The sequence below is a fragment of the Gordonia namibiensis NBRC 108229 genome, from assembly GCF_000298235.1.
GTDB lineage: Bacteria > Actinomycetota > Actinomycetes > Mycobacteriales > Mycobacteriaceae > Gordonia > Gordonia namibiensis.
The window spans coordinates 1-57,269 of the sequence record NZ_BAHE01000024.1 but is presented as its reverse complement, the minus strand read 5'-3'; the positions used below and the strand labels follow the sequence as shown (position 1 = coordinate 57,269).

The window sequence follows — 57,269 nt, the reverse complement described above, 5'->3', positions numbered from 1 at the left end:
ATCGGGAAGACACGGCAGGTGCGCACCGAACAGCGCTTGATCACGCAGCGCCCACGAGGTGTAACCCGGGAACGACGCCGGGGTGTCTACCTCCGACGAGACGTGCGTCCGGGTGTCGTGCCCTTCGCGGAGCACCGCGGTCACGGCGTCGACGGAGGCGTGACCACCGCCGAGCGCACCCCACAGCTCACCCGCGGCGTCGTTGTCGGAGAAGGTGATCGCCTTGCTCTCCATCACCGCGACGGCCGGCCCCCGCTTGCGTTGGGCCGCCAGCGAGACCGGCACCTTCATCGTCGACCACGCCCGCCCCGCCTTGAGCGATCCCAGCGAGATGACCTGGTCGCCGCCGATCGGCGCGATCGCGACGCCGAGCTGTCCGGGCAGCGACTTCTTCATCGACTTCTGGAGTGCGGCGTAGCTCTTGGCCAGCTTCTTCTCGACGGGCTCCGGCGGGGTGAACCAGGATGCAAACGGTTCGGGCAGCGGCGGGAGCGCTGGGAGCGGCACCGCGTTCGCGCTCCCGGTTCCGACGACGACGGACATCATCAAAGCTCCGATGACCAACGCGCACCGAGTCACAACTTTCACAATATTCTCCTGAGTCACTTTAGAAACAGAAGACTACTGCGACCGTTGGACGGGTGACCAGCTCGTATACCCAATCGGGACCTTGTCGCGACCGGGAACCGTCGTCAGGCGGCGCAGCGGCCGCGCGGCAGCCGGGTCATGTTGGCGTCGAGCCAGCCGGCCACCGCATTCAGTGCCGCGATCCCCGCGGTCATCGATCCGCCGACCGCGCTCATCGCCACCGCGGTCCGCTGACCGTCGCGGTAGGTGAACAGACCGATCTGTCGCACGAGGTAACCCTCCGACATCCCCGGGCCCCAGCCGCCCTTCACGGCGGTGGCCCGAGGCGCCTGCATGACCTCGACACCCCATTGCTGGTTTCCGGCAACCTCCCCCATGAGGGCGACCACCGACCGCGCACCGTCGAGGCATGGGAGGTGTGCGGTGAAGGTCGCGGCGTCGGGCAGTGCCCAGACCGTCTGCCCGAAGATCGTGTATCCCGGCCGGCGTGGCGTCGCGGGGACGACCGTGGTGGTGTCACCAGCGTCCCGCAGAACAGCGGTGACCGCGTCGGCTGCCGCCTGGCCGCCGCCCAGCGAGGACCACAGCGCCTCGGCGGAGCCGTTGTCGGAGTTGATGATCGCTGCAGAGGCGGCGGGGATCGGCCCGTTCTGACGTTCGGCGGCGACCGCGAGCGGCACCTTGATGGTCGACCACGCAACCCGAGGGGTGATGTCCCCCAGGGTCAGCGCGGGGACCGCATCGCCACCTACCGGCGCGACCGCAATGCCGACGGTCAGCCCGGTCGACGACGCGACCTTCCGGAAGCTCGCGGCGAGCGCGCCGTACGACGCAGAACCCGACGGCGCCCCGGGAGCCCCGACGGAGGTCGACGGTGTCTGCGGCACCGACGGTGTGGAGGTCACGGTCACGGTGACAGGGCTGATCGGAGCCGGATCGGCGGGGGTCGTGCACCCGGCGGCGACGGCCACGACACAACCGAGGGCCATCGCCACGGACTTCATCCGCTGTGGAGTCGTCATCAGTAGATGTGCACCACCGCGTCGTTCCCGCCGCGGCACGTGACGATCGCACCCTCGGGGACGCAGCTCATCGCATACGACTGACCGGTGACCGGACTCGCCGCGGTCACCACCCGCGGGGACCGGTCCTGTCCCGCGCGGAAGTATGCGTCGCGGACCGCGAAGGCGAACGGGCAGCTGGTCACCGACGTCCCCACTCCGACCGTCCCGTCGCATGGCGCGGATCCCGGCGGCGGCGCCGCCGGAGCGCGGGGCCCCTGGGGTGCGTTCTCGACGGTCGGCGGGGCGACCGTCTCGGTGACGGTCGGGGTGGTCGGCTCGGCGGCCTGCTCCGAACTGCCGCCACCCGAGTCGGCGAGCAGGATGCCGACGACGACAGCGATGCCCACCAGGACGATCGCGATCAGCCCGAGGAGGATCGGTATGGCGGCCGAACGCCGGCGCCCCGGTTGCGGATAAGGCGGATAACCGGGCGGTGGCCCGTAGGCGGACGGATACTGCTGGGGTCCCGAATACTGCTGGGGCCCTGAATAATACGGCGGAGCCGCGATCTGCTGCGACTCGCCGAAGGTCTGCGGACCGGACATCTGCCGGGTTCCGGGGGCGTTCTCGGGACCGGTCGTCTGGCGCACCTGGGTCGGTTCGTGGGCCGAGTCGGCGGGAGCGATGACGGTGTGGGGCGCCTTGATGATGCTGGTCGCCGGGTCAGCGGGCGCCTTCTCGAGCGAGACACCGGTCAGTGCTGCACGGGCGGCCGCGGCCAGTTCCCGCGCCGACCGGTAGCGCTCGGACGGGTCGGCGGCGAGGCCCTTGCGGATGACCGCGTCCATCGCCGGAGGGACTTCGGCGTTGACCGAACTGGGCGCGGGCGGAGGCGACAGCACCGCCGCCTTGATCGCGGCACTCACGGTCTTCGCCGGATGGGGCACCTGGCCGGTGAGGCATTCGAACAGCACACAGGTGAGCCCGTAGATGTCGGTCCCGGGTCCCGGTGATGCCGCGTCGAACAACTCGGGCGCCATGTACGCGATCGAGCCGACAGCGGTACCGGTCTGGGTGAGATGGGTGTCGTCGGCGCCATAGGCGATTCCGAAGTCGACGAGATAGGCGAAGTCGTTGGCGTCGACGAGGATGTTCTCCGGCTTGATGTCCCGGTGTGTCAGTCCGTCGGCGTGCGCGGCGTCGAGCGCAGCCGCCACCTGCTCGACGACCGAGACCGCACGCGCCGGTTCCAGTCTCGTCTCGCGGGCGAGCAATGCCCGGAGGTCTTCGCCGTTGACCAGGCGCATGTCGATGAAGAGCACGCCGTCGATCTCGCCCCAGTCATGAATGGGGATGACGTGCGGTTCGCCGAGACGCGCGGCGGCATGCGACTCCCGGCGGAACCGCTCCTGGTACATGGCGTCGTCGGCGAGACCCGGGTTGAGCAGTTTCACCGCGACGGTGCGTTCCTTGGTGGTGTCGTAGGCGCGATAGACCTCACCCATGCCGCCCCGGCCGAGCAACGCGTCGAGACGATATGGCCCGAACTGCGTGCCGACCCGGCTTCCTGTCATGACGAGCAGCATAAGCTGCCCGACTGACACTTCTCTGTCGCCTGGTCGACCGCATCTGTCGCCCGGATGATCACGTTCGGAGGCCGTCTGAGCCGGTGACTACCCTGAGCACCATGCCCTCGCTGACCAAAGGCCAGAACGGCCCGCTGTCGACCTCCCAGATCGTCGTCACCGTCGACCTCTCGACCGCCGCGGACGTGTCGGCTCTGCTGGTGACCGACCGCGGCGTCGTCCGCAGTGACAACGACTTCGTGTTCTACAACCAGCCCACCGGCCCCGGTGTCTCGCTGCAGCAGTCACCCAACGGCCCTGCGCGCTTGCACATCTCAACCAACCAGATCCCGGCGGACATCGACTCCGTCCGGGCCGTCATCACACTCGACGACCCGAGCTCGACCTTCGGCCGGTTCGCGCCGCCGGTCGCGCGCGTCACCGATGCCGGGGGCCGCGAACTCTACGACTACACCGTCACCGGCCTCACCTCCGAGTCGGTCGTCATCGCCCTCGAGATCTACCGCCGCAATCTGGACTGGAAGGTGCGCGCCGTCGGGCAGGGTTATGCCGGCGGCTTCGCCGACCTCGTCCGCGATCACGGTGTCAGCGTCGACGACGAGCCCACTCCCGCGCCTGTCCAGGCCGCGCCGACATACGCACCGCCGGTCACTCCCCCGCCGGCCCCGCCCGCTCCGACTCCCCCGCCGGCACCCACACCGCCGCCGGCTCCGCCCCGGGCACCGGAGATCAGCCTGAGCAAGGACCGCCCGGTCAGTCTGACCAAGGGTCAGAAGGTCACGCTCCGCAAGGAGGGCGGGGTCCGCCTCACCAACATCCGGATGGGCCTCGGCTGGGACCCGGTGACCCGCCGGTTCGGACGGTCGAGCGCCATCGACCTCGACGCGTCGGTGCTGATGTTCTCCGGGGGCCGGTGCGTCGAGACGGTCTACTACGGCCACCTCACGAGCGACGACCGGTCGATCATGCACTCCGGCGACAACCTCACCGGCGAGGGTGAAGGCGACGACGAGGTCATCAACGTTGCGCTGCAATCGGTTCCGGCGCACATCGACGCCCTGATGTTCATCGTGACGTCGTATCGCGGGCAAACCTTCGAAGAGATCGACAACGCCTTCTGCCGGCTCGTCGACAACACGACCTCGGCCGAGCTGGCGCGCTACACCCTCAAGGGCGGCATGCCGTTCACTGCGGTCGCGATGGCCGTCATCAGCCGCGAGGGCGGCGAGTGGAAGCTGCGCGCGATCGGCGACGGCTTCAACGCCAAGACCCCGAAGAAGGCACTGCCCCACGTGGGCAGGTACCTGTAGGACGCACATCGCGTTGCGTTCGGCCCCGGGAGCCGGGATCGAACGCAACGCGATTGGCATACAAGAGGATTCAGATCACGCCGTGCAGCGGCGGGTCCTCTCCGCGGAGAAGCCAGCGACCGATGTGCTGGTACTTCCATCGAACCGGATCGTGCAGTGTGTGGGTCCGCGCATCGCGCCAATAGCGGTCGAGCCTGGTTCCGGCTGCGGCGCTGCGGGTTCCGCTCACCTCGAACAGTGCCGACGCCACCGGCGTCGCGACCCGGTCGGCCACGGCCTTGGCACGCGCCACCGCGATCGACGCCTCGGCGACGAGCTCCCGAGGCGAACCGGCGGAACCGGCCACGGCCTCGTCGACCCTGCGACCGGCCGCGGCGAGCATCGCCTCGGCGGTCGCGACGTCGACCTCGAGTTCGCCGAAGCGCTGGACCACCAGCGGATCGTCGACGGCACGGTCGACGCCCGCCTCGAACCACGGACGGGCCTTGGTGCGCACGAACTCGACTGCCTCGGTCAGCGCGCCGCGGGCGATGCCGACGTCGATCGCAACGTGCAGCAACTGTGCGTAAGCACCGTAGGCGGTGGGTGCCGACGTCGCCGATGCCCGGGCCACGAGGTCGTTTGCGGTCACCTCGACACCGGAGAACCGGACGGTTCCCGAGCCGGTCGTCCGCTGCCCCACGGCATCCCAGTCGTCGACGATCTCGACGCCCGCCGAGTCCGCCGGGATGAACGCCACGTACTCGCCGGGTGCGAGGTCGCCGGCAGGCGCTTCGAGCTTCGCCAGGACGGCAAGAGTGTGCGCGAACAGCGAACCCGTGCAGTAGAACTTCTCACCGTCCAGGACGAACCGGCCGGCGTCGCCGTCGACCGGGGTCAACCGGGTCGAGATGTCGGCGATGGTCTTGCCGCCGCGCTCCGACTGGGCGTTGGCCACCCGGCCGCCGGCCAAGACGTCGGTGAAGATGCGTTCGGCCAACGCTTCTCCCGCGGAGAGCCGTACCAGGTTGAGGTAGACGAAGTGGCTGTGCGGGATCTGCGCGATGCTCGGGTCGGCGGCGGCGAGGATCGAGACGACCTCGGCGAGCACGCTCGGCGCGACGTCGAGTCCACCGAACCGTGCGGGCACGGTCAGAGCGAGAAGTCCCGACTCCGAGAGGCGGTCGATCTCCGCGTGCGGCAACCGCCGATCGCGGTCGCGCTCGGCGGCACCGGTCGCGAACGCCGCGGCCAGCTCCCGTGCCACGGACAGGGCTTCGGCGGTCGACCCGATCCGGCTCGCCGAATCGGGTCGGACCTGACTGACAGCGGTCACAGCACTGCTGCGGGTGTCTGCGATGCCTCGAGTTCGCGCACGAGCGGGAGCACCTTCTCGCCGAAGTACTCGATCTCCTCCTGGAAGTGCAGGAAGCCACCGAGGATGAGGTCGACGCCGAGGCGCTTGTAGGCCACGATGCGCTCGGCGATCTGCTCCGGCGTGCCGATCAGCTGCGTCTTGAAGCCGTCGTTGTACTGGACGAGATCCTCGAACTTCGAGTCCGCCCACATGCCCTTCTTGTCACCGGTCGAATTGCCGGCCTGCTGCACGGCATCTCGGAATCCTTCCACCGCAGGACGATTCGCCTTCTCGACGATCTCGCGCAGGGTGTCGCGGGCTTCCTTCTCGGTGTCACGGGCGATGATGAAGCCGTTCAGGCCGAACTTCACCGAACGGTTGTGCGCCTGGGCGACAGCACGCAGATCGTCGATCTGCTCGGTCACGCCGTCGAAGTCCTTGCCGTTGGAGAAGTACCAGTCGGCGAAGCGGCCGCCGTTGTTGCGCGCCGCGGTCGAGTTGCCGCCCTGGAAGAGCTCCGGGTTCGGACGCTCGGGGGTGTTGAGCGGCTTCGGCTTCAGGGTGAAGTCGTGGATGCGGTAGAAGTCGCCACGGTAGTCGACGTTGTCCTCGGTCCAGATCTTGCGAATGACCTCGAGGAACTCGCCGCTGCGGCGGTAGCGCTCGTCGTGCTCGAGCCAGGGCTCACCGAGGTGGGTGAACTCGTCCTTGAACCAGCCGCTGACCACGTTGATGGCGAAACGACCCTTGGACAGGTGGTCGGCGGTGGCGCCGAGCTTGGCGAGGACCGCCGGGTGCCACAGGCCGGGGTGCACCGCGGCGATGACCTTCAGCCGCTGCGTCGCGAGGAGCAGTGCCAGGCTGAAACTCGTCGACTCGTGCTGGTATTCGGCGCCGTAGCTGGCTTCGTAACGGACCTGCGAGAGCGCGTACTCGAAGCCGTTGTTCTCGGCGGTCTGGGCGAGCTTGATGTTGTAGTCGTAGCCCCAGTCGGTGCGCTGCTCGATGGTGCTGGTGACCAGGCCGCCGCTGACGTTGGGCACCCAGTAGGCGAACTTGATCTCGTCCGCGATGGAGTCGGTGGACATGGTGTTACCTCCGGAGGTGGGTTCTCAGGTGGAGATTGGATCGGTCAGGACGGTGCGATCACGACGAGGCGGCCTGGAGCCGGGGCAGGAACGCGGTGCGAACCTCTTCGCTCGGACGCGCATCGGCCGCGTCGAGCAGGCCGCGGCGGGCGAGAGCCGGTCGGACACCCTCACCGAAGTGGTAGGCCTCCTCGAGGTGCGGGTAACCGGACAGGATGAAGTGGTCGAGACCGAGGGCTGCGTACTCACCGATGAGCTCCGCGACCTCGTCGTAGGAGCCGACGAGTGCGGTGCCGGCACCGCCGCGCACCAGACCGACGCCGGACCAGACGCCCGGGTGGATCTCCAGCGAGCGCGGGTCGGGCGAAACCTCGAATGCGGCTCCGCGGCCGTGCAATTCGGACATGCGGCGCTGGCCCTCGGACTCCGACTGGGCGAGGTTCCGCTGCGCGGCGGCGACCTGTTCGGGATCGAGGTTGTTGAGGAGACGTTCGGCCTCGGCCCAGGCCTGCTCAGAGGTTTCGCGGGCGATCACGTGGAACCGGATGCCGTGGTCGAGGGTCCGGCCCTGGGCTGCGGCGAGTCCGTTGATCCAGGCGATCTTCTGGGCGACGGCCTCGGGACGCTCCCCCCAGGTGAGGTAGGTGTCGGCGTACTTGGCGGCCACGTCACCCGCGGCAGGCGACGACCCACCGAAGAAGACCGGCGGGGTCGGGGTGGGGCGGCGGCCGAGGAGGGCGTTCTCCACGCGCAGGTGCTTGCCGACGAAGTCGACGGGCTCGTCCTGGGTCCACAGGCGGCGGATGATCTCCAGGTATTCGCCGCAGCGCTCGTAGCGGGCGTTCTTGGCCAGGAAGTCGCCGAAGGCACGCTGTTCGCTCGACTCGCCGCCGGTGACGACGTTGATCAGCAGGCGGCCCTCGGAATGCCACTGGAAGGTCGCCGACATCTGCGCTGCGAGCAGCGGCGAGATGAGGCCGGGACGGAAGGCGATCAGGAACTTGAGGCTCTCGGTCGAGTCGATGAGTGCCGCGGTGGTCAGCCACGCGTCCTCACACCAGAGTCCGGCCGGGGTCAGGACGGCTTCGAAGCCGTTGACCTCGGCTGCGCCCGCGAGCTGCTTGAGGTAACGAAGGTCGGCCGGCCGGTCCCCGTTCATCTGGCTGCCGTGCCCGCCCGCGATCAGATTGCGGGAGTCACCGTAGGTGGGCAGGAACCAGTGGAAATGCAGAGACACCGCGAGGGCACCTTTCGTCGTAGAGCGTCGGGGGTGGAGCGGCAGGCGTGACCGGCAGCTGGGACCGAAGACCCGCGCTGCGACACACATGTCGAGTCCAAGTGTCGGACACCGGTTGGACGCGAGGCCACAATTGAAATCTGCGTGACGCCAAGTGGACAACGGTCCGCCCGGTTCTGTAGAGGCAGCGTCTTCGCAGGTCAGAGGCGCGTTCGGGGACGGGAGCCCGTCGACTGACCACACCCGCCACCGACGAAGTCCGCCAGCAGGTCCCGAATACCGAAACAGCGCCCCACTCTTCGGAGGGGTCCGGTCAGGTCATGCCCACCGGCGGTGGGCTTCACTCCGACGGTCGCCACTGCCCCATTCCGAGGAACACCATCACCAATTGGCGTTCGGTGCGCTCGACGATCTGCTTCTCGGCGCCGCGTCCGCGGTACTCGCCGTCGAGCAGATCGGCCACGGCGGTCAGCATGATCGTGACGATGAGTTCGGCGGCGATCTCGAGGTCTTCCGGCTGCCACGGGGCGAGGTCGGGGATCCGGGCGAGGTCGATCGTCAGTTCCTTGGCGAAGAGCCGGAGTTCGGTGTCGATGGCGCGGCGGATCTCCGCGATACCGCCGTGCTGCTCGCGGATCAGGAAGCGGAACTGCGATTCGTTCTCGCGAACGTGACGCAAGAGGATGTCGAGTGAGTTCTTCGCGGTCGGCATCGCCTGACGTGCGGCGAGATCACGCCGCCCTTCACGCAGAGCTCGACGCAGGACCCGCATCGAGTCCTCGACGACGGTGACCCCGAGATCCTCCATCGAGGCGAAGTGCCGGTAGAAGGCCGTGGGCACGATGCCCGCACCGCGGGCCACCTCGCGCAGGCTGATGCTGCCGAAGCTGCGGTCGCCGACGAGGGACCTCGTGGCGTCGAGGAGCGCCTGGCGCGTCTGGTTCTTCTTGTCCGCACGCGTCTGCGCATCGCGCTGGTCCGAACTCCGCGTGCGTGTCACACAGCCGAGTGTATTCGCCGCGACCTCCTACCCCGGCCTCGACCTCCCGACGATCGTGACGGCCATCACAGGAATCTCCGCTTGACGGGTACAGGCGTCAACATGTCACACTCGTTTGTGTACACCTGTACACCGAAATCATGTGAACGGAGCCCATCCATGAGCATCCGCACCTCCCAGAACCCGACCCCGGGCACCGCAGCCGGCAGCCCCGGCCGCTGGAACCGCCTGGTCGGCTCGATCGTCGAGGCGGCACTGTCCCCGCATCCGGTCGACCGTTATCTCGAACTGCTCGATCCGATGCTCACCTGGCGCGACCTGCGCGGCGAGATCGTCCGGGTCGAGCATCCGACACCCCGCACAGTGCGTCTCACCATCCGTCCGACACGTCAGTGGCGCGGCCATCAGGCTGGACAGTTCGTGCAGCTCAGCGTCGTGATCGACGGCGTCCGGCACACCCGGTGCTTCTCGCCGGCCAATGCCGCCGCCGGCCCGGACGGCGACATCGAACTCACCATCACCGCCAACGACGACGGCCTCGTCTCCAAGCACCTGGCCGCCGAGGCCCGGACCGGCGATGTGGTCGGACTGTCCCAGGCCGACGGCGAGTTCGCGCTGCCGGAGACCGACCCGACCTCGGCCGTCTTCATCAGCGGCGGCAGCGGCGTTACACCTGTGCTCTCAATGTTGAGGACACTCGTGGCCCGAGACTACGCCGGACCGATCACCTTCGTGCACTACGCGCGCACGGCGTCGGAGGTCGCGTACCGCACCGAGCTCGCCGCCCTGGCGGTCGAGCATCCCAACCTCGATCTCCGGATGCACCACACCCGCGAGGAAGACAACGGCCACTTCACCGCCGCGCACCTCGACGACATCCCCGGCCTGGCCGACGCCGATGTGTTCGTCTGCGGACCCCGGGCCCTGATGAATGCCGTCGCCGAGGCGCATGCCGAACTCGGCATCTCGCAGCCGTTGCACAGCGAGGCGTTCACCCTGGCCGCACCGACGGTCGTCGACCCCGATTCGGTCGAGGGCGAACTGACGTTCTCACGGTCGGGTGCAACGGCGACCAACGACGGTCGTCCGATCCTCGACCAGGCCGAAGCCGCCGGGCTCACCCCGGAATCCGGTTGCCGCATGGGGATCTGCTTCTCCTGCACCGCCGTGAAGAAGTCGGGCTGCACCCGAAACGTGCTCACCGGCGAGACCGACACCGAGTCCGACACCCAGATCCAGCTGTGCATCAACGCCCCGGTCGGTTCCGTCGACATCGAGATCTGACGGTCGGCCACCTCGCCGACCTCCACCCATTCCACTCCTACCCAGCAGGAGGCACACCATGACCATCGACATCGCACAGGACACCCGTCCCGCACCCACCGAGAACCTGCCGGCCGTCGTCGAGGCCGAGAACATCACCGCCGAGAACTCCGACCCCAACACCGTCGTCCTGTCCTATGAACAGGTCGAGGCGCTGGGACGCGACCTGGACGAGCTTCGCTCGCGGATCGTCGCCGACCTCGGTCAGAAGGACCGCGACTACCTGTACTCGGTCATCCGCGCCCAGCGCGGGTTCGAGATCGGCGGCCGCGCACTCATGTACCTCGGGTTCTTCCCGCCGGCCTGGATCGCCGCCGTCGGCGCTCTCTCCGTGTCGAAGATCCTCGACAACATGGAGATCGGCCACAACGTGATGCACGGCCAGTACGACTGGATGCGCGAGGACACCTACAACTCCCGCGAATTCGAGTGGGACACCGTGTGTCCGGCCGACCAGTGGAAGCACAGCCACAACTACCTGCACCACACGTTCACCAACATCCTCGGCGAGGACCGCGACATCGGTTACGGCATCCTGCGGATGGCGCGCGACCAGAAGTGGAATCCCTACTACCTGGGCAACCTCGGCTACGCGACCGCCCTCATGCTCCTCTTCGAGTGGGGCGTCATGCTCCACGACCTGGAGGCGGAGAACGTGATCCAGGGCAAGCGCAAGTGGAGCGACATCAAGGGCCTGGTGAAGGGCATGTGGCGCAAGGCAGGTCGACAGGTCCTCAAGGACTACGTCGTCTTCCCGGCGCTGACCGGCCCGCTGTTCGTCCCGACCCTCATCGGCAACGCCACCGCCAACCTGGTGCGCAACGTGTGGACCTACTCGATCATCTTCTGCGGCCACTTCCCCACCGGTGCACAGACTTTCACCCCGGAGGAGTGCCAGAACGAGACCCGCGGCCAGTGGTACCTGCGCCAGATGCTCGGCTCGGCCAACATCACCGGCAGCCCGCTGTTCCACATCATGAGCGGCAACCTGTCGCACCAGATCGAACACCACCTGTTCCCGGACATCCCGGCAAGCCGCTACCCGACGATGTCCGGCGAGGTGCAGGAGATCTGCGAGCGCTACGGCCTGCCGTACAACACCGGCTCGCTCAGCCACCAGCTGGCGTCGACCTGGAAGAAGATCGCGAAGTTGTCGCTGCCGAACTGGATGACCCGCGACGATGACGACCTCACCGTCATCGTCGAACGCGAGAAGCCTGCGTCGGCCGCCTGACCTGCGCATTTGAGAACCGTTTGACCGACTGGTCCCGGGGGTAACCTCGGGACCAGTCGCGTTTCACAGGCGCGCACGGACAGGCACACGCCGGGGGCAAAACCCTTAAGAACCCAGGGGGTCACAGATGGTCGACAGCATCGAACGGAACAAGGACCTGATGCAGGAGCTGATCGAGTCCACGGCAACCCACGTGGGTCGCATCGCCACCATCATCACCGGCGCCGTCGCCGGGGTGACCCGCGAGATCGGCGAGATCGTCACCGACGGGTTCGAGATGCGGGAGGCCGCACGCAAGGCCAAGGCCGACCTCGCCCAGGACCGTGAGTGGGGGATCATCGACGCCGAGTTCGCCTACGCAGAGACGATCAACGACGCCGACCTGTCCGAACCGTTTTCCGAGTCCGAGCAGGCACGAAGAGTCACAGGAGTGGACATGGACGAGATCCCCGATCGCATCGACGTCGGTGAGCAGGCCGGCATCGACCAGGAGGGAGAGGTCTCCCGGGAGGCCGAACTCCCCAACGACGGCGGCGTGACCGACCAGGACGAGCCCGACGTCGACGACCCGCGGGAGATCGCCGCGGAGGAGCCCCGGATCGCACCTGACACCGATCACTTGTGAGACGACGCTCACCCTCTTGAGATCTGGGTGGATAGAACCTTTGCCAAACGACCGACGCACCCGTAGCTTGGTCCTGGTTTTCCTAGTTCATGGAGGTTCTGTCGATGTCGGTGCGTGAGGTTCTCACCTTTCCCAACCCCGTGAACGACTACGCGGCCCGCACGACCGCCGGCCTGGTCGTCGTGCTGGCCGTCATCGCGGTCGCGGTCGACAACCCGATCCTCTACGGCATCCTCGCTCTCGGCTTCGCGCTGCGCGTGGCGTCTGGCCCGACGCTCTCCCCCTTCGGACAGCTCTCGGTGAAGTTCATCGTCCCTAAGGTCGTCCGCAAGGAGAAGCTGGTCCCCGGACCTCCGAAGCGCTTCGCCCAGACCATCGGCCTGGTGGTCAGCGGTACGGCGTTCGTGCTGAGCCTCTTCGGTTTCGGCTTGGCCGCGCAGATCACCACCGGCGTCCTGATCCTCGCCGCGACGCTCGAGTCGGTCTTCGGATTCTGCCTGGGCTGCACCATCTTCGGCTTCCTGCAGCGCGCGGGCATCATCCCCGAGTCGGTGTGCGAGGCCTGCAACAACATCTCGCTGCGCAACCCCGCAGCCGCGGCCTAGCCGCAAACCCACCTTTTATCGCCAGATCCACCACCCGCTCGGGTGGTGGATCTGGCGAAAAGTGGTGGGTTTCCGCTGCTCCCTGAGGAGCCCGGAGCGTGCGGAGGGCGTCTCGAAGGGTCAGTCGGATTTCACCGCGCGATCGGGCACGGTCATCGCCATCATCATGATCTCGGTCTCGCTGTAGTCCCGGCCGGGATGTTCGGCCGCGAGGTGGGCCTGGACCTTGGGGACGAAGTCGTCTTCGAGGGCGGTGATGGACTCGCCACAGGGGCAACGCAGGTTGTATGCCATGCGTCACATCCTATCGGGACCGGTCCTTCAGTCCAGGATGCCGAGTGCGATCCCGTCGAGGATGTCGTGCTCGCTGACGACGAGTTCGGTGATGCCCGCCCGTTCGGCCAGCACCTTCGCCAGTTCGAGCGTGACTAGCGATCCCCCGCCGATGACATCGACGCGACCGGGGTGCATCGGCCCCAGCGCAGCACGGTCGGCGCGGGTCATGTGTACGAGATCCCAGCACACGCGGTCGAGGTCGGCCAGCGAGATGCGGGAGAGGTGGATCTTCTCCGAGTCGTACTCGGTCAATCCGGCGCCGAGTGCGGCGAGCGTCGTCATCGTCCCGGCGACGCCGACCCACGTCCGTGCGGGCTCGACGGGCACCCGCGCGAAGGCCTCGGCGAGTCGCTCGGCGGCGAACACCTGGGCGGCGGCGATCTCCTCGGTTGTCGGCGGATCGGATGGCAGGGTGCGTTCGGTCAGACGCACGCACCCGATGTCCGCCGAGTACGCGGCGTGGACGCCATCGGTGTCGCCGAGCACCACCTCGGTCGAGCCTCCCCCGAGGTCGGTGACCACGAAAGGCCCACTGGCGGGGTCCAATTCGCCGACGGCTCCGCGGAAGGACAGCCGCGCTTCCTCATCGCCCGAGATGACCTCAGCGATGGCGCCGTCGGAGACGCAGCTCAGCAGGTCGGCGGTCATCGCGAAGAATTCGTCGCGATTCGACGCATCGCGTGTCGCCGACGTCGCCACCATCCTGACCTTCTCGACGCCGAGCGATTCCATCGTGGTGACGTAGTCGGCGAGCGCGACCCGGGTGCGTTCGATCGATTCCGGGGCGAACTGTCCGGTCGCGTCGACGCCGTAACCCAGTCGTACGACGCGCATCTCGCGATGCAGGTCGACGAGGCGGCCGTCGTCACCGGCCCGGGCCACGAGGAGACGGATCGAGTTGGTTCCGCAGTCGACGGCGCCGACGATCGTCACGCGTCGTCTCCGGCGGTCTGCGTCGGCGGGAGTGTGTCGGGCCAGTCGGCCGGGATCGCGGTGCCCCGCAAGCCATTTGCGGCAGCAAGTGCCACCGCCTCGTCGCCGAACGGGTTGAGACCCGGCCCCTTGGCGAGCGAGTGCGCGATGAGCACGTGCAGGCACTTCACCCGGTCGGGCATGCCGCCGCCGGTGAAGTCGGTGCCCAACGACTCGATGGCGTCGCGCTCGGCGAGGTAGTCCTCGTGGGCACGACGATAGGCGGCCGCGAGCTCCGGATCGGACGACAACCGCGCGGTCATCCCCCGCATGACGCCCGCCGATTCCTGACGGCTGGCCTCGGCGGTGAGCCGCGGATCGGTCAGGTAGTACAGCGTCGGGAACGGCGTGCCGTCGGGCAGCCGCGGCGCGGTCTTGACGACGGCCGGCTGGCCGTCCGGTGTGCGATAGCTGATCTCGATGACGCCCCGCGGCTCGCGTCCCAGCTGCGCTGCGACGGTGGCGAGGTCTTCTTCTGACACGCTCACGGTCACTGACCTCACTGCGCGGCGGGCGGAGTCGACAGGGTGTCCCAGAGGTTGCCGTACCAGGGTGCGCGGGCGCGCTCCTCGGCACGTTCAGCGGCCTCACGGCGGGCCTGGTCGGCGGGGAACAACATCACGAGCGGGATCTCTCCTGGCTTGACGAACTGCAGACGCGTCCGCGCCTGAGCCTCGATGTAGGCGGGGTCGTTCTGCTCGTTGACCTTCTGCTGGTAGTCGGCGACCTCGCGCCGCAGCTGTTCGTTCGACGCGGTCAGCTGCCGGAACTCCGACCGCTGACTGAAGTACGTCCGCAGCGGCATCGCCAGCGTCAGGGCGACGACGCAGACCACGACGACCGTGATGACGAGTGTCGCCACGGTGCCCGGGGTCATCTCGAAGCGTCGCAGACGAGCACTCAGTCCGGACCGCATCCCGTTCCGGGACGCGTTCGCCCGGGAGCGACGCACCCGCTCGGCCGACGGTGCGGCGGTGTCGGCCGCGGACGCCTGGGCTTCGGCTGCGGTGTCCGCAGCGGCGTCGCCGATCAGCTCCTGTTCACCGGTCTCGACGACCGAGACCGGCGCGACAGGCCGAGCCGGACGTCCGGACCGATCGTGCCGTCGCGTGCGACGGGCGTCGCGTGCGCGCGGATCGGCCTTCCGATCACGCGCACGCTGACGCCCGTCACCGCGGTGACGTCGCTCCGAACCCATGAAGACAGCTAATCACGAACCAAACGAGAAACGCGGGAAGGCGAGGTCCCCCGCGTAGCGTGCCGCATCGCCGAGACCCTCTTCGATGCGCAGCAGCTGGTTGTACTTGGCGACACGCTCGGAACGTGCGGGCGCACCGGTCTTGATCTGGCCGCAGCTGCAGGCGACGGCGAGGTCGGCGATGGTGGTGTCCTCGGTCTCACCGGACCGGTGGCTCATCATCGACTTGTAGCCGTTGTTGTGCGCGAGGGCGACGGCGTCGAGGGTCTCGGTCAGCGTGCCGATCTGGTTCACCTTGACCAGCAGTGCGTTGGCGATGCCCTTCGAGATGCCCTCTTCGAGACGCTCGGGGTTGGTGACGAACAGGTCGTCGCCGACGAGCTGCACCTTGTCGCCGATCGACTCGGTCAGCTTGGCCCAACCGGTCCAGTCGTCCTCGGACAGGCCGTCCTCGATCGACACGATCGGGTAGTCGCTGATGAGCTTCTCGTAGAACGACACCATGGCGTCGGCGTCGAACTCCTTGCCCTCGAGCTTGTAGACGCCGTTGGAGTAGAACTCGGTCGACGCGGCGTCGAGCGCGATGACGACGTCACGGCCGAAGTTGTAGCCGGCCTTGCCGACGGCCTCGCCGATCACGGCGATGGCGGCCTCGGTGTTCGGCAGGTCGGGGGCGAAGCCGCCCTCATCGCCGAGCGCGGTGTTCAGGCCCTGCTTGTGCAGCACCGACTTCAGCGCGTGGTAGACCTCGGCACCGCAGCGGAGGGCTTCCTTGAAGGTGGGAGCACCGACCGGAGCGATCATGAACTCCTGGAAGTCGATGCCGTTGTCCGCGTGCTCACCGCCGTTGATGATGTTCATCATCGGGACCGGCAGGATGTGGGCGTTGGGGCCGCCGATGTAGCGGAACAGGGGCAGACCGGCCGACTCGGCCGCGCCCTTGGCCACCGCGAGCGACACACCGAGCAGTGCGTTGGCGCCGATGCGGCTCTTGTCGGGGGTGCCGTCGCAGTCCAGCAGTGCCTGGTCGACGAGACGCTGTTCCTCGGCCTCGATGCCGATCACCGCGGGTGCCAGCTCGCCGAGGACGCCCTCGACGGCCTTGGTGACGCCCTTGCCCAGGTACCGCTCGCCGCCGTCACGGAGCTCGACGGCCTCGTGTTCGCCGGTGGAAGCGCCCGACGGAACGGCGGCGCGGGTGAAGGTGCCGTCGTCCAGGACGACCTCGACCTCGACCGTCGGGTTTCCCCGCGAATCGAGAATCTCGCGCGCACCTACCTGCTCGATGATTGCCACGGCTGAACCCCAATCTCGGTGGACGTGCCGGCTGTGATGCCGGTCGGTAGGTCAAAGAGTAGTGGCTGCATCCACGGTCCACGAGACAAGGTCTCGTGGTACGGCTGCAGCCGCCCGGCCCCGGGCTCAGAAACGGACGTTGATCGAGTAGGCGTTGGCGTGATCGCGCACGTCGAGGACATAGGCCATCGAGTTGTTGTACGTGCGGACCGCCTTCTCCCAGCCCTCGGCGACGGTCATGTCGTTGCCCGACGAGACGCACAGGTAGCGGGCGGCGGACAGCGCCGCGTCGTCGATGTTGTCCGGGTCGGGGACGCCGTCGCCGTTGGCGTCCACGCCGTAGCGCTTCCACGTCTCCGGGATGAACTGGAAGGGGCCCATCGCGCGATCGTGGGTGGGGTCACCGTCGAGGCTGCCCCCGTCGGTGTCGCGGATCTCCATGTTGCCCTTGGTGCCGTCGAGCTGCGCGCCGCGGATCGGCGGGCTCACGTCGCCGTTCTCGGCCACGCTCGAGCCCCGGTAGCGCCCGTGCTTGCTCTCGACGCCCGCGATGCCGGCCAGTGTCGTCCACGCGATGCCGCATTCGGGGTGCTGCTGCCGCTGGATCTCCGCGGCGTTGCCGTAGGCCTGCAGGGACACGATGGGGATGCCGGTCGACTCCGAGATGGGTTCGGCCCACGCGTGCATCTTGTCGGCGGTGCGGCCGGGCGCGTTGATGTCGATGTAGGGCTGCGGCACACCCGCGCCGGGCGGGATGCCCTCGGGGATGTCGGGCCTGTTCAGCGACGGGAGATCGATGCACGCGGAGAGCAACACCGATGAGGCGATCGCCACCCCGCCCGCGACCAGCCCGTTCCTCCACGAGCGACGGTTCCGCCCCCGGCCCAACACACGCATTCCCCGTTCCACTCCTGTCTCGGATCTCCCGGCGAGCCGACGCCCGTCCGAGCGACCACGATCGCACATGTCGCCGCATGCTCTCCTCCGCAACACACAGCGACCCGGTCACAGGGGACAACTGTCGGCGGCCGGCTTCGGTTCCCGACGCCCCGTCAGCCCTCCGACGCGGCGTCGCCCACCGTGCGGAATCCGATATTGCTCGTCGTCGAGTTCGGGGTGTTCGACGATCTCGCCGCGACGCGGTAGCGGTTGCAGTACGAGTCGTGACAGAGATGGCTGCCACCGCGGAGGACGCGCAGGGTGCCCCGGGTCGGTCCGGTGGGGTCGACGGTGGCGGAGGTCCGGTAGTACCGCGCGCTGAACCGGTCGGCGCACCACTCCCACACGTTGCCCACGCACTGGTAGAGGCCGTATCCGTTGGGTTCGAAGGTGCGCACGTCGACGGTGCCGACGTGTCCGGTCGGACGGTCGGGGAACTCGCCGCGAAAGATGTTGCAGCGCGGATCCTCCGGACTCGGGCGCGTGTCGCCCCAGGGATACCGCGCACCGTCGCGGCCACCGCGTGCGGCGTACTCCCACTGCGCCTCGGTGGGCAGCCGCCGGCCGGCCCAGGAGCAGTACGCGAGCGCGTCGTCGTGGCTGACATGCACAACGGGATGAGTGTCCTTGCCGGTCAGGTCGCTGCCCGGTCCCCCGGGATGCCGCCACGATGCACCGGGTGTCGCGAGCCACCACGGGGTCTCGGGAACGGGCTCGCCGGGCGCGGTGGCATAGCTGTGGAAGACCGCCGAAATACCGGCCCGTTCGGCGTCGGTGACGTACCCGGTCGCCTCGACGAAGGCGGTGAAGGCGGCATTCGTCACCGACGTGACGTCCACCGAAAACGCCCTGAGTTCGACGCCGTGCACCGGGACCTCCCCGTCGGTGCGATAGCCCTCGTCGTGCGCATCGCCCATCCGGAAACGCCCTGCGGGCACGTCGACTGTCGCCACACGGTGCTGTCCGCGCTCCCCCACCGACGGCCGGCTCCCCCCGTCAGCGTGGGATCCCGCGTGTCCGGGCGGGTGACAGCAACTCACCCGTCCATGATGCCGCGATCCATCAGGGCACCGAGGATCAGCGAGGCGAGCCGGTCGATGTCGGCACCGGTGGTGTCGAACCGCAGATCCGGCTGCTCCGGGCTCTCGTAGGGAGCGTCGATGCCGGTCAGGCCGCGCAGTTCGCCGCGACGCGCCCGTTCGTACAACCCCTTGGGGTCGCGGCGTTCGCATTCGCTGACCGGGGTCGAGATGTGCACCTCGATGAACTCCAGGTCCGCCGCGCGGTGGAGTTCCCGTGCGATCTCCCGATCCGACCGCAGCGGCGACACCATCGACGCGATCGAGATGACCCCGGCATCGGCGAAGAGTCGCGCGACATGGCCGACACGGCGGATGTTCTCCGCGCGGTCGCCGGCCGAGAACCCGAGGTCGTCGGAGATGCCGTGCCGGATGTTGTCGCCGTCGAGGAGGTAGGCCACACGGCCGCGGCTGACGATGGCGCGTTCGAGTGCCACCGCGACGGTCGACTTGCCCGATGCCGGTAAGCCGGTGAGCCACACCGTCGCCCCGCGCTGACCGGTGTGCGCCCAGCGTTCGGCGCGCGCGAGCGAACTCGGATGCCACTTGATGTCGTTGCGGGTCGCCTTGCCGGGCACGACCTCTCGCGGCTCCAGGATCGTGCCCGCGCCGACGGTGTCGTTGGACGCCTCGTCGATGAGGATGAAGGCGCCGGTGTCGCGGTTCTGGTCGTATGGATCGGCCGGCACCACCGACGACGTCCGCAGCGTGATCGTCCCGATGTCGTTGAGCACCAACTCACTCGGGCCCACGTGTTCGATCAGGGTGTCGGGGTCGAGGCGACGTTCGAGCGACTGGACGGTGGCACGCACCGTCGAGGGCCCGTGTTTGAGCGCGACGCGATCGCCGGCGCGCAACGGCGACGTCGACAGCCAGCACACGTGGGCGTCGATCTCACGGGCGAGTACCGGAACGTGCGCGCCCTCGGCTCCGCTGACGACGATGTCTCCGCGACCGATGTCGATGTCGTCGGCGATCTGGATGGCGACCGAGAGTGGCGCTACTGCAACCTTTCTCGTCTCGTCGAGGGTGTCGAGGGCGGTGACCGAGGACCTGCTGCCCGACGGCAGCACCACGATCTCGTCACCCACCTGCAGGGTGCCCGACGCGAGTCGTCCGGTGTAGGTACGCCGGTGGGATTCACTCGGCCGCGACACCCACTGGATCGGCAGGCGTAATTCCTCGGTAACCGGTGCGGGCGCATGCAGTTCGACGGTCTCGAGGTAGTCGAGGAGCGTCGGGCCGTCGTACCACGGGGTGTTCGTCGAGCGGTGCACCACGTTGTCGCCGTGCTTGGCGGCCACCGGCACGGCGACGATCTCGTCGATGCCGAGTTGCACCGCGAGTTCGGCGAGGTCGGCGCGGATCTCGTCGAACCGGTGCTGCGAGAAGTCGACGAGGTCGATCTTGTTGATCGCCGCGACCACGTGGGGAACACCGACGAGGGTCGCGATGCGCGCATGGCGTCGGGTCTGCCGGAGCAAGCCGTGGCGGGCGTCGACCAGCAGCACCGCCACGTGGGCGTTCGAGGCCCCGGTGAACATGTTGCGGGTGTAGCGCTCGTGTCCGGGGGTGTCGGCCAGGACGTAACTGCGTGTGGGCGTGGAGAAGAAGCGGTACGCGACGTCGATGGTGATGCCCTGTTCACGCTCGGCGCGCAGGCCGTCGGAGAGCGCCGCGAGGTCGACGTCGCCGTCCCCGTCGGTGACCGCTTCGAGGTGGTCGGTGGGCAGGCTGCCGGTGTCGTGCAGGATGCGACCGATCAGCGTGGACTTGCCGTCGTCGACGCTGCCCGCGGTCGCGATGCGGAGGAATTGCCTTGTCGCGCCGACGGTCGGATCGCTGGGGTCGACCGTCTGCGGAGAGGTGGTGGTCATCAGAAATACCCTTCGCGCTTGCGGTCTTCCATGGCAGCGCTCGACGTGCGGTCGTCGGCGCGGGTCTCACCGCGCTCGGAGACCGTCGCCTCGCTGATCTCGGCGATGATCTCGGGGATCGTGGTTGCCCTCGAGCGGACCGCACCGGTGATCGTCAGGTCCCCGACCGTGCGATAGCGCACCCACTCGGTGGTCACCTCTTCCCCGTCCCGGGGCTGCGAGAACTCCGAGACCGACAACAGGATGCCGTCCCGTTCGAAGACCTCACGCTCGCCGGCGAAGTAGATCGACGGCAGTTCGAGGTTCTCGAGTTCGATGTAGCGCCAGATGTCGGTCTCGGTCCAGTTCGACAACGGGAACACGCGGACGGACTCTCCGCGGCGGATGCGCCCGTTGTACAGCGACCACGGTTCGGGACGCTGCGCACGCGGGTCCCACTGCCCGAACTCGTCACGGAAGCTGAAGATCCGTTCTTTGGCCCGGGCGCGTTCCTCGTCGCGGCGGGCACCGCCGAAAGCCGCGTCGAAACCACCCTTTTCGAGTGCGTCGAGCAGCGTGCGGGTCTGCAGCCGGTTGCGCGACCCCGAGGGATCGGTGGACTCCGCGACGCGCCCGGAGTCGATGGACTCCTGGACCGAGGCGACGATCAGTTCGATGCCGTCGGGGTTGTCGGCGGTGGGCGCGACGCGTCGATCACGGAACTCGATGACCTCGCCGAAATTGTGCCCGGTGTCGACGTGCATGATTGGGAAGGGCAAGGGTGCCGGACGGAAAGCCTTCTCCGCCAGGCGGAGCAGCACGATCGAGTCCTTGCCGCCGGAGAACAGGAGCACCGGGCGTTCGAGTTCGGCCACCACCTCGCGGATGATGTGCACCGATTCAGCCTCCAGGACCCTGATCGCGGTGACGTGATCGATGTCGTCGGTCGTCTGGGGGGCTGCAGCCTGCGGGGCTGCGGTCTGTGGAGCTGTGGTCACAGCGGGTATCCGTTCCGTTCGGCGTCTTCTCGGTAACGCTGAGCCCATTCCTTGGACCGCGAGTTCGACTGTGGTTTGAGCGGTGGCGGCGGCGCCAGCGCCGGATCCTGGCCGATCTTCTCGAGCACCCGCGCAGCCGCCTTGGTGGGATCGTTCACCAGATCGCGGAACTCGATGTCGAGCGGCTCGATCCCCTCGGCGGCGAACCAGTTGCGCCACTGCCGTTCCTGTTCGATCAGGATGCCGGCGAGATGCGCGATGCCCTCGGCGTGATACACCGCCGCGTCCTCGTCCTCGCCGTCGGAACCGTCGTTGCGCCACACCCGGGTCTGCACCGCGCGCCACATCGAAACCGCCTGCGGCACCACGTCATCGCGATACACGTGCACGTATACCGGGTCGGCGCCGTCGAAGATCCACCGGATCGCGGTCCGCAACGATCCCGAACCCACACGACCGCGGGCGATGAGCAGCGGTGTCTGATTCCACATGAGCTTGCCGCCCCACACCCCGTTGGCGCTGCGACCGGCCGCCAAGATGTCGGCACGCCAGGTCTCGGCGTCGCGGGTGTCGACGGTGCCGGGATCGATCGGATCCAGGAGTTCCAGGATCGTCGGGTCGGTGACGCCGGCGAACCACTCACGCGGCTGAGGCGATTGCGACGAGGAGGCGAAGTACTGGAAGAACTCCTCCGGCGTGCCTGCGACGCCGGTCGCCGACAGGGACTCGACGAGCAGTGTGCTGCCGCTGCGCTGGCTCGCGCAGACGAGGTAGTTCGACGGCCCCGCAGCGGGCGTTGCTGACATGCAGCAGAGTCTATAGATCCGAAAACCCCTCGCAACCTGGGTTTTTAGGCGCAGCGAGGCGAAAACTCTTGACACCGGACACCGGTCGTGAGTGTCCCCGGCCGGCGCCGGTTTCGGTTCAGCGGCCCCCGGAGGTGATCTCCCCGGCCAACTCGCGTTTGGACCCCTGCGGACGACGGGACGGCAGCGCCTCCTCCTGGGGTTCGACCTGCGCCGCCTTGGCGTGGAAGGCCTCCATGAAGCGTTCCGCGATGGCCGTGCCGGTGGCCTCGTCGGGTAGCTCGTCACCGGTCTCGCTGCGCCATGCAGACAGCGTCGCGGCGAGCGTCGCGCGGACCTCTGCATACGACGGGTCGTCGGCGACATTGTTGCGCTCATACGGATCGGAACTCAGGTCGTAGAGCTCGATCCGCGGCCGGTCCTGTTGGATCGCTTCGGAATCCAGCGATCGCGCGGACAGGCTGTCGGCTATGTCGAGTGGCAGCAGGAGCGCCGGCCGGGCCGCGAAGTTCTCGATGTAGCTGTACTCCTTGGTGCGCACGGCACGGATCGGATCGAAGGCGTCGTGGTAGGTCTTCTCGGTGAAGACCTCGGTGCGTACCGCCGGCTCGCCGAGCGATTCGACGAGCGCCGACGCGTGGGAGTCGCCGTCCACGTCGTCGGGGATGTCGACGCCCAGCAGGTCCAGCAGCGTCGGGGTCAGGTCGACCCCGGAGAACAGATCGTCGTAGACCTGCGACTCGATGTGCCGCTGCGTCGGCGGTCGCATGATGAGCGCGACGCCGGTGCCCTCCGCGTACAGGGTCGACTTCGCCCGCGGGAACGCCAGCCCGTGGTCGGTGATGAACACGATCCACGTCGAGGAGTCCAGTCCCAGTTCGGCGACGGTGTCGAGCAGACGACCGACCGCGGCGTCGGCCTTGGTGATCGAACCGTGCAGACCCGCGAGGTCGTCGCGGACGTCGTCGGTGTCGGGCAGGAACCCCGGGACGGCGATGCCGGTGGTGTCGGACGGCTTGTACTCGTCGGCCGGATACGGCCGATGGGTCTCGAAGAAGCCCGCGGTCAGGAAGAAGGGCCGATCCTCGTCGGCGTGGCGCCGGAGCCAGTCCTGGGACTGCTCGACGACGTAGTCGCATCGCGAGTCGGAGACGTCGACCGAGTCGAAGCCGAGGCGTTGCGGGTCCGCGCTCTCGTGTTGCATCCCGAACAGCGCCGACCGGTACCCGGCGTCGGCCAGCAGCGACGGCAGCGTCCGCACGTCGGCGTGGTACTCGAAGCCGTGGTGCGCGAGACCGACGAGCCCGTTGGAATGGGGGTAGCGCCCGGTGAACAACGAACCGCGGGCCGGCGAGCACAGCGGCGCGGTGGCATGGGCGTCGTCGAAGCGGATGCCGTCCGCGGCGAGCTGATCGAGGGTCGGCGACTCGACACCGTCGGCGCCGTAACACGTCAGGTGACGTCCCAGGTCGTGCCAGTGGATCAGGATGACGTTCTCGCGTGGCATGCCCCCATGATGACGCAGGTCGCCGCCCGCGCCGTCGTCACAACTGCCCGCGATCCCGACATACCGCGCACGGCAGTGACCTAGGAGTTGAAATCACCGTGCGCCGAATCCGGGGTCGGGTTCGGCGCAGGCCCCCGCTAGGGCGATGTGCCCTACGCAGCCTCCCGCCCGAGGTCTAGTCTCTGTATGGCTAGCCTTACAGAACCATCGGCGCCGGCCGCGCCGAGAGACGGACGAACTGAATGGATCACCTCACGGCACTCGCCTCGAGTGGCGTACACGTGCTGGCCGCCGCCGACGGACCGTCGGTCTGGACGCAGATGTTCGGTAGCGCGCTCATCGGACTCCGCGAAGGACTCGAAACCGGGATCGTCGTCATGGTCCTCGTCGCCTTCGTCGTCAAGACCGACCGCCGGGACGCCCTGAAGTGGATCTGGGCGGGCGTGGCCGCGGCAGTGGCGATGACGCTCGTGGTGTTCCTCGTGATCCACTTCGGCACCTCGACGATGACGCCGCTCGCGGCCGAGACGATCGCCGGCGTCGCGTCGCTGGTGGCCGTCGCGATCGTGACGTTCATGGTGCTGTGGATGAGCGAGGCCTCCTCCCACATCTCCGCAGACCTCAAGAGCGGGATGTCGAAGGCGCTCCTCGCCGGTGGTGCGTCGGTGCTGGGTCTGTCGTTCCTGGCCGTCGGCCGTGAGGGTTTCGAGACCGCCCTGCTGATGGTCGGGTATGCCGAGAGCGTCTCCGGTGGATTGTGGCCGCTGCTCGGCCTCGTCGTCGGAATCGTTGCCGCGATCGTGTTGACCGTGCTGATCTACCGCGGCGCCATCCGCCTGAACCTCTCGGTGTTCTTCACTTACACAGGCCTGTTCCTGATCATCGTCGCCGCCGGAATCCTCACCTACGGCGTCCGCGCGCTGCAGACGGTGGGCTGGCTGCCCGGCCACGACAACATCGCCTTCGACGTCTCCGGATCCTACGACGCCTCGTCCTGGTACGGAACCGTCCTCGGCGGCATCTTCAACGTGCGACCCGATCCGACTGTCCTTCAGGTGATCGCCTGGATCGTCTACGTCGTCGTCGTGACCACGATCTTCTTCCGACGCCAACGCGCGAGCCATCGGGCCGTCGCGCAGAAGACCACAACCCCCGACGAGAGCACCGCACCCGCGGAGCCCACCCCCGAAAGGAATGCTCAGTGACTCGTAGACCCGTGGTGGCCGCAGCTGCGGCCGCGGTGGTGATCGCCCCCGTGCTCCTCGCCGGCTGTACCGAGAAGAGCAACTCCGAGGGCGCGATCGCCGTGACCTCGACCGCCGACGCCTGTGATCTCGCGACCACCGACGCGACGACCGGCAACGTGGACTTCACGGTCACCAACTCCGGCGACAAGGTCACCGAGTTCTACGTCTACGGGAACAACAACCGCGTCCTCGGCGAGGTCGAGAACATCGGGCCCGGACTCTCCGGCAATCTGACCGTCGAGATCGTCGAACCCGGCACCTACACGGTGGCCTGCAAACCCGGCATGGTCGGCACCGGCATCCGGACCGAGCTCAACGTCGGCGGCGAGCGCAAGGAGAAGGCCGACGTCCCCGCCGACGTGACGGCCGCCAAGGCGCAATACCTCGAGTACGTCCGCAACCAGCTGAACACCCTGCACGCCCAAACGACATCGTTCGTCGACAGCGTCAAGAAGGGCGATCTCGACGCGGCGCGTGCGCAATTCGGTCTCGCGCGTACCCCTTACGAACGGATCGAACCGGTCGCCGAGTCCTTCCCCGATCTCGACCCCGCCATCGACATGCGGTGGGACGACACCGAGGACGGCACCCAGCCGTTCACCGGATTCCACCGCATCGAGCGGTTCCTGTGGCCGCCGCAGGCCGACGAAATCGGCGACGCACCGGGCCAGATCACGCCGTCGGATGCCGCGAACGCCAAGGAGACCGACAATCCGCAGGCCATCGCCGAGATCGCCGACGGCCTGCTCGCCAACGTCACGAAGCTGCGCGACGAGGTCAACTCCCCCGACTTCGACTTCGAGACACTGTCGTTCGTGAAGGGCCCGCAGGCGCTGATCGACGAGGTCGCCGCCACCAAGGTCGACGGTGAGGAAGACCGCTACTCGCACACCGACCTCTGGGATTTCGCCGGCAACCTCGACGGCTCGGAGACCGCGATCGCGACGATGCAGCCGATCATCGCCGCCAAGAACCCGGCGCTGATGGACAAGATCACCGCCCAGTTCGCGACGGTGCGCGACTCGGTGAACTCCTACCGCGACGGTGACGGCTACGTGTCGTACACCGAGGTCACCCCCGAGCAGCGCAAGGAACTGTCGAATCAGATCGATGCGCTCTCGGCCACCCTGTCCCAGGTCCCGGGAATCGTGCTGCAGCAATGAGTGATCCGGCCCCCCGCCCCGACGACGCGCAGCCCACCGAACCCGTAGGCCACACGAAGAAGCGACGTGGTCTGTCGCGTCGTGCGATCCTCGGCGGAACCGGCGCCGGTCTGCTCGTCGCCGCGGGCGGGGTGGCCGTCGGCCGTGCCACCACGCCGGCGCCGGCGGCCGACCACGTCGTCGAGTTCCGAGGCCCACGACAGGCCGGAATCATCACCGCCGCACAGGATCGACTCCATTTCGCGAGCTTCGACGTCGTCACCGACAACCGCGACGAACTCATCGCCGTGCTGCAGCGTTGGACCGACGCGGCCGAACGCATGACCCGCGGTGAGGAGACCGTCCCCGACGGCGCCACCGGCCTCGGTGAGTACACCCCGCCCGGCGACACCGGAGAAGCGTTGGGGCTGAGTGCCGCCCACCTCACGCTGACGATCGGCTTCGGTCCGGGGTTGTTCGGCCCCAGCGCGTCTGCCCCTGACCGGCCCGACCGTTTCGGTCTCGCCGACCGTCGCCCACCAGCCCTCGTCGATCTGCCGATGTTCGCGGCGGAGAAGATCGATCCTTCGAAATCGTACGGGGACATCTGCGTGCAGGCCTGCGCCGACGACCCACAGGTCGCCGTCCACGCCATCCGCAACCTCGCGCGGATGGCGGTGGGCGTCATGGCCATCCGCTGGTCGCAACTCGGGTTCGGCCGCACGTCGTCGACGACACAGTCCCAGGACACCCCTCGAAACCTGTTCGGTTTCAAGGACGGCACCGCGAACCTGCGCGCCGAGGACACCGACCTCCTCGATCGCTGGGTCTGGGTTGCCCCGGAGGACAATCCCCTGGGGGCGCAGTGGATGACCGGCGGCACCTACCTCGTCGCCCGGCGGATCCGGATGGACATCGAACCGTGGGACCGCGCCAACCTCTTCGAGCAGGAACAGATCGTCGGACGCACCAAGAGATCCGGCGCCCCACTGGGCAAGTCCGGCGAGTTCGACGACCCCGACTTCGCGATCACCTCCGGTGGCACCCCGATCATCGCGCGCAACGCCCATGTCCGGCTGGCACATCCGGACAACCTCGGCGGGGTGCGAATCCTCCGCCGCGGCTACAACTTCACCGACGGCACCGACGGTTTCGGCCACCTCGACGCCGGCCTGTTCTTCATCGCCTTCAACCGCGACACCGGCAAACAGTTCGTGCCCATGCAGCAGGTCCTGTCCCGCCAGGACGCCATGACCGAGTACCTGATCCCCAACGGCTCGGCGAACTTCGCGATCCCGCCCGGCCTCCAGCCCGGCGAGTGGTGGGGGCAGCGGCTCTTCGAGTGAGTTCCCGCGTGCGGGTTTCCTTCCCGCCCGCACAACTCCTTCCCGCTGGCCAGACCTGACACGCTGGAAGGAAACCGGCCCGCGGGAAGAAAATCGGCAAGCGGGAAGTCGGGTCCGCCCTCAGGCCCCACCCCGTCGGCGGCTTTTGGTGAGGTGCACCGACGAGTTCGACCCTCGGCCTCGTCGGGGCGGGCACCCTCGCCGTCGAGCACACCCGTGAGATCGACGGGCCCGGCATGGGCACGGGCCGACTCGTCGTCGACGGTCGCGCCACCGCGCTGGCCAAGTCGGGAGACGTCCTGCTCGCGGTCTCCGAAGGACACCTGGCCGAGGACGCCGTCACCGTCGAGTTGGGGGACGTGATCGTCGATCCCCGACTCGGCCGACGCAGCGACGACGACATCACCCTGTTCAACTCCGTGGGCATCGGCCTGCAGGATCTCGTGACCGCCCGCCTCCTCGTCGACGCCGCCCTCGCGTCCGACATCGGAACCAGAGTAGAGATGAGCGCATGAGCGAGAACGCATCACAGCAAGGGTTCCTGACGCGAGCCATCGGAGGCGTCGAGGAGGCCGAGGCCCTGCGGGTCATGCGCACCGCAGTGACGTCCCGGTAGTACGCCACGCGCGGCGCTCACGAAATCCGTTCGCGCTCACCCAATTTACGTGAGCGGGAACGGATTCGGTGAGCGAAAACCATCAGTCCGCGAGCACACTCTCCCAGGCCTCGCGCGAATTCAGTTCGATGCCACGCTCTTTCGCGCGACCCTCGGCCTCGCGGACCGACGCCATGAGGGCAAGGGCCTTGTCCCGGGCCTGCGCCTCGATGCTGTCGTCGCCGGCCGTGACGGTGACGGTCCACGTCTCGGCCGGGATGGTGTCCACCGGATACGACGCGGCGGTGAGTCGTTCGAGGATCTTCTGCAGCAGGGCCAGCGACGGCTGCGTCGTCGCGACGCCGTCGAGGACGGAGCCGCGCTTCTTCTCCGCGGCCTTGCGTTCCTCCCACTCGCGGATCTGGGTCTCGAGGTCGGCGTGGGCACCGGACAGCACGCCGGGGGTACGGCCCATCACCTTGGAGTTGAAGCTGCGGGCGACGTCGTCGATGTCGAACGGCGCCTCGGGATCGTCGGCGGCGATGCGCGCGTGGAAGAGCACCTGCAGCAACAGGTCGCCGAGCTCTTCCTTCAGCTCGATCTGGTCGCCGGCCTCGATGGCGTCGAGCAGCTCGTAGACCTCCTCGAGGAGGTAGCGACGCAGCGAGTGATGGGTCTGGGTGCTCTCCCACGGGCCGTTGCGGCGCAAGGTGTCCATGAGGGCGACGGAGTCGAGCAGGGCCATCCCCGAGACCTTCGCCGCGGTGATGACCTGCTCACCGCGCGCGAGGCGGGCGCGGACGAGTGGGTGATCGGCGTCGGTGCTCACCAGTACGGAGTCGACGGGCGTCTCAGCGAGCACCTCGTCGAACACCGCGTCGACATGGTCGAACTCCCACAGGAGACTGGCGGGCACGTCCTCGGTGACCTTCACCGGTCCCGTGAGCCACGCGCGGGCCCGGATGGGGATCAGGTCGGGCCGTGCCGGGTCCAGCAGCACCACCGTCATGCGTCGTACGCCCTTTCTCGACCCCCCTGTTGTCCATCAACCTAACCCCCGAACCCGTCGACGCCCGCCCGCATCGCCGACAACCGGTTCAGCCGTTCGGCTCCGGCTTCAGCTGCGTCAAGAACGTCGTGAGGTACTCGATGAGCTCGTCGTCGCGTAGACGGGCCGATCCCACTCCCCCGGTCCGCGGGATCGGGAGCGTGACCAGCGACGTCGTCGCGCGGTAGGTCGCCGAGGAGTAGAGCCTGCGGAGACGCACCTGCTCGCTGTCGAGGAGCGGCAGCGGCGAGATCTTGACTCCCTGCCCGGCGAGTCCGATCTCGGTGATGCCGCGTTCGCGGCACCGCAGACGCAGACGGGCGATCGACGCCAGACGCGTCGTCTCGACCGGCGGCGGACCATAGCGGTCGTTGAGCTCGACGAGCACGGCGTCGACCGCGGCGTCGTCGGTGGCCGACGCCAGCTTGCGGTACGCCTCCAGACGGAGACGGTCGGAGTCGACGTACTCGACCGGGATGTGCGCGTCCACCGGAAGGTCGATCCGCACTTCCCCGGTCTCCTGGGTCTCAACGGGTTTGCCGTCGGCGGCAGCGCGATACGCCTCGACGGCCTCGCCGACGAGCCGCACGTAGAGGTCGAAACCGACGCCCGCGACGTGGCCGGACTGTTCGGCACCGAGAACGTTTCCGGCGCCGCGCAATTCGAGATCCTTGAGTGCCACGGCCATACCGGCGCCGAGCTCGTTGTTCTGGGCGATCGTCGCAAGCCGGTCGTAGGCGGTCTCGGTCAGCGGCCGGTCCGGACTGTAGAGCAGGTAGGCGTAACCGCGTTCGCGACTACGGCCGACGCGTCCGCGCAGCTGATGGAGCTGTGAGAGACCGAGGTTCTCGGCGCGGTCGACGATGAGGGTGTTGGCGTTGGAGATGTCGAGACCGGTCTCGATGATGGTCGTACAGACGAGCACGTCGTATTCGCGGTTCCAGAATCCCGAGACCGTGCGCTCCAGCTGATCCTCACCCATCTGGCCATGGGCGACAACGACTCTCGCCTCGGGGACCATCGCGGCGATGTCCTTGGCCGTCTTGTCGATGGTCGAGACCCGGTTGTGCACGTAGAACACCTGGCCGTCGCGGAGCAACTCACGGCGGATCGCGGCGGCGACCTGTTTCGGCGCGTAGGCGCCGACGTAGGTGAGCACCGGGTGGCGCTCCTCCGGCGGGGTGAGGATCGTCGACATCTCGCGGATGCCGGCCATCGACATCTCCAGGGTGCGCGGGATCGGCGTCGCCGACATCGTCAGCACGTCGACGTGCGTACGCAGCGACTTGATGTGCTCTTTGTGTTCGACGCCGAAACGCTGTTCCTCGTCGACGATCACGAGACCGAGGTCTTTCCAGGTGACACCGGTCTGCAGAAGGCGGTGGGTGCCGATGACGATGTCGACCTCACCCTTGGCCATGGCCTCGGTGATCTCGCGGGATTCCTTGGGGTCGGTGAAGCGCGACAGCCCGCGCACCCGCACCGGGAAACCACTCATCCGCTCGGTGAACGTCTGCAGATGCTGTTGCGCGAGAATGGTCGTCGGCACGAGGACGGCGACCTGCTTGCCGTCCTGCACGGCCTTGAACGCGGCGCGCACGGCGATCTCGGTCTTGCCGTAGCCGACATCGCCGACGATGACGCGGTCCATCGGGACCGGACGTTCCATATCGGCCTTGACCTCGGCGATGACGGTCAGCTGATCGATCGTCTCGGTGAAGTCGAAGGCGTCTTCCATCTCCTGCTGCCACGGGGTGTCCGGCCCGAAGGCGTGTCCCGGGGCGGCGTGGCGCGCGGCGTAGAGCTGCACGAGCTCACCGGCGATCTCGCGAACGGCCTTGCGCGCCTTGCGCTTGGTGTTCTGCCAGTCCGACCCGCCGAGCTTGGACAACGACGGTTGTTCGCCGCCGACGTACCGGGACAGCTGGTCGAGTGCGTCCATCGGCACGTACAACCGGTCGGCCGGCTGACCGCGTTTGCTCGACGCATATTCGAGGACCAGGTACTCGCGCCGTGCACCCGAGACGGTGCGTTCGATCATCTCGACGAACTTGCCGATGCCGTGCTGGTCGTGCACGACGAGGTCGCCGGCGGTCAGGGCCAGCGGGTCGACCTGGTTGCGGCGCTTGGCCGGGAGTTTGCGACCGTCTCGGACGTTCGCGACGCGGGTACCGGTGAGATCTGCCTCGGTGACCACCACGAGTCCGGCATCGGCACAGACGATTCCGTTACGCAGCGTGGCACCGAAGACCGCGACCTCGCCCGGCTCGGGACGATGCCCCGGCTCGGCGATGACATACGGGACCTCGGCCTCGGACAGTCGTTCGCCGACGCGCTGGGCGGTGCCCTTGCCGGTGACGACGATGGCGGCGGTCTTGCCGTCGGACACGTGGGCCCGCAGCTGGGCGAAGGTGGCCGCGATCTCGCGCTCGTCGCCGCGCGGCGCGGGTCCGGGGGCGAGGTCGAGTTCGAGTTCGTTCCCGCTGCCGGTGGACAGCGGTGACAGCGTCCACCAGGGTCGCTTGGCCTGAAGCGTCGCCTCGCGCACGTCGCCGAGCGAGCGGTAGGCGCTGGCCTGCAGGTCGATGCCGGTCCCCGATCGCGGGTCGATCGGTGCGTTCGCACCCATCGCCGCGGCCGACCAGGACGCCTCGAGGAACTCCGCACCGGTCTTGGACAGGTCCGCGGCCCGGGTCCGGACCTTCTCGGGGTCGAGGATGAGCACCCGCGTCCCGTCGGGGACGACTTCGGTGAGGAGTTGCATCTCGCCGTCCACGAGCGCCGGGATGAGTGCTTCCATCCCCTCCACGGGAATGCCCTCGGCCAGTTTGCCGAGCATCTCGTTGAGGGCGGTGTCGTCAGGGTTCTCCGCCGCGAGATCGCTTGCGCGCGTACGTACCTTCTCTGTCAGCAGCAGTTCGCGACCCGGGTGGATGCGAACCTCGGAGGCGTCGACCTCGGGCTGGCTGCGCTGATCGGCGACCGAGAACGCCCGGATCTCGGTGATCTCGTCGCCCCAGAACTCGACGCGGACCGGATGGTCGGCGGTCGTCGGGAAGACGTCGAGGATGCCGCCGCGGACCGCGAACTCGCCACGACGTCCGACCATGTCCACGCGTTCGTACGCCATCTCGACGAGCTGGGCGAGCAGACCGTCGAAGTCGACCTCGATGCCCTCGCGCAGGGTGACGGTGGCGACCTCGCCGAGGCCCGGGGCCATCGGCTGTACGAGCGAGCGGACCGTGGTGACCACGACTCGCAGCGGGTTGTCACCGGGATTGGCGAGACGGTGCAGAACCGCGAGGCGCTGGCCGACGGTGTCCGCGCTCGGCGACAGCCGCTCGTGCGGAAGGGTCTCCCACGAGGGGAACTGCGCCACCGCATCGGGATCGTCGAGAAGTTCGGCCAGCTCGGCCGTCAGGTCGTCGGCCTCACGACCGTTGGCCGAGACGACCAGCAGCGGGGCGTCGGAGCCGGCGGCCAGACAGGAGACGAGGAACGGCCGGGCCGCGTCGGGCGCGGTGATGTCGAGGCGACGTTCGGCACGGCGTTCGTGCACCTCGCGGAAGGATTTGTCCGCACACGCGAGCGCGGCCAGACCGGACAGGGCACGGGGCGTCGACACTCGCTCGATTGTATTGGGCCCCGATGACAGCAGTGGAGTCGGGCGACCACGCTCGCCTAATCTCATCCGCATGACCGAGCCCGAATCCGTGGTCGACGCCGCCGGGGTCCAGGTGTCCGACGCCACCATCGACGATCTCGAGGCGGTCGCCGAGATCTATGCGCACTACGTGCAGAACACCGTCGCGACCTTCGACTACGTCGCGCCCACGCTCGACCAGTGGCACGCCAAGTACGCGGCGATCACCGGCGCCGGGCGGCCGTTCGTGGTGGCACGAACACTCGACGAGACGAGCACCGAACGGATCGTCGGTTACGCCTACCTCGGCACGTTCCGCGGGATGCCGGCGTACGACCGGTCCACCGAGGACTCGATCTACGTCCGTCCGGGCTACGGCGGTCGCGGTGTCGGGTCGGCACTGATGGCCGGGATGCTCGACCGCGCGAACCGCGACAACGTGCGTCAGATCGTCGCGGTCATCGCGGCCACCGGTGGGGCGGGATCCATCGCCCTGCACTCGCGGTTCGGGTTCACCGAGGTCGGGCGCCTGCGGTCGATCGGCCTCAAGGCCGACCAGTGGATCGACTGCGTGTACATGCAGAAAGACCTCTGGGAACACTCCTCGTAGTCAGGTCTCAGCGGTCGAGTCCCGCGGCCTCGGCGGCGGCGTCGGCCAGACCGACGCCGGTGCCCTCGTAGATGTGGAAGGCGACGTCGGCGCCGCGGCCGAGCAGTTCGTCGCGTTCGTCGTCGTACTGGGCGACGACGGCGATGGTGCCGTCGAAGTCCCGTTCCTCCACCCGGTCGAGGGCCACCAGATTGGACCCGTGGAACGGCATGGCCATCACGAGGATGTCGAGGTCGGAGACTCCTTCGCACCGTTCCCAGAAGCCCGTCTCGGTCGCGTCCGCCTCGATCACGCGAAATCCTCGCCCGCGCAGGTTCGCCACCTTGAGCGGGTCGTTCTCGACGCCGACGACGTCCAGCCCGTACTCGTCGACCAGACGGTTGTAGACCGAACTGCCGACCCGGCCGAGACCGAAGACGACCGCACGGGCGGGCGACAGGTCGATCGCCGCGTCATCGGGATGGGCGCTCGCGGCCGCCGTTCTCGGGACGTATGCCGAGAGCCGGGCCACCAGGTTGGAGCCGCGACGGTTGACGAGGGTCGAGAACACGAAGCTCGCGGCGACCGCGACGGAGGTGACCACCAGCCAGTCGTCGTCGACCAGGTCGTTGCTCACCCCGTTGGAGATGACGATGAGCCCGAACTCGGAGAAGTTCGCCAGCGCGAGACCGGCCAGGATCGAGGTGCGCCGGCGCAGGCCGAACATGGCCAGCACGAAGGTGAACAGCGCCGCCTCGAGCGGCAGGAGGACCACGAGGACCAGGCCGAGGATCACCGTGTCGAGGGTCGGCGTGACGTGGAGACCGATCGAGACGAAGAAGCCCACCAGAAGCAGTTCACGGAGTCCGAACAGGGTGCGGGACAACTCGCCGGCACGCGGATGCGAGGCCAGCAGCACGCCGATCACCATCGCGCCGAAGTCGCCTTTGATGCCGACGGATTCGAACAGCCAGTACCCCGGCACGAGCGCCATGGTGACGCCGAAGAGAGTCTGGAGTTCGCCGTGCCCGAGGCGGTTCCAGAGTCGACGGACGATGTACGCGCCGGGGACGAGGAGTAGCAGTGCGAATGCCCACGGACTGGGCGGTTCCCCACTCATCGCGGTGAGGTAGACGACCGCGACGACGTCCTGGAGAACCAGGATGCCGATGGCGATTCGGCCGTAGAGGGAGTGGGACTCCGAGCGCTCGTCGAGGACCTGGACCACGAAGACGGTGCTCGAGAACGACAGTGCGAAACCGAGAAGGGCGAGCGTCTTCCAACTCTCACCCATCAGCATCTGCACGCCGAGCGTCGACAGCAGTCCGAGAAAGCCGGTGGTGAGGCCGAGGAGCACCGCGAGATTGAGTCCGGTGGTGAGGAAGACCTCGCGCCGGTAGAGCATCCGCAGGTCGAGTTTGAGACCGATGGTGAACAGCAGGATCGTCACGCCCAGATCCGCGAGGGTGTCGATGATCGGCAGGTCGTCGATGCCCGGCGCGTGCAGGATGAAGCCTGCCGCCAGATATCCGACCAGCGTCGGCAGCCGGACCAGTCGCGCCAGGAAGCCGCATCCGAAGATGACGACGAGATAGATGCCGACTGTCTCCACGTGCCGGGAGTCCCTTCCGCTCTGGGCCGCGAGCCGCCGCCGGGGATGTCTGGAACGTTATCGCCGCACGCTGGACGACGTGGGCGGCCACGCCGATCACGTCCCCTTCGCGGCCCTCGGAAACAAAACGGACCACAGTCCGGTTATGATTGGGCGTGCTCAGCTCGAACTCCCCCGCCCGGCCGCCCGCGCTCTTCCTGTCCCACGGCGCACCGCCGCTCGTCGACAGTCCCACCTGGGTGCACCAGCTGGAGAACCTCGCCGGCGAGCTCGCCCGTCCGACGGCGATCCTCATCGTGTCCGCACACTGGGAGGCGGCGCCCCTGACCATCGGCTCCACCGACCCCCGGACCCCGCTGACCTACGACTTCGGCGGCTTTCCGGAGAAGTACTACCGCGTCCAGTACCGGTCGCCGGGCGCCCCGGACCTGGCCCGACGCGTCGCCGCGATGATGCCCGACGGCGAGCCGATCGCCCATGACCCCGACCGTCGCCTCGACCACGGCGCCTACGTGCCGATGACCGTCATGTATCCCGAGGCGGACATCCCGGTCCTGCAGATCTCCCTGCCGACCCTCGACCCCGAGCGGTTGCTCGAACTGGGTCGACGCCTCAAGCCGTTGCGTGACGAGGGCGTGCTGATCATCGGATCCGGCTTCACCACCCACGGCCTGCCGTTCCTGCGCGACTGGCGGCCCGAGGCGGCTCCGCCGAGCTGGTCGGCCGAATTCGACGCCTGGGCCGCCGAACGATTCGCCGCCGGAGATGTGGAGTCGCTCATCCGCTTTCGGCAGACCGCACCCGGCATGCCGTACGCACATCCGACGATCGAACACTTCGCGCCGCTGTTCGTCGCGCTCGGCGCGAGCGACGACGCCGAACAGCGCCCGGATCAGGTCATCGACGGGTTCTGGATGGGACTCTCCAAGCGAAGCCTGGTGCTCGCCTAACCGTCCTCGGCCGTCGTCCGCTCGAGGGGTTCGACGTAGTCGGGGCCGACGAGATCCGGTGACGGGTCGAGGCGGGTCAGCCCGTTCCAGCAGAGGTTCACCAGGTGGGCGGCGACGACCTCCTTCGACGGTTCACGGACGTCGAGCCACCACTGGGCAGTCGACGACACCATGCCCACGAGGGCCTGCGCGTACAGCGGGGCGAGGGCCGGGTCGAAGCCGCGGCGTTCGAAGTCGCCGGCCAGGATGTGTTCGACCTGGCTCACGGCATCGTTGAGAAGGCTTGAGTAGGTGGCCGTTTCACCGGTCGACGCGGTGCTGTCGCCGCGGACGAGGATGCGGAACCCGTCCGTGCGCTCCTCCATGTAGGTGAGCAACGCGAGCGCGACCTGTTGAATGCGGTACAGCGACCGGTTCTTCGACAGCGACGCGGTCACCATCTCGAGCAGCGTCTCCATCTCACGATCGACGACGACCGCGTAGAGACCTTCCTTGCCACCGAAGTGTTCGTACACGATCGGCTTGGAAACACCTGCGCGCTGCGCGATCTCCTCGATGGAGGTCCCCTCGTAACCGCGTTCGGCGAACAGTCCGCGCGCCACCTCGATCAGCTGTAACCGACGCTGCGCACCGGTCATCCGCGCCCGGGGTGCGCGCTGCACCTCGGCCGCACCCTCCGCCGGACGTCCGATCGCCATGCGCCAAGCCTAGGACGAGACGCCGCGGAATCACGAATGTTGCGCCATTCTCGCTCCTGAGGTGCGAGCGTCTCTGCTCCGTGATCCGAAAGAGCGTGACGCACCCAGGTCCGATGCCTGAGGTGCGAGGAGCGCAAGCCGCCGGGCTGAGAAGCGACGAAGGAGCGTATCGAAGTCGACGAGCCACGAAGGCCTGGTGAGACACCGTCGCTCACCTGACTACCGGTCGACGTCAACCCGACCGGCAGACTTCGATCGAAGTCTGCCGGTCGAGTTGAGGTTCGACAGTCGGGATCCGGGCGCTTCCTCAGTACAGACTCGACCAGTACGACCAGAAGCGCACCGCGATGAGCACGATCACGACCGCCACGAAGAGCACCAGGATCAGGGCGTGACTGCGGGCGACCGCGAGTGCCACCCCGGATCGCGAGGTCAGGCCGCTCGCGTGGAGGTTGCGCACGCTGACGAACACGAAGATCGGCAGGGTCACCGCCCACACGACCATGCAGTACGGGCACAGCGCGCCGATCGAGTAGAGGCTCGAATAGATCAGCCAACAGATGAAGGTCATCGCCGCGGTCACGCCGACCTGCAGTCCCGCCCAGTACCAGCCCGCGAGACGTGCACCCGCGAGGATCGCCACCCCGGTGGTGACCACCACCGCGAAACCGGCGATGCCCAGCAACGGGTTCGGGAACCCGAACAGGGCGGCCTGTGGTTTGCCCATCACCGACCCGCAGCTCAGGACCGGGTTGAAGTTGCATGACGGCACATAATCGGGGTTTTTGAAGAGCTCGATGCGTTCGACGGTCAGCACGAAGGACGCCACGAACCCGATCGCGCCGCCGACGGCCAGGACCCAGGCGACGATCCGCGTCCAGGAACGGACGGCTTCGGCGAGAAGGGCCCGGTCGTCGTCCGGATCGAGCTCTGTCGTGGTCGGTGTCGCTTCGGCGGGGGCGCTCTCACTCACCCATCCAGGATGACACCGTCCGACGTGGTCACCGACCTTCGGCGTGCACGGAATCGTGCCGATTGTGACCGCCCGCAACCAGTGGAGGGTTATCCGCTCACGGTGAGGGTAAAGGCACGCGTGATCCGACAAATGTCGGCACCGGCCCACGCAGATGCGTAATGTCGCATTCACCAAAAGGGGATGGGAACACAACCGTGCAATTGTGGGATTACATCGGCGACAACGCTCGCTCCCTCACGTTCTTGACGTATCAACATGCGTCGCTGTCCTTCCAGACCGTGCTGGTCGGCACCCTCGTCGCCATCGCGGTCGCCGCGCTGGTCTATCGGCTTCCACTGGCATCGGCACTCACCTTGACGTCCAGTCGTGTGGCGCTGACGATTCCGTCGCTCGCCCTGCTCGCGCTGCTGATCGTCCCGTTCGGGCTCGGCGTGACACCGTCGTTCCTGATGCTCGCGTTCTTCGCGATGCTCCCGGTGATCGGCAACGCGGTGGTCGGCTTGCGTTCGGTGCCGCCCTCGGTCGTCGAATCCGCCCGCGGCATCGGGCTTTCGCGCTGGCGCATCCTGCTGACGGTCGAACTACCGATCGCATGGCCGGTGATCTTGACCGGAATCCGGGTGTCCACGCAGATGATCGTCGGCGTCGCGGCGATCGTCGCCTACGTCCTCGGCCCCGGCCTGGGATCATTGATCTTCAACGGCCTCGCACGACTCGGCGGCGCGAACGCCCTCGAATCAGCGCTCGCCGGAACACTTCTCATCGTCATCATCGCGCTCGTCTTCGACGCTCTTCTGGTTCTGCTCGGCCGACTCACCATCTCCAAGGGACTCTCATGACCGACTCCACCACCGCCCCGTCGTCGAAATCATCGACCGGCCAACCGACCTCCGGCGCCAACGGTCGCGTCGTCACCGGCGAATCGATCCGGCTCGAAGGCGTCGTCAAGCGCTACCGGGGCCAGTCCAAGCCCGCGGTCGCACAACTCGACCTCGAGATCGACGCCGGCGACATCGTCGCCTTCGTCGGCCCGTCGGGTTGCGGCAAGACCACGACCCTCAAGATGATCAACCGGCTCATCGAGCCCACCGAGGGTCGCATCTACATCGGTGGACGCGATGTGACCGAGGAGAATCCGGACAAGCTCCGCCAGTCCATCGGTTACGTCATCCAGTCCGGCGGACTCTTCCCCCACTGGTCGGTCAGCAAGAACATCGGCACCATCCCGCGAATTCTCAAGTGGGACAAGAAACGCATCGCCGAACGCACCGAATACCTGATGGACCTGGTCGGACTCGACGCCGCGACCTTCGCCGACCGCCTGCCCAAGGACATGTCCGGCGGCCAGCAGCAGCGCGTCGGCGTGGCCCGTGCCCTGGCTGCCGATCCGCCCGTCCTGCTGATGGACGAACCGTTCGGTGCCGTCGATCCCATCACACGAGCCCGCCTGCAGGACAAGCTCATCGCCATCCAACACGAGCTGGGAAAGACGATCGTCATCGTCACCCACGATTTCGAAGAGGCCACCAAACTCGGCGACAAGGTCCTGATCCTCTCCGAGGGCGGACACATCGAACAGTTCGCCCCGCCGGAGGAGATCCTCGCCAACCCCGCCAGCCCGTTCGTCGAGGAGTTCGTCGGTTCCGGCGCAACACTGGCCCATCTGACCCTCACCCGCGTGCGCGACGTCGACATCAAGCAGGTGGTCACCGCCCGTGTCGGGGAATCGTCCGGCGGCGTCGTCGCCCGCGCCCGGGCCGCCGGCGAGGACTGGTTGGTCGTCGTCGACGATCACGGCCGGCCTCGGGCCTGGCCCAGCGTCGCCGAGGTCGCGGCGAAACCCGAGGTGTCGGACTACCTCGACCCGCGGCTGCCCGTCGTCGCACAGTCGTCGACGCTCAACGACGCGCTCGACTCGATGCTCGCGACCAGCCAGGGCGGCGTCCTCGTCACCGACGGACGCGGCGCGGCCATCGGCGCGCTGAACATCGCGTCGGTGATGGAGGCGATCCGTGGCCAGCTCGCGGACGTCCGCGACGACGACCACGTCGGCTACCTCGATCACACCGAGGGAACCGCGCCTGCCGAGACCCCGGTCGTCGCGGCCGACGACGAGTCCTCCCCCGCCGAACCGAGCGCCGAGCGATGACCGCCGTCGCCGACGAGTCCGCGCGGGTCACCGCGGCATCAGAGGCCCCGGTCCAACCACCTCGGAACGGTTTCCGACGCCGGTTCGCGAAGGTGCCCATCGACGTCTGGTTCGAGCCGCTGGTGATCATCGTGATCGGCGTCGGGTTCCTGATCTGGTACCAGCGCACCACGTTCACCGAGACCGAGTCCGCCTCGATGTCGTGGCCGGCCCTACGATCGACGATCCTCGACCACATCCAGCTCACTCTCACCGCGACCGTGATCGTGGTGTGCATCGCGATCCCGCTCGGAATCGCCTTGACCCGGCCATCCCTGAAGTGGCTCAACCCGATTGCGGTCAACATCGCCAACATCGGGCAGGCGGCCCCCGCCATCGGTCTGCTGGTGTTGTTCACGTTCTGGCTCGGCACCGGTTTCAACACCGCGGTCGTCGGTCTCGTCGTCTACGCCGTGCTGCCGATCCTGCAGAACACGATCGTCGGCCTGCGCCAGGTCGACCAGCGGACGGTCGAGGCCTCCCGCGGCATCGGATTGTCCGCGGTGCGAACGCTTTTCCAGGTCGAGCTGCCGCTCGCCGTTCCGGTGATCCTGAACGGTGTGCGCACGGCGCTGGTCATCCTGGTCGGTACCGCGACCCTGAGCACGTTCATCGGTGCGACGAGCCTCGGCACGCTCATCACCACCGGCATCACCCTGTTCTTGCCGAAACTGCTCGTCGCCGGCGCGATCCTGGTCGCGCTCCTGGCGATGACGATCGACTGGCTCGGACGGCTCGTCGAACTGGCCGCGACACCGCGAGGGATCTCATGAGAAAGTCCGTCCTGGCCGTCGTCACGGCGATGCTCATGGTGGTGGTCGCCGGCTGCGGGCTGGTGAGCTCATCGGGCACCTTTCGTGAGGCCTTCCTGACCGACGGGTCGACGCCCCTGGAGGGCACCAAGATCCGGGTGACGTCGAAGAACTTCACCGAGTCCGTCCTGTTGGGCAAGATCACCGCGACCTATTTGGGTGCGGCGGGTGCGGCGGTCGAGGACCTCACCAACGCACCGGGTTCCATGTCCTCACGGCAGGCGCTGCTCAACGGTGACGCCGACATCCTCTGGGAGTACACCGGCACCGCCTGGCAGACCTATCTGGGCGAGACGGAGACCATCTCCGACCCGAACGAGTTGTGGCAGCGGGTCCGCGACGCCGACCGCGCCAACGGCGCCGAGTGGTTGCCGCCGGCGTCGTTCAACAACACCTACGCGTTCGCGGCGTCGGCGCCCACGGCGAAGCGCCTCAACGTCAAGACCATGACGGACATCACGAAGCTCCCTGTGGCCGAGCGGACGTTCTGCATCAACGACGAGTTCCTGAGCCGCGCCGACGGGATGATCCCGATGCTCGAGGCCTACGACATGCCGCTCGGCACGCCCGACGGTGTGCCGAAGAACAACGTGACCACCATGGACTCCGGCGTCGTGTACACCTCGACGGCGAAGAGCGAGCCCTGCAACTTCGGCATGGTGTACTCCACCGACGGCCGGATCAAGAACCTCGATCTCACCGTCCTCGAGGACGACCGGAAGTTCTTCCTGCCGTACAGCGGATGCGTGGTCGTCAGCACCAAGCTCAACGAGGAGGCGCCGGAGATCGCCGAACTGATGGCGCCGGTGTCGGCCAAGCTGACCGACGCGGTGATGCAGGAACTCAACGGCCGCATCGACATCGACGGTGAGGACCCCGCCGACGTCGCCTACGACTGGCTGAAGGCCGAGGGGTTCATCGCCTAACCCTTTCGCTCCCTGAGGAGCGAAGAGCGCATGCGACGAGCCCCCTTTCGCTCCCTGATCCGAAAGAACGCGACGCACCGAGCTCTGCTGCCTGATCCGAAAGAACGCGACGCACCCAGCTCTGCTGCCTGAGGTGTGAGGAGCGCAAGCGACGAGCCTCGAAGGCCTGGTGAGACACCGTCGCCACCTAACTACCGGTCGACGTCAACCCGACAGGCAGACTTCGATCGACGTCTGCCGGTCGAGTTGAGGTTCGGCAGTCGGGAGCCGGGCGCCTCCTCAGGGAGCGGACCCTTTCGACCCTCACGACGGCCGGCTCACCGGCCGCGGGTACTGAGGTGCGAGCAGCGCAACGCCGAGCCCCCTTCGCTCCCTGAGGTGCGAGGACCGCAAGCGACGAGCCTCGAAGGGCCGGTGGCCCGAACTACGCAACCGCCGACGACAAGCGGCCCCGGTTCACTATCGCCTAGGTTGGTTGTCGCTCAGCGGCATCGGCGTCCGCGGCGCTTCAGGATGTAGCGCGGCTGCCGCGGCGAGGGTGTCGGCGTCGAGCCGGCTCCAGAGGTTCCCGAACACCTCGGCGAGCGAGTACCGGAGTCTGCCCCGGGAGGCACCGGCATACCAGGCGGCGTGATCAGTCATGCGATGCACCTTCCAGATCCCATGCGCGGGCGAGTAGTTCGTGCGATTGCAGGCGATGGTCGAAGTCGTGGGTGACGCTGGTGACGAGGAGTTCGTCGGCCTCGGTGACCCGGGCCAACGTGCGCAGCCCGTCGACGACGGTGTCGGGCGACCCGACGAACTGGGTGCGTATCCGGTCGTCGACGATCGCGCGCTGTTCGTCGTCGAGCGGGGGCGCGGTGTCGGGGTCGAGATACGGGGCGGCACCCGCACCGCTGCGGATGCTGTGGACCCAGTGCCCGTACGTCGACGCGCGGTGTCGTGCGGTCGCATCGTCCTCGGCGACAACCACATCCGCGGACACGACCACGTAGGGTTCGGCGAGTGCGGCCGACGGACGGAAGGCGCTGCGGTAGGCCTCGACCGCCTCGAGGACGGTGCTGGGGCTGACGTGATAGTTGGCGACGAACGGCAGTCCGCGTGCGCCGGCGGTCTGTGCGCTCTGGCCCTTGCTGCTGCCGAAGATCCAGACCTGCACATCCGCGCCACGTCCCGGGACCGCTGTCAGGGCGACGTCACCGAGGCGGAACTGTCCGTCGAGCAACGAGATCACGTCGCCGACGGCGTCGTCGAAGTCCGGTGGCTGCGCGCCCTCGAACTGGGAGGCCTCGTACGCGGCGACGACCCGCGGCGATCCGAGGAGCTTCTCCACCGGGAACGGCGACGGGATCAGCAGGCCGTCGACGACCTGGTCGGGCTGCGGTGTGGTGACCGGGCGGCTCCCAGACGTGACCTCGGCGCGGCGCTGTGCCGATCGTCCGAGCCCGAGATCGAGGCGACCCGGGTACAACGCGTCGATGGTGCCGAAGGCCTCGACGATCGAGACCGGCGTGTGCAGTCCGCTCTGCACCGCCGCCGACCCGACCCGGATCGTGTCCGTGGCCGCCGCGACCAAGCCGATGAGCGTCGTCGTCGACGAACTCGCGACCTCGACGAAATGGTGTTCGGCCAGCCAGAACCGCCGGTAGGCGAGCTGTTCGGCGTGCCGAGCGAGTTCCACCGCGCGTCGAACGGCGGTGGGTGCGTCCGAACCGTCGACCACGGGCGCGAGATCCAGCACCGACAGTGGGATCGCCGCGGCTGATGACATGACGCTCCTCCGGTGGCGTGACGCTGACCCCACCAGGAAGCCTGCTCATCGCCGTCTGCGGAAGGGTTTGGCCCAACCCGATCGGATGGGCATCGCATCGGAATCCTCGTCGTCGACCGGGGCGTTCGTGGCGAGGACGGGTTGTATCGCGCCCGAGCACACCGACGAGACGGAGGACCGATGAGCGACCCCCTGCACGTGGCAGTCGCCCTGGACCAGACCGGGTCCCATCCCGGTTCGTGGCGGGCACCCGGCGCACGGCCGGGCGAACTGACGACAGCGGCCTATTGGCAGTCACTGATCGCCGTCGCCGAGACCGGGCTCCTCGATCTGGTCACGTTCACCGACGCGTTCGAACTGCATCCGGGGCCGCCGCGGACCGACCGGGCCGCCGGCCGGCTGGATTCGCTGCTGCTGGCCTCCCGGCTCGCACCGACGACCGGGCGCATCGGTCTCCTCCCCACCGCCACGGCGACGCACACCGAGCCGTTCCACGTGTCGAAAGCGGTCGCCACCCTCGACTTCGTCAGCGGAGGCCGCGCCGGTGTCGTACTGCGCACGACGCCCGATCCCGACGAAGCCGCGCTGTTCGGCCGGCGCCGGTTCCCCGACGACCCGGCCGTGCTCGCCGAACTGGCCGATGAGGCGTCCGACTTCGCGACGGTTCTCCGCCTGCTGTGGGATTCGTGGGAGGACGACGCCGAGATCCGTGACGTCACCACCGGACGGTTCGTCGACCGGGACAAGCTGTACTACATCGACTTCCGCGGCACGCAGTTCTCCGTCCGTGGCCCGTCGATCACGCCGCGCCCGCCCCAGGGGCAGCCGATCATCGCCACGACCGCCGCACATGCCGCCGATCTACCGGTCATCGGTCGCGTCGCGGACCTCGGGTTCATCGCCCCTCGTGACGTCGACGACGCCGCGCGCGCCGTCACCGCAATCACCGAGGCGCACCGCGCCGCCGGACGCAGGAACGACGATCCCGCCATCGCGCTGGTGGATCTGTTCGTCGTCCTCGGCGACTCTCGTCGCGAAGCGTGTGAACGACTCGCACAGCTCGACGAGTGGGCCGGTTCGCCGTTCACACCCGACATCGTCCCCGTCGTCGGAACCCCGACGGACCTGGCCGACGAGATCGAACAGTGGTTGTCGGTCGACGGCATCGGCGGGGTCCGGCTGCATCCGGCGGTCCTGCCCGACGACCTGCACGCGATCGCCCGGGATGTGGTGCCGGAACTGCAGCGTCGCAACCTGTTCCGAGAGGCCTACGACGGTCGCAGCCTCCGCGGCCGCTTCGGCCTGCCCCGCCCGATCAACCGTTTCACCACCGGAAAGGCCGGAGTCGCATGAGCAAGCAGGTTCACCTCGCCGTCCACTTCCCCGGCGTCAACAACACCACGGTCTGGAGCGATCCCGCGTCCGGCAGTCAGATCGAGTTCGACTCCTTCGTCCGTCTCGCACAGACCGCCGAGCGCGGGAGGTTCGACTTCTTCTTCCTCGCCGAGGGACTCCGGTTGCGGGAGCAGAACGGGTTGATCTACGACCTGGACGTCGTCGGCCGCCCCGACACGTTCAGCGTGCTCTCAGCGCTCGCCGCGGTCACCGAACACCTCGGCCTCACCGGTACCATCAACTCCACCTTCAACGAACCCGTCGACGTCGCACGGCAATTCGCGACTCTCGACCACCTGTCCGGAGGTCGTGCCGCCTGGAACGTGGTGACCTCGTGGGACGAGTTCACCGGCGAGAACTTCCGCCGCGGCGGCTACCTGCCGGAAGACCAGCGCTACGCCCGCGCCAAGGAATTTCTCGACGCCGCTGCGGTGCTGTGGGATTCGTGGCGCGACGACGACATCGTCGCCGACAAAGAGTCCGGCCGGTTCCTTGCGCGTGATGATGCCGGTGAATTCGAGTTCCGGAGTCCGCAATTCGACATCCGCGGGCACTTCGCCGCACCGCGACCGCCACAGGGCCGACCGGTCATCTTCCAGGCCGGCGACTCCGACGAGGGTCGCGAGTTCGCGGCTGCCACTGCCGACGCGATCTTCTCGCGCCATGCCACCTACGACGCCGGCCGCTCGTTCTATAACGACGTCAAGCGTCGGCTGTCAGCCTATGGGCGTGAACCGGAGGAGTTGCTCGTGCTGCCCGCCGCGACCTTCGTCGTCGGCGACACCGACTCGCAGGCAGCCGAACTCGCCCACGAGGTCCGGCTACAACAGGTGAGCGGGCAGACGGCGATCAAGTTCCTCGAGCAGCTGTGGAATCGCGACCTCTCCGATCACGACCCCGACGGTCCACTGCCACAGGTGGATCCGGTCCCCGGTGAGAACACCGTCGCCAAGGGCCGGGCGAGCGTCCGCATGCATCGCGACCCCGTCGCCACCGCCCGCGAATGGCGCGACCTCGCCGAGGCCAAGAACCTCACCACCCGCGAACTCATCATCGAGGTCACCGGACGTCAGTCCTTCGTCGGAGCACCGGACACCATCGCGCACACCATCAACGACTTCGTCCAGAACGACGTCGCCGACGGATTCATCCTGGTCCCGCACATCGTTCCCGGCGGACTCGACCGCTTCGTCGACGAGGTGGTGCCGGTGCTGCAGGAGCTGGGCGTGCATCGCACGGAGTACGAAGGGACGACGCTTCGGGACAACCTGGGATTGGCGCGGCCGGCCTGAGCGCTGAAGAGCTCCCCCACTGGCACATGTGGTGGCTCCCCCCTGGGACATATGGTGGCTCCCCCACCAGGACTCGAACCTGGAATGCCTGAACCAAAATCAGAAGTGTTGCCGATTACACCATGGGGGAATACTGCGCTGACGATTGTGCCACAGGCCAGCGGCGCGGCGACCCGGGCACTCTCGTCAGCAAGACCTCGTCTCGACGCCGCGACTTCGATCGAGGTCGCGACGTCGAGACGACGTCTGGAGATCAGTCCTTCGGACCGCCGGCGACGTAGACGACCTGACCGGAGACGAAGCCCGCACCCTCGCTGATGAAGAACGACGCCGTGTGGGCGATGTCCTCGGGGACGCCGACGCGGTTCACCGGGATCTGAGCGGCGGCGGCCTTCTTGAAGTCCTCGAAGGGCACGCCGACGCGCTCGGCGGTGGCGGCGGTCATCTCGGTCTCGATGAAACCGGGGGCGATGGCGTTGGCGGTGACGCCGAACTTGCCCAGCTCGATGGCCAGGGTCTTGGTGAAGCCCTGCATGCCGGCCTTGGCGGCCGAGTAGTTGACCTGGCCGCGGTTGCCGAGAGCCGACGTGCTCGACAGGTTGACGATGCGACCCCAGCCGGCGTCGACCATGTACTTCTGGGCCGCCTTGGTGACGTTGAAGGCACCGCGCAGGTGGACGGCCATGACGGCGTCCCAGTCCTCGACGGTCATCTTGAACAGCAGGTTGTCGCGGGTGATGCCGGCGTTGTTGACCACGACGGTCGGTCCACCGAGCTCGGCGGCGACCTTCTCGACGGCGGCCTGGACCGACGCGTCGTCGGCGACGTTCGCGCCGACGGCGATGGCCTTGCCACCCTTGTCGGTGATGGCCTTGACGGTGTCCGCGCAGGCGTCGGCGTCGAGGTCCAGGACGGCCACGGCCAGGCCGTCGTCAGCGAGTCGCTTGGCCACGGCAGCACCGATACCCCGTGCCGCACCGGTGACGATCGCGGTCTTCTGCGTGCTCATTCATACCTCCGTTGGTCAGGTGTGCGGGCCGGTCGACCGGCCCGCGCTGGTCCGCTCCCCGTCTGCGCGTCGACACCGAACGCCCGAGGCGCGCCGATCGAACGCTCGGGGAAACGCGGTCCCCTGTGTTCTATCAGGTGACGTCCGAGGACGTGTGTTGCATCACGTGACAGCGCCGCATTCAGCGGGAATCGGAGCGGCGCGTTATCAGAACCGCAGTACCGGTGCGTAGGATCGCACCCGACGTGAACACCGATGAAGGAAGAGGGTGGGCATTCGATGTCGGGAACGTCGTCATCTGTGGCCGTGATCGTGCTGGCCGCGGGTGCCGGTACCCGGATGAAGTCCAAGACCCCCAAAATCCTCCATACGATTGCCGGCCGATCCCTCTTGGGTCACTCGCTGCACGGCACCTCGGGCATCGATCCCGAGCATCTCGTCGTCGTGGTCAGCCATGAGCGTGAGCGGGTCTCCGCAGCGGTCGCCGACCTCGCCACCGCACTGGGCCGCGAGATCGCGATCGCCGAGCAGGACGAGCCGCGCGGCACCGGCGACGCCGCGCGCGTCGGACTCACCGCACTCCCCGACGACTTCGACGGAACCGTCATCGTCACCGCCGCCGACGTCCCACTCCTCGACGCCGACACCCTCCGCGGCCTCATCGAGACCCACACCGCCGACGGCGGCGCCGCGGTCACCCTCACCAGCTTCATCGCCGACGACCCGACGGGTTACGGGCGCATCATCCGCGCCGACGACGACTCGGTGCGCGCGATCGTCGAACACAAGGACGCAACCCCCGAACAGCGCGCCATCACCGAGGTCAACGCCGGTGTCTACGCCGTCGACGCCACCGCACTGCGGGACGGGCTCTCGAAGCTGTCGACCGACAACGTCCAGGGCGAGTTCTATCTCACCGACATCGTCGAGATCGCGCGTGACGCAGGCCAGGCCGTTCGCGGGTTCACCGTCGCCGATCCCGTCCTGGTCGCGGGATGCAACGACCGCGCGCAGCTCGCCGACCTCGGTGCCGAGCTCAACCGCCGGATCATCCGACGCCATCAGGTCGACGGCGTCACCGTCGTCGACCCGGCCACCACCTGGATCGACGTCGACGTGACGATCGAACCGGATGTGCGGATCGAACCCGGCACACAGCTCCACGGCCGTACCCACATCGCCGCCGACGCGGTCGTCGGACCCGACACCACGCTCACCGACGTCACGATCGGCGAGGGCGCCCACGTCATCCGCACCCACGGCAGCGAGGCCGTCATCGGCGGCGACGCCTCGGTCGGCCCGTTCGCCTACTTGCGCCCGGGCACCGTGCTCGGCGTCGCGGGCAAGATCGGCACCTTCGTGGAGACCAAGAACTCGACGATCGGCGACGGCTCCAAGGTGCCGCACCTCACCTACGTCGGCGACGCCACCATCGGTGAGCACACGAACATCGGGGCGTCGAGCGTCTTCGTCAACTACGACGGCGTGAACAAGCACCGCACGGTGATCGGCGACCACTGCCGCACCGGCTCGGACAACATGTTCGTCGCCCCGGTGAGCATCGGCGACGGGGCATATACCGGCGCCGGAACCGTCGTGCGGCAAAATGTACCGCCGGGAGCCCTCGCGGTCTCGGCGGGAACACAACGTGTCATCGAGGACTGGGTCGTGCGCAAGCGGCCCGACACGGCGGCGGCACAGGCAGCCATCGAGGCACTCGGCAACGCCTCTGCGGCACGCGACAAGGACCCCGGGCCCGCCTAGCGGACCCGAGAACCCCGCCGTTCGCGGCGGGGAGCCCAACCGATCGAAACCGAAACGGACAGAAGAGTTTTCATGACCTGGACCACCGACAACCAGAAGAACCTGATGCTGTTCTCTGGTCGTGCCCACCCCGAACTGGCTGAAGCGGTCGCCGACGAACTGGGCATCAAGGTGACCCCCCAGACGGCACGCGACTTCGCCAATGGCGAGCTGTTCGTCCGTTTCGAGGAGTCCGTCCGCGGCTCGGACGCGTTCGTGCTGCAGAGCTGCCCCTACCCGCTGAACCAGTGGGTCATGGAAGCCCTGATCATGATCGACGCGCTCAAGCGCGGTTCGGCCAAGCGCATCAGCGTGATCCTGCCGTTCTACCCCTACGCCCGCCAGGACAAGAAGCACCGCGGACGCGAGCCCATCTCGGCCCGCCTCATCGCCGATCTGCTCAAGACCGCGGGCGCCGACCGCATCATCACGGTCGACCTGCACACCGATCAGATCCAGGGCTTCTTCGACGGTCCGGTCGACCACATGCACGCCCTCGGCCAGCTCGCCGGCTACGTCTGCGACAACTACGGCACCGACAACGTCACCGTCGTGTCGCCGGACTCCGGTCGTGTGCGCGTCGCCGAGAAGTGGGCCGACGCCCTCAGCGGCGCTCCCCTGGCCTTCATCCACAAGACCCGTGACCCGCTGGTTCCCAACCAGGTCAAGTCGAACCGCGTGGTCGGTGAGGTCGAGGGACGCACCTGTGTCCTGATCGACGACATGATCGACACCGGCGGCACCATCGCCGGCGCGGTCCGCGTCCTGAAGGAGGCCGGTGCCGGCGACGTCATCATCGCCACCACCCACGGCGTCTTCTCCGATCCGGCCGCCGAGCGTCTCGCCGGCTGCGGCGCCAAGGAGGTCATCGCGACCGACACGCTGCCCATCCCGCCCGAGAAGCATTTCGAGAACCTGACCGTCCTGTCGATCGCCCCGCTGCTCGCGCAGACGATCCGCGAGGTCTTCGAAAACGGTTCCGTCACAAGCCTGTTCGACGGCATCGCCTAGCCTTCACGGTTTCACCCACACCGCGCCCGGATGTCCCCACGGACATCCGGGCGCGGTGTTTTCGACTGTGCGCCGCCCTAGGCCCCGGCCATCCGCCGGGTCTCCGACGGCGCGACCCCGTACTTACGTCGGTAGGCGGCGGCGAAGCGGCCGGTGTGCATGACGCCCCAGCGGGTGGCGATGTCGGTGACGGTCGAGGTCCCGCCGCAGGTCAGCAGGTCGTTGTGGATGCTTTCGAGCCGGACGTCGAGCACGTACTCCATCGGGCTCATCCCCACGCATTCGCGGAAACCCTGCTGCAGGCGGCGAGCGCTGACCGCGCCGATCTCAGCCAGTTCACCCACCGTCCACGGCCGTGCCGGGTCGGCGTGGATGGCGTCGATGACGCGCTTGACCATGCGCGGCCGGGTACCGGCCAGCGGATCGTCGGTGTCGGGTAGTGCCGCGAGAACCAGTGCGGTGGTGAGCATTCCGCCGAGCTGCTCGGCCATGCGCGGGTTGCGCAGCAGGATGCTGTCACACTGCGCGACCTGTTGGCGCGCCGACCGCAACAACCCAAGCCACTCCGCGCCGGCGCCGCGGCGGAGATCGAGTTGGCTGCTCAGCGACCGGCCGGGGCGACCCGCGATCCGGTCGATCTCGCGCTGCAGATAGTCGCGTTCGACCTTGAAGCCGATGATCTCGCACGTCTTGCTCCAGTTGGTGATCACCGTGGGGGTGTCGGGCGGGTTGAGCGTTGCCTGACCCGGTTCGGAGACGATCGACCGGCCGTCGGTGACCGAGGCGATGCTGCCGGACAACGGGATGTTGATCGCCCACGCCCCTGGATGGTCGGAATCGATCGAGACATCCGCGCCGAAGCCTATCCGCGCGATCACCGTCGAGCCGATGGCCGTGGATTCCAGTCGATAGTGCGAGGCGTCGTCACGGGACAGCGGGCGCAGCTCATGCGGAAAATACGCATCCGCGACGACCTCATGGACCTCGTCCCAGTCCGCGATCCCCGACCCCACGACGCGACGAGGTGTCGGTGTCTGCTGCGACATCGATCCCCCGGCGCGGTCGGTCCCCGAAGCAAGTGGCTCTGCCCTCACGAGCTCCAGCGTAACTGTGACTGCCATCACTTCCAGCGGCCTGGAGCGATCCAACTCGCATCGTTGCGCACATCGGATCAGCCCTTCGCAATGCGGATCGACGGGATGTGACCGCGGTCATACGTTTGGTCGCACCGCCACACCAGACACCCCACCAGCCACTGCCAGAGCAAAGGAGCTGATCCCCATGGACCAACGCACGATGCGCAACATCTTCGGACAGTTCGCCACCGGCGTCACCGTCATCACCTGCGCGAACGACGAGGGCACACCGCACGGCGCGACCGTCACCGCGTTCACCCCGATCTCGATCGAGCCCCGCCTCTGCCAGGTCACGCTGACCCGTAAGTCGAAGGCCTGCGGCTACCTCGACGCCGCGCCGTTCGCGGTGAACATCCTCAAGTCGGATCAGCTCGACACCGCCATGCACTTCGCCGGCAAGCCGCAGGAACACGGGCCGGAATGGAGCTCGGACTGGCTCGTCCCCGCGCTGGCCGACAACGCCGCGACCCTGATCTGCAACCCCTGGGCGTCCTACGACGGCGGCGACCACGTCATCTACGTCGGCGAGATCGTCGACGCCCACGTCGACACCGACGCCGAGCCACTCCTGTTCTACCGCAGCAAGTTCCACGACCTCGGCGAGACCTCCGGTGCCGCCGCGTACTGCGGCAGCCTCGACGACCCGCACAGCCGCTGGTTCGACGCGACCGCCCGGTTCACGCCGACCTGCGTGCCGCTCTCTGCCGTTTCCTGATCCCGCCCACCGACCGCACCACAGCCGTACAACAGAAGTGAGGACCACCATGACCGCAATCGACATCGCTCCCGACACCGAGACCACCGAGGCGACGACTGTCGACCGCTCGAAGGTGAACGTCGCCGCCGACAGCGAGGCCAACCGCACCGAGAACTTCGCCTCCAAGCCGATGACCGGCGACGAGTACATCGAGTCGCTGCGCGACGACCGCGAGATCTGGCTCAACGGTGAGCGCGTCAAGGACGTGACCACCCACGAGGCCTTCCGCAACCCGATCCGGATGACGGCGCGCCTCTACGACGCGATGCACGACCCGGCGACGAAGGACAAGGTCACCGCGCCCACCGACACCGGCAACGGCGGCGTGACCATGCCGTTCTTCCGCGCACCGAAGTCGGCCGACGACCTGCGCGCCGACCGCGACGCGATCGCCACCTGGGCGCGGATGACCTACGGCTGGATGGGCCGCAGCCCCGACTACAAGGCCAGCTTCCTCGGCACCCTGCACGCCAACTCCGAGCTGTACGCGCCGTTCCAGGCCAACGCCGAGCGCTGGTACAAGGAGTCGCAGGAGAAGGTCCTGTACTGGAATCACGCGATCATCAACCCGCCGGTCGACCGCCAGCTGCCGCCGGACGAGGTCGGCGACGTGTTCATGAAGGTCGAGAAAGAGACCGACGCCGGCCTCATCGTCTCCGGTGCCAAGGTGGTCGCGACCGGTTCGGCGATCACCAACTACAACTTCATCTCCCACTACGGCCTGCCGATCAAGAAGAAGCAGTTCGCCCTCATCTGCACCGTCCCGATGGATGCCCCGGGCGTCAAGCTCATCTGCCGCTCGTCGTACACCCAGCAGGCTGCCGTCATGGGCACCCCGTTCGACTACCCACTCTCGAGCCGCATGGACGAGAACGACACCATCTTCGTCTTCGACAAGGTGCTCGTGCCCTGGGAGAACGTCTTCATGTACGGCGACGTCGACAAGATCAACGCCTTCTTCCCGCAGTCCGGCTTCCTCCCCCGCTTCACCCTGCAGGGTTGCACCCGTCTCGCGGTCAAGCTCGACTTCATCGCCGGGCTGCTCCTCAAGGCGCTCGACTGCACCGGCGCGGGTGGGTTCCGCGGCGTGCAGACCCGCGTCGGAGAGGTCATCGGCTGGCGAAACCTGTTCTGGTCGTTGAGCGATGCCATGGTCAACAACCCCGAGCCGTGGATCGGCGACACGGTCATCCCCAAGCTCGAGTACGGCCTGACCTACCGGATGTTCGCCCAGCAGGGCTACCCGCGCGTGAAGGAGATCATCGAACAGGACGTCGCCTCCGGTCTGATCTACCTGCCGTCGAGCTCGGCGGACTTCAAGAGCCCCGACGTCCGTCCGTACCTGGACAAGTACGTCCGCGGTTCCGACGGCATCCTCGCCGTCGATCGCGTGAAGGTCATGAAGGCACTGTGGGATTCGATCGGCAGCGAGTTCGGCGGCCGCCACGAACTCTACGAGCGCAACTACGCCGGCAACCACGAGGGCGTGAAGGCCGAGCTGCTCATGTTCGCCGACGCCCGCGGCACAGTCGGGGAGATGAAGGGTCTCGCCGAGCAGTGCCTGTCCGAGTACGACCTCGACGGCTGGACGGTCCCGGACCTCATCGGCAACGACGACGTCAGCTACTTCGGCAACCGCTGAGGCTTTCTCGCACAGCTCTTCTCGAATACACAGCTTTCGAACCAGGAGACACCATGACCACCATCGAACGACCCCCGGCCCCCGTCGAGTCCCCCAGCGTCGACTCGCCGACCGCCGCCGGTTCCGGCAGCGCCGCCACCGCAGCCTTCGCCGGCCACCGGTTCACCGCCGACACCTCGCCGGAACGCTTGTCGGCCATCGCATCCGAGGCCTTCGCCGGTTTCAGCGCGTTGATCGACAAGTACGAGATCACCTACGACGAGTACCGGGTCCTCAAGCAGTGGCTCATCGACGTCGGCGAGGGTGGTGAGTGGCCGCTACTGCTCGACGTGTTCGTCGAACACGACATCGAAGAGGTCAACTCGCGGAAGTACTCGGGCACCAAGGGAAGCATCGAGGGTCCGTACTACCTCCCCGACGCCCCGCTGCTGCCCGCTCGCTGCACCCTCCCCATGCGCAGTGTCGACGCCCGTGAGACGCCGTTGGTGATGCACGGCCAAGTCACCGACCTCGACGGCAACCCGATGGCCGGTGCGACCATCGAGATCTGGCACGCCGACGCCGAGGGCTACTACTCGGGGTTCGCGCCGCATCTCCCGGCTTGGAACCTGCGCGGCACCGTGGTCACCGACGGTGAGGGACGCTACGAGATCACCACTATCCAGCCCGCGCCGTACCAGATCCCGACAGACGGACCGACCGGCAAGTTCATCGAGGCCGCCGGCTGGCACCCGTGGCGACCTGCGCACCTGCACCTGCGGGTGGCCGCCAAGGGTCGGCATCCGATCATCACCCAGCTGTACTTCACGGGTGGGGACTGGCTCGACGACGACGTCGCCTCGGCGACCAAGCCGGAACTGCTGCTCGACCCGAAGCCCGACGCCGCCGGCCGGAACGTCGTGCAGTACAACTTCGCACTCGACCCCGAGTAGCGATCCCACCCGCAGAACGGGTGCGCGAGCGGTCCGGGTTCTCCCCCTCTGGAGCCCGGACCGCTTTGCGCTGGGTACGGTGTCTTTCGTGGACGCGACGATCTATCACAACCCGAAGTGCTCGACCTCGCGCAAGGCGCTGCAGGCACTCCGCGACGCCGGTATCGAACCGACCGTCGTCAAGTACCTCGACGATCCCTACACGCGCGAACAACTGGTGCAGCTGCTCGCCGACGCCGGGCTGACCCCCGCGCAGGCCGTGCGTAAGCGCGAGGCCCTCTACAAAGAGCTCGATCTCGCGTCGGCCGACGACGAGGCGATCCTCGACGCGATGGTCGAACACCCGATCCTCGTCGAGCGCCCGATCGTGGTGACAGACAAGGGGACCCGCATCCCGCGGCCGTTCGAGAAGCTCGACGAGATCCTCTGAAGGGGCGTCGGTCCCGGATGAACGGGACCTTGGTCGCGTCGGCCTGCGGAAGGGCGGCCGATGTGTACAGCTCTGTGCCAGAACGCGATTGAGGGTTCCGGTGGCCCTCGGGCGCGGTTAGCATCGGCTACATGAGCTACGAAGCGAAGATGATCATCCTGTCCACCGAAAACCTGGACGAGTCGATCAAGTTCTACACCGAGACGCTGGGCATGGCGCTGAAGTTCCGCGACGGCGCCCACTTCGCCGCGCTCGACGGCGGTCCGGTGACGATCGCGCTCGCCACCGCGGTCGACCACCCGATCCCCGGCAAGGTCGTCGTCGGCATCAAGACCTCCGACGTCGACGCCGCGGCAAAGGCGATCGAGGCCGACGGCGGCGCCATCGTGAAGGGCCCGTACGACGACGCGCACGAGCGCCGTGCCGTGGTGTACGACAACCAGGGCAACGGACTCGTGTTCTACAGCCCGCTCAACCGCTGAGCGGGTATCGGCAGCGGCTTCTGCACCGACGGCAGGGCAAGCGCGGCAATTCCGCGCAGCAGGCCCTTCGCCATGTCGAAGTAGTCGAAGTAGTCGCGCCACACCACGATCCGGCCCTCACGGACCTCGAAGCGACCGCACACCCAGAACTGCAGATGCAGCCGCCCGAAACGCAGTTCGTCGACGCGTTCGGTGAGCACGACACCCGCGTCGTCGGAACTCACGTTGAGCATCCGGTAGTTGAACCCCACCCACGACTTCTTCGCGACACCGCCGAGCACACCGGCCACCTTGCGCTTGCCGTGAATGGTCGGCAGCGAGACGTTGGTGTACGCGATGTCGTCGTCGATGGTGTCCAGCGCACCTGCGATGTCCTCGCGCGCGAATGCGTCGAGCAGGGCCGTCACGATCTCGATCGGGGTCTGTGAGGTCATGGCTGCCCAGTATGCCGGGACGATGCTCGCTGCGGGACGCGATGTGACATCTCGGCAGGTCATCGACTATCCTTGCTCCCGTTGTCTCGGCGAGGGTGACCAAGTCACCGTGATCGGCGCGACCATCGCAGTCTCCTCGGAGCCCCCACGCGGCCCGGTGGGTGTCCGCGGTCGGTATCCGTGCCCGTTGCTCGTCGCGACGGACGAACGACCGCAACCACTGATCAGAGGAGATCACCATGGCTACTCAGGCCTCGAAGCTGGCTGTCACCACCCGTACCGAAAAGGGCAAGGGCGCCGCTCGTCGCGCTCGCCGCGAGGGCAAGGTTCCCGCCGTGCTCTACGGCCACGGCACCGACCCGCAGCACCTGCACCTCCCGGCCCGCGACTTCGCCGCGATCCTGCGTAACAACGGCCTGAACGCCATCATCGATCTCGACATCGAGGGCACCAGCCAGCTCGCGCTCACCAAGCAGGTCGACGTCCACCCGATCCGCAACTACATCGAGCACGCCGACCTCCTCATCGTCCGCCGCGGCGAGAAGGTGACCGTCGAGGTCGCCATCGTCGTCGAGGGTGACGCCGCACCGGGCACCCTGGTCGTCTCCGACGCCAGCGTCGTCGAGGTCGAGGCCGACGCTCTGTCGATCCCGGAGCAGGTCGTCGTCAGCGTCGAGGGCGCCGAGGCCGGCACCGCCGTTCACGCCTCCGATCTGGACCTGCCGGAGGGCGTCACCCTGATCGCCGATCCGGAGACCCTGATCGTCGCCGTCAACGAGGCACAGGCCGCGGCCACCGAGTCCGACGCCGACGCCGAAGGCACCGAGGACGAGGCTGCCGAGGCTCCCGCGGAGTCGGAGTAATCCGACCCCCGACTGCTCTGCACGAGTGGTGAAAATTATTGTCGGACTCGGTAATCCCGGGTCCAGGTACGAGAAGACGAGGCACAACGTCGGCGCGATGGTCGCCGACGGCCTCGTCGACTCGGCAGGCGAGCGCTGGAAGGTTCACAAGAAGTCCGGTGCGGAGGTCGCCGAGGTTCGCCTCGGCGGCCAGTCTGTTCTCGTGGCCAAGCCACGCGTCTACATGAACGAATCCGGCCGGCAGATCGGTCCGCTGGCCAAGTTCTATTCGGTCGCGCCCACCGATCTCATCGTCATCCACGACGAGCTCGACATCGATTTCGGTCTCGTGCGCCTCAAACGCGGCGGCGGCGAGGGCGGCCACAACGGGTTGCGCTCGATCAGCCAGGTCATGGGTACCCGCGATTACCTGCGTGTGCGGATGGGCATCGGTCGTCCGCCCGGGCGTCAGGATCCCGCCGACTTCGTGCTCAAGCCGTTCCCGTCCGCCGACCGAGCCGAGGTCGAGCTGATGATCCGCAACGGCTGCGACGCCGTCGAACTCCTCGTCTCCCAGGATCTCGAGAGCGCACAGAACACCGTGCACGCCTGGTAGTCCCAGCTCCCTGAGGTGCAAG

General features: G+C 67.7%; 54 protein-coding genes and 1 tRNA gene (1 of these 55 running past the window's edge). 26 read left to right on the top strand and 29 right to left on the bottom strand.

Annotated elements, in window-relative coordinates; translation table 11 throughout:
• The 3 genes from GONAM_RS14290 to GONAM_RS14280 form a co-directional block, all read right to left on the bottom strand.
• Positions 1-543: the 5' portion of a hypothetical protein gene (locus tag GONAM_RS14290; RefSeq protein ID WP_085949558.1), read on the bottom strand. The gene continues 303 nt to the left of window position 1, outside the view; only the first 543 of its 846 coding nucleotides appear in the window; it begins with the start codon at positions 541-543; the stop codon falls past the left edge of the window.
• A 149-nt stretch (positions 544-692) separates the two neighbouring features.
• Positions 693-1,610: a serine hydrolase gene (locus tag GONAM_RS14285; protein ID WP_006867465.1), complete on the bottom strand. Its 918-nt coding sequence runs from the start codon at positions 1,608-1,610 to the stop codon at positions 693-695.
• Positions 1,610-3,178: a serine/threonine-protein kinase gene (locus GONAM_RS14280; protein ID WP_006867464.1), complete on the bottom strand. Its 1,569-nt coding sequence runs from the start codon at positions 3,176-3,178 to the stop codon at positions 1,610-1,612. The genes GONAM_RS14285 and GONAM_RS14280 overlap by 1 nt, the downstream gene beginning before the upstream one ends.
• A gap of 101 nt (positions 3,179-3,279) precedes the next feature.
• On the opposite strand from GONAM_RS14280, the gene GONAM_RS14275 reads away from it, so the two are divergent.
• Entirely contained in the window at positions 3,280-4,488 is a 1,209-nt protein-coding gene (locus GONAM_RS14275) for a TerD family protein (RefSeq protein WP_040536511.1), read from the top strand.
• A 70-nt stretch (positions 4,489-4,558) separates the two neighbouring features.
• Here GONAM_RS14275 and GONAM_RS14270 read toward each other — a convergent pair whose 3' ends face one another.
• The 4 genes from GONAM_RS14270 to GONAM_RS14255 form a co-directional block, all read right to left on the bottom strand.
• Entirely contained in the window at positions 4,559-5,803 is a 1,245-nt protein-coding gene (locus GONAM_RS14270; RefSeq protein ID WP_006867462.1) for an SfnB family sulfur acquisition oxidoreductase, read from the bottom strand.
• Complete coding sequence (sfnG, locus tag GONAM_RS14265) at positions 5,800-6,912, bottom strand: dimethylsulfone monooxygenase SfnG (RefSeq protein ID WP_006867461.1); 1,113 nt, start codon at positions 6,910-6,912, stop codon at positions 5,800-5,802. The genes GONAM_RS14270 and sfnG overlap by 4 nt, the downstream gene beginning before the upstream one ends.
• A gap of 58 nt (positions 6,913-6,970) precedes the next feature.
• Positions 6,971-8,149, bottom strand: coding sequence for an LLM class flavin-dependent oxidoreductase (locus GONAM_RS14260; protein WP_006867460.1), 1,179 nt, complete (start codon positions 8,147-8,149; stop codon positions 6,971-6,973).
• 340 nt (positions 8,150-8,489) lie between these two features.
• Positions 8,490-9,149, bottom strand: a complete 660-nt coding sequence (locus GONAM_RS14255; RefSeq protein WP_006867459.1) for a TetR family transcriptional regulator — start codon at positions 9,147-9,149, stop codon at positions 8,490-8,492.
• 159 nt (positions 9,150-9,308) lie between these two features.
• On the opposite strand from GONAM_RS14255, the gene GONAM_RS14250 reads away from it, so the two are divergent.
• The 4 genes from GONAM_RS14250 (at position 9,309) to GONAM_RS14235 (ending at position 12,936) form a co-directional block, all read left to right on the top strand.
• A complete protein-coding gene (locus GONAM_RS14250; protein WP_040536508.1) occupies positions 9,309-10,433 on the top strand; it encodes a ferredoxin reductase in 1,125 nt (374 codons plus the stop codon).
• Positions 10,434-10,491: 58 nt separating this feature from the next.
• Entirely contained in the window at positions 10,492-11,706 is a 1,215-nt protein-coding gene (locus GONAM_RS14245) for a fatty acid desaturase family protein (RefSeq protein ID WP_006867457.1), read from the top strand.
• Between the two features lie 127 nt (positions 11,707-11,833).
• Entirely contained in the window at positions 11,834-12,331 is a 498-nt protein-coding gene (locus GONAM_RS14240) for a hypothetical protein (protein ID WP_006867456.1), read from the top strand.
• 104 nt (positions 12,332-12,435) lie between these two features.
• A complete protein-coding gene (locus GONAM_RS14235; protein ID WP_006867455.1) occupies positions 12,436-12,936 on the top strand; it encodes a DUF4395 domain-containing protein in 501 nt (166 codons plus the stop codon).
• Positions 12,937-13,056: 120 nt separating this feature from the next.
• Here the strand turns inward: GONAM_RS14235 and GONAM_RS22780 are convergent, their stop codons facing one another.
• The 11 genes from GONAM_RS22780 to GONAM_RS14185 all read right to left on the bottom strand — a co-directional run bounded on the left by GONAM_RS22780 (position 13,057) and on the right by GONAM_RS14185 (position 23,923).
• Positions 13,057-13,230: a hypothetical protein gene (locus GONAM_RS22780; protein WP_006867454.1), complete on the bottom strand. Its 174-nt coding sequence runs from the start codon at positions 13,228-13,230 to the stop codon at positions 13,057-13,059.
• A 27-nt stretch (positions 13,231-13,257) separates the two neighbouring features.
• The gene (locus tag GONAM_RS14230) at positions 13,258-14,205 is read right to left on the bottom strand and encodes a Ppx/GppA phosphatase family protein (protein ID WP_006867453.1); all 948 of its coding nucleotides are present in this window, start codon (positions 14,203-14,205) and stop codon (positions 13,258-13,260) included.
• On the bottom strand, positions 14,202-14,732 hold the full coding sequence (locus GONAM_RS14225) for a DUF501 domain-containing protein (RefSeq protein WP_040536533.1): 531 nt from the start codon (positions 14,730-14,732) through the stop codon (positions 14,202-14,204). The genes GONAM_RS14230 and GONAM_RS14225 overlap by 4 nt, the downstream gene beginning before the upstream one ends.
• An 11-nt stretch (positions 14,733-14,743) precedes the next feature.
• Complete coding sequence (locus GONAM_RS14220; protein WP_006867451.1) at positions 14,744-15,442, bottom strand: septum formation initiator family protein; 699 nt, start codon at positions 15,440-15,442, stop codon at positions 14,744-14,746.
• Between the two features lie 12 nt (positions 15,443-15,454).
• Entirely contained in the window at positions 15,455-16,738 is a 1,284-nt protein-coding gene (gene eno / locus GONAM_RS14215) for a phosphopyruvate hydratase (protein WP_006867450.1), read from the bottom strand.
• A 126-nt stretch (positions 16,739-16,864) separates the two neighbouring features.
• Positions 16,865-17,635, bottom strand: a complete 771-nt coding sequence (locus GONAM_RS14210; RefSeq protein ID WP_006867449.1) for a lytic transglycosylase domain-containing protein — start codon at positions 17,633-17,635, stop codon at positions 16,865-16,867.
• Between the two features lie 155 nt (positions 17,636-17,790).
• Positions 17,791-18,717: a formylglycine-generating enzyme family protein gene (locus tag GONAM_RS14205; protein WP_083876426.1), complete on the bottom strand. Its 927-nt coding sequence runs from the start codon at positions 18,715-18,717 to the stop codon at positions 17,791-17,793.
• Positions 18,714-20,633: an adenylyl-sulfate kinase gene (cysC, locus tag GONAM_RS14200; protein WP_006867447.1), complete on the bottom strand. Its 1,920-nt coding sequence runs from the start codon at positions 20,631-20,633 to the stop codon at positions 18,714-18,716. Before cysC ends, GONAM_RS14205 begins: the two co-directional genes overlap by 4 nt.
• On the bottom strand, positions 20,633-21,610 hold the full coding sequence (gene cysD, locus GONAM_RS14195) for a sulfate adenylyltransferase subunit CysD (protein ID WP_051992573.1): 978 nt from the start codon (positions 21,608-21,610) through the stop codon (positions 20,633-20,635). The genes cysC and cysD overlap by 1 nt, the downstream gene beginning before the upstream one ends.
• Complete coding sequence (gene stf0 / locus GONAM_RS14190; protein WP_006867445.1) at positions 21,607-22,416, bottom strand: trehalose 2-sulfotransferase; 810 nt, start codon at positions 22,414-22,416, stop codon at positions 21,607-21,609. The genes cysD and stf0 overlap by 4 nt, the downstream gene beginning before the upstream one ends.
• Positions 22,417-22,534: 118 nt before the next feature.
• Positions 22,535-23,923 carry a sulfatase family protein gene (locus GONAM_RS14185; protein WP_006867444.1) on the bottom strand — a complete coding sequence of 463 codons (1,389 nt, stop codon included), beginning with the start codon at positions 23,921-23,923 and terminating at the stop codon, positions 22,535-22,537.
• Positions 23,924-24,165: 242 nt separating this feature from the next.
• On the opposite strand from GONAM_RS14185, the gene efeU reads away from it, so the two are divergent.
• From efeU to GONAM_RS14165, 4 genes are all read left to right on the top strand, one after another.
• Complete coding sequence (gene efeU / locus GONAM_RS14180) at positions 24,166-25,128, top strand: iron uptake transporter permease EfeU (protein ID WP_006867443.1); 963 nt, start codon at positions 24,166-24,168, stop codon at positions 25,126-25,128.
• A complete protein-coding gene (gene efeO / locus GONAM_RS14175; RefSeq protein WP_006867442.1) occupies positions 25,125-26,333 on the top strand; it encodes an iron uptake system protein EfeO in 1,209 nt (402 codons plus the stop codon). Before efeU ends, efeO begins: the two co-directional genes overlap by 4 nt.
• Complete coding sequence (efeB, locus tag GONAM_RS14170; protein WP_006867441.1) at positions 26,330-27,658, top strand: iron uptake transporter deferrochelatase/peroxidase subunit; 1,329 nt, start codon at positions 26,330-26,332, stop codon at positions 27,656-27,658. The genes efeO and efeB overlap by 4 nt, the downstream gene beginning before the upstream one ends.
• A 236-nt stretch (positions 27,659-27,894) precedes the next feature.
• Positions 27,895-28,173 (top strand): ornithine cyclodeaminase/mu-crystallin family protein, encoded by a 279-nt coding sequence (locus tag GONAM_RS14165; protein ID WP_006867440.1) that lies wholly within the window; start codon positions 27,895-27,897, stop codon positions 28,171-28,173.
• Positions 28,174-28,356: 183 nt separating this feature from the next.
• Here GONAM_RS14165 and GONAM_RS14160 read toward each other — a convergent pair whose 3' ends face one another.
• Complete coding sequence (locus tag GONAM_RS14160; protein ID WP_006867439.1) at positions 28,357-29,262, bottom strand: nucleoside triphosphate pyrophosphohydrolase; 906 nt, start codon at positions 29,260-29,262, stop codon at positions 28,357-28,359.
• Between the two features lie 88 nt (positions 29,263-29,350).
• The gene (gene mfd, locus GONAM_RS14155) at positions 29,351-32,926 is read right to left on the bottom strand and encodes a transcription-repair coupling factor (protein WP_006867438.1); all 3,576 of its coding nucleotides are present in this window, start codon (positions 32,924-32,926) and stop codon (positions 29,351-29,353) included.
• A gap of 70 nt (positions 32,927-32,996) precedes the next feature.
• On the opposite strand from mfd, the gene GONAM_RS14150 reads away from it, so the two are divergent.
• The gene (locus GONAM_RS14150; RefSeq protein WP_006867437.1) at positions 32,997-33,554 is read left to right on the top strand and encodes a GNAT family N-acetyltransferase; all 558 of its coding nucleotides are present in this window, start codon (positions 32,997-32,999) and stop codon (positions 33,552-33,554) included.
• Between the two features lie 7 nt (positions 33,555-33,561).
• Here the strand turns inward: GONAM_RS14150 and GONAM_RS14145 are convergent, their stop codons facing one another.
• Entirely contained in the window at positions 33,562-35,145 is a 1,584-nt protein-coding gene (locus GONAM_RS14145; RefSeq protein ID WP_006867436.1) for a cation:proton antiporter domain-containing protein, read from the bottom strand.
• A gap of 155 nt (positions 35,146-35,300) precedes the next feature.
• On the opposite strand from GONAM_RS14145, the gene GONAM_RS14140 reads away from it, so the two are divergent.
• A complete protein-coding gene (locus tag GONAM_RS14140; RefSeq protein WP_006867435.1) occupies positions 35,301-36,095 on the top strand; it encodes a dioxygenase family protein in 795 nt (264 codons plus the stop codon).
• Here GONAM_RS14140 and GONAM_RS14135 read toward each other — a convergent pair.
• Both GONAM_RS14135 and GONAM_RS14130 read right to left on the bottom strand, forming a co-directional pair.
• On the bottom strand, positions 36,092-36,793 hold the full coding sequence (locus GONAM_RS14135) for a TetR/AcrR family transcriptional regulator (protein ID WP_006867434.1): 702 nt from the start codon (positions 36,791-36,793) through the stop codon (positions 36,092-36,094). The genes GONAM_RS14140 and GONAM_RS14135 overlap by 4 nt on opposite strands.
• Before the next feature lie 307 nt (positions 36,794-37,100).
• Complete coding sequence (locus GONAM_RS14130; RefSeq protein ID WP_006867433.1) at positions 37,101-37,766, bottom strand: vitamin K epoxide reductase family protein; 666 nt, start codon at positions 37,764-37,766, stop codon at positions 37,101-37,103.
• Positions 37,767-37,963: 197 nt separating this feature from the next.
• Here GONAM_RS14130 and GONAM_RS14125 point away from each other — a divergent pair, with 197 nt between their 5' ends.
• From GONAM_RS14125 to GONAM_RS14110, 4 genes are read left to right on the top strand one after another with little or no spacing between them, the layout of a single operon-like run.
• Entirely contained in the window at positions 37,964-38,608 is a 645-nt protein-coding gene (locus GONAM_RS14125) for an ABC transporter permease (RefSeq protein WP_006867432.1), read from the top strand.
• Complete coding sequence (locus GONAM_RS14120; RefSeq protein ID WP_006867431.1) at positions 38,605-39,918, top strand: ATP-binding cassette domain-containing protein; 1,314 nt, start codon at positions 38,605-38,607, stop codon at positions 39,916-39,918. Before GONAM_RS14125 ends, GONAM_RS14120 begins: the two co-directional genes overlap by 4 nt.
• The gene (locus GONAM_RS14115) at positions 39,915-40,730 is read left to right on the top strand and encodes an ABC transporter permease (protein WP_006867430.1); all 816 of its coding nucleotides are present in this window, start codon (positions 39,915-39,917) and stop codon (positions 40,728-40,730) included. The genes GONAM_RS14120 and GONAM_RS14115 overlap by 4 nt, the downstream gene beginning before the upstream one ends.
• Positions 40,727-41,695 (top strand): glycine betaine ABC transporter substrate-binding protein, encoded by a 969-nt coding sequence (locus GONAM_RS14110; protein ID WP_006867429.1) that lies wholly within the window; start codon positions 40,727-40,729, stop codon positions 41,693-41,695. The genes GONAM_RS14115 and GONAM_RS14110 overlap by 4 nt, the downstream gene beginning before the upstream one ends.
• Positions 41,696-42,154: 459 nt before the next feature.
• On the opposite strand, the gene GONAM_RS22690 is transcribed toward GONAM_RS14110, so the two are convergent.
• Both GONAM_RS22690 and GONAM_RS14105 read right to left on the bottom strand, forming a co-directional pair.
• Positions 42,155-42,337: a hypothetical protein gene (locus GONAM_RS22690; protein WP_006867428.1), complete on the bottom strand. Its 183-nt coding sequence runs from the start codon at positions 42,335-42,337 to the stop codon at positions 42,155-42,157.
• On the bottom strand, positions 42,330-43,466 hold the full coding sequence (locus GONAM_RS14105) for an LLM class flavin-dependent oxidoreductase (protein ID WP_006867427.1): 1,137 nt from the start codon (positions 43,464-43,466) through the stop codon (positions 42,330-42,332). The genes GONAM_RS22690 and GONAM_RS14105 overlap by 8 nt, the downstream gene beginning before the upstream one ends.
• Before the next feature lie 180 nt (positions 43,467-43,646).
• Between GONAM_RS14105 and GONAM_RS14095 the strand changes: the two genes are divergently transcribed.
• Both GONAM_RS14095 and GONAM_RS14090 read left to right on the top strand, forming a co-directional pair.
• Positions 43,647-44,819 (top strand): LLM class flavin-dependent oxidoreductase, encoded by a 1,173-nt coding sequence (locus GONAM_RS14095; RefSeq protein ID WP_006867426.1) that lies wholly within the window; start codon positions 43,647-43,649, stop codon positions 44,817-44,819.
• Complete coding sequence (locus GONAM_RS14090) at positions 44,816-46,153, top strand: NtaA/DmoA family FMN-dependent monooxygenase (RefSeq protein WP_006867425.1); 1,338 nt, start codon at positions 44,816-44,818, stop codon at positions 46,151-46,153. The genes GONAM_RS14095 and GONAM_RS14090 overlap by 4 nt, the downstream gene beginning before the upstream one ends.
• Positions 46,154-46,208: 55 nt before the next feature.
• On the opposite strand, the gene GONAM_RS14085 is transcribed toward GONAM_RS14090, so the two are convergent.
• Together GONAM_RS14085 and fabG are read right to left on the bottom strand one after the other, a co-directional pair.
• Positions 46,209-46,283, bottom strand: a tRNA-Gln gene (locus GONAM_RS14085).
• A gap of 123 nt (positions 46,284-46,406) precedes the next feature.
• A complete protein-coding gene (gene fabG, locus GONAM_RS14080) occupies positions 46,407-47,162 on the bottom strand; it encodes a 3-oxoacyl-ACP reductase FabG (protein ID WP_006867424.1) in 756 nt (251 codons plus the stop codon).
• A gap of 279 nt (positions 47,163-47,441) precedes the next feature.
• On the opposite strand from fabG, the gene glmU reads away from it, so the two are divergent.
• Both glmU and GONAM_RS14070 read left to right on the top strand, forming a co-directional pair.
• Positions 47,442-48,926, top strand: coding sequence for a bifunctional UDP-N-acetylglucosamine diphosphorylase/glucosamine-1-phosphate N-acetyltransferase GlmU (gene glmU / locus GONAM_RS14075; protein ID WP_040536501.1), 1,485 nt, complete (start codon positions 47,442-47,444; stop codon positions 48,924-48,926).
• 72 nt (positions 48,927-48,998) lie between these two features.
• Positions 48,999-49,976, top strand: a complete 978-nt coding sequence (locus GONAM_RS14070; protein WP_006867422.1) for a ribose-phosphate diphosphokinase — start codon at positions 48,999-49,001, stop codon at positions 49,974-49,976.
• A gap of 77 nt (positions 49,977-50,053) precedes the next feature.
• On the opposite strand, the gene GONAM_RS14065 is transcribed toward GONAM_RS14070, so the two are convergent.
• Positions 50,054-51,022 carry an AraC family transcriptional regulator gene (locus GONAM_RS14065; protein WP_006867421.1) on the bottom strand — a complete coding sequence of 323 codons (969 nt, stop codon included), beginning with the start codon at positions 51,020-51,022 and terminating at the stop codon, positions 50,054-50,056.
• Between the two features lie 235 nt (positions 51,023-51,257).
• Here GONAM_RS14065 and GONAM_RS14060 point away from each other — a divergent pair, with 235 nt between their 5' ends.
• The 5 genes from GONAM_RS14060 to GONAM_RS14040 all read left to right on the top strand — a co-directional run bounded on the left by GONAM_RS14060 (position 51,258) and on the right by GONAM_RS14040 (position 55,355).
• Complete coding sequence (locus GONAM_RS14060; RefSeq protein WP_006867420.1) at positions 51,258-51,827, top strand: flavin reductase family protein; 570 nt, start codon at positions 51,258-51,260, stop codon at positions 51,825-51,827.
• A 49-nt stretch (positions 51,828-51,876) separates the two neighbouring features.
• A complete protein-coding gene (locus GONAM_RS14055) occupies positions 51,877-53,511 on the top strand; it encodes a 4-hydroxyphenylacetate 3-hydroxylase family protein (RefSeq protein ID WP_006867419.1) in 1,635 nt (544 codons plus the stop codon).
• A 53-nt stretch (positions 53,512-53,564) separates the two neighbouring features.
• The gene (gene catA / locus GONAM_RS14050) at positions 53,565-54,443 is read left to right on the top strand and encodes a catechol 1,2-dioxygenase (protein ID WP_006867418.1); all 879 of its coding nucleotides are present in this window, start codon (positions 53,565-53,567) and stop codon (positions 54,441-54,443) included.
• 88 nt (positions 54,444-54,531) lie between these two features.
• Positions 54,532-54,873 (top strand): arsenate reductase (glutaredoxin), encoded by a 342-nt coding sequence (arsC, locus tag GONAM_RS14045; protein ID WP_006867417.1) that lies wholly within the window; start codon positions 54,532-54,534, stop codon positions 54,871-54,873.
• Between the two features lie 131 nt (positions 54,874-55,004).
• Positions 55,005-55,355, top strand: coding sequence for a VOC family protein (locus GONAM_RS14040; RefSeq protein ID WP_006867416.1), 351 nt, complete (start codon positions 55,005-55,007; stop codon positions 55,353-55,355).
• On the opposite strand, the gene GONAM_RS14035 is transcribed toward GONAM_RS14040, so the two are convergent.
• The gene (locus GONAM_RS14035) at positions 55,334-55,789 is read right to left on the bottom strand and encodes a limonene-1,2-epoxide hydrolase family protein (RefSeq protein WP_040536498.1); all 456 of its coding nucleotides are present in this window, start codon (positions 55,787-55,789) and stop codon (positions 55,334-55,336) included. The genes GONAM_RS14040 and GONAM_RS14035 overlap by 22 nt on opposite strands.
• 239 nt (positions 55,790-56,028) lie before the next feature.
• On the opposite strand from GONAM_RS14035, the gene GONAM_RS14030 reads away from it, so the two are divergent.
• Together GONAM_RS14030 and pth are read left to right on the top strand one after the other, a co-directional pair.
• Complete coding sequence (locus tag GONAM_RS14030) at positions 56,029-56,652, top strand: 50S ribosomal protein L25/general stress protein Ctc (protein ID WP_006867414.1); 624 nt, start codon at positions 56,029-56,031, stop codon at positions 56,650-56,652.
• A 28-nt stretch (positions 56,653-56,680) separates the two neighbouring features.
• The gene (gene pth, locus GONAM_RS14025; protein WP_040536524.1) at positions 56,681-57,247 is read left to right on the top strand and encodes an aminoacyl-tRNA hydrolase; all 567 of its coding nucleotides are present in this window, start codon (positions 56,681-56,683) and stop codon (positions 57,245-57,247) included.
• Positions 57,248-57,269 lie beyond the last annotated feature (22 nt).

Bases quoted from the DNA above. Each gene is read 5' to 3' on its own strand.
- GONAM_RS14160 (WP_006867439.1), bottom strand. From the start codon at position 29,262: ATGACGGTGGTGCTGCTGGACCCGGCACGGCCCGACCTGATCCCCATC.
- GONAM_RS14040 (WP_006867416.1), top strand. From the start codon at position 55,005: ATGAGCTACGAAGCGAAGATGATCATCCTGTCCACCGAAAACCTGGAC.
- GONAM_RS14115 (WP_006867430.1), top strand. From the start codon at position 39,915: ATGACCGCCGTCGCCGACGAGTCCGCGCGGGTCACCGCGGCATCAGAG.
- fabG (WP_006867424.1), bottom strand. From the start codon at position 47,162: ATGAGCACGCAGAAGACCGCGATCGTCACCGGTGCGGCACGGGGTATC.
- efeB (WP_006867441.1), top strand. From the start codon at position 26,330: ATGAGTGATCCGGCCCCCCGCCCCGACGACGCGCAGCCCACCGAACCC.
- GONAM_RS14210 (WP_006867449.1), bottom strand. From the start codon at position 17,635: ATGCGTGTGTTGGGCCGGGGGCGGAACCGTCGCTCGTGGAGGAACGGG.
- glmU (WP_040536501.1), top strand. From the start codon at position 47,442: ATGTCGGGAACGTCGTCATCTGTGGCCGTGATCGTGCTGGCCGCGGGT.
- GONAM_RS14110 (WP_006867429.1), top strand. From the start codon at position 40,727: ATGAGAAAGTCCGTCCTGGCCGTCGTCACGGCGATGCTCATGGTGGTG.
- GONAM_RS14250 (WP_040536508.1), top strand. From the start codon at position 9,309: ATGAGCATCCGCACCTCCCAGAACCCGACCCCGGGCACCGCAGCCGGC.
- GONAM_RS14220 (WP_006867451.1), bottom strand. From the start codon at position 15,442: ATGGGTTCGGAGCGACGTCACCGCGGTGACGGGCGTCAGCGTGCGCGT.
- GONAM_RS14120 (WP_006867431.1), top strand. From the start codon at position 38,605: ATGACCGACTCCACCACCGCCCCGTCGTCGAAATCATCGACCGGCCAA.
- GONAM_RS14030 (WP_006867414.1), top strand. From the start codon at position 56,029: ATGGCTACTCAGGCCTCGAAGCTGGCTGTCACCACCCGTACCGAAAAG.
- sfnG (WP_006867461.1), bottom strand. From the start codon at position 6,912: ATGTCCACCGACTCCATCGCGGACGAGATCAAGTTCGCCTACTGGGTG.
- GONAM_RS14070 (WP_006867422.1), top strand. From the start codon at position 48,999: ATGACCTGGACCACCGACAACCAGAAGAACCTGATGCTGTTCTCTGGT.
- cysC (WP_006867447.1), bottom strand. From the start codon at position 20,633: ATGACCACCACCTCTCCGCAGACGGTCGACCCCAGCGATCCGACCGTC.
- GONAM_RS14035 (WP_040536498.1), bottom strand. From the start codon at position 55,789: ATGACCTCACAGACCCCGATCGAGATCGTGACGGCCCTGCTCGACGCA.
- GONAM_RS14105 (WP_006867427.1), bottom strand. From the start codon at position 43,466: ATGTCATCAGCCGCGGCGATCCCACTGTCGGTGCTGGATCTCGCGCCC.
- GONAM_RS14285 (WP_006867465.1), bottom strand. From the start codon at position 1,610: ATGACGACTCCACAGCGGATGAAGTCCGTGGCGATGGCCCTCGGTTGT.
- GONAM_RS14055 (WP_006867419.1), top strand. From the start codon at position 51,877: ATGACCGCAATCGACATCGCTCCCGACACCGAGACCACCGAGGCGACG.
- GONAM_RS14280 (WP_006867464.1), bottom strand. From the start codon at position 3,178: ATGCTGCTCGTCATGACAGGAAGCCGGGTCGGCACGCAGTTCGGGCCA.
- GONAM_RS14245 (WP_006867457.1), top strand. From the start codon at position 10,492: ATGACCATCGACATCGCACAGGACACCCGTCCCGCACCCACCGAGAAC.
- GONAM_RS14165 (WP_006867440.1), top strand. From the start codon at position 27,895: ATGGGCACGGGCCGACTCGTCGTCGACGGTCGCGCCACCGCGCTGGCC.
- catA (WP_006867418.1), top strand. From the start codon at position 53,565: ATGACCACCATCGAACGACCCCCGGCCCCCGTCGAGTCCCCCAGCGTC.
- stf0 (WP_006867445.1), bottom strand. From the start codon at position 22,416: ATGTCAGCAACGCCCGCTGCGGGGCCGTCGAACTACCTCGTCTGCGCG.
- GONAM_RS22780 (WP_006867454.1), bottom strand. From the start codon at position 13,230: ATGGCATACAACCTGCGTTGCCCCTGTGGCGAGTCCATCACCGCCCTC.
- GONAM_RS14240 (WP_006867456.1), top strand. From the start codon at position 11,834: ATGGTCGACAGCATCGAACGGAACAAGGACCTGATGCAGGAGCTGATC.
- GONAM_RS14060 (WP_006867420.1), top strand. From the start codon at position 51,258: ATGGACCAACGCACGATGCGCAACATCTTCGGACAGTTCGCCACCGGC.
- GONAM_RS14150 (WP_006867437.1), top strand. From the start codon at position 32,997: ATGACCGAGCCCGAATCCGTGGTCGACGCCGCCGGGGTCCAGGTGTCC.
- GONAM_RS14185 (WP_006867444.1), bottom strand. From the start codon at position 23,923: ATGCCACGCGAGAACGTCATCCTGATCCACTGGCACGACCTGGGACGT.
- GONAM_RS14235 (WP_006867455.1), top strand. From the start codon at position 12,436: ATGTCGGTGCGTGAGGTTCTCACCTTTCCCAACCCCGTGAACGACTAC.
- efeU (WP_006867443.1), top strand. From the start codon at position 24,166: ATGGATCACCTCACGGCACTCGCCTCGAGTGGCGTACACGTGCTGGCC.
- GONAM_RS14090 (WP_006867425.1), top strand. From the start codon at position 44,816: ATGAGCAAGCAGGTTCACCTCGCCGTCCACTTCCCCGGCGTCAACAAC.
- GONAM_RS14065 (WP_006867421.1), bottom strand. From the start codon at position 51,022: ATGTCGCAGCAGACACCGACACCTCGTCGCGTCGTGGGGTCGGGGATC.
- GONAM_RS14275 (WP_040536511.1), top strand. From the start codon at position 3,280: ATGCCCTCGCTGACCAAAGGCCAGAACGGCCCGCTGTCGACCTCCCAG.
- GONAM_RS14135 (WP_006867434.1), bottom strand. From the start codon at position 36,793: ATGGCGATCGGACGTCCGGCGGAGGGTGCGGCCGAGGTGCAGCGCGCA.
- GONAM_RS14095 (WP_006867426.1), top strand. From the start codon at position 43,647: ATGAGCGACCCCCTGCACGTGGCAGTCGCCCTGGACCAGACCGGGTCC.
- GONAM_RS22690 (WP_006867428.1), bottom strand. From the start codon at position 42,337: ATGACTGATCACGCCGCCTGGTATGCCGGTGCCTCCCGGGGCAGACTC.